We start from the raw sequence: 57,671 nt of genomic DNA, 5'->3' as shown, positions 1-57,671 counted from the left end.
ACTACCAAAAGTAATCGAACATCTCTATGTTGGATTTATTCATATTTAGCGTTTATTTTTTGGGGCCTCCACAAATGTGGGTAGTCTTGTAAGTAGAGAGACTTGGGACAGGCTCCACTCCTCCATTATTGTTGGGAACATCATTGATCAGATAATCTAAGCTTACGCCAAATAGTTCGCTCAGCATAATTACTTTATCCTTTTCAGGATAGGATTGGCCCGATTTTCTATTATATCTTCAATCTCTTTTAGCATGAAAGGTATTTTCGTGAGCTACCAATTATTAAATCACTCTACGAATAGACTTTATATTTTTAATCTCCTATACTATTTAAAGATAATTCAACAAAAATACAAGCATAAAGGTGTAGCTAATGACAAAATATACTCAAGTTTTTCAAGGAACTGCTTTTTCCTCCAAGTCACCCAAAGAAGTACAAATTCTAAAAGATTATCTTTTCTTTATTAATACGAACGGTATGATCGAACAAGTCGTTGCCCCGGAAGATGCCGATTATCAAATGTTATTAGATGCTTATCAAGGCAAAGAGAATTTCCATCGTTTAGCCGATGGCCAGTATTTCTTACCTGGGTTTGTTGATTTGCATGTTCATGCGCCGCAATGGGCACAAGCTGGAACCGCTTTAGATATTCCACTCCATGATTGGTTGAACACGTACACATTCCCGATAGAGTCGAAATTTTCGGATTTGGATTTCGCACAAAATGTCTATCAGGATGTAGTAAGCACCCTACTCGCGAACGGAACCACAACTGCCCTTTATTTTGCAACAGTTCATAAAGAAGCAAGCATATTGCTAGCTGAAATCTGTGCTGAACAAGGTCAGCGCGGTTTGGTTGGGAAAGTAGTTATGGATCATCCAGATAACAATCCAGAATACTATCGTGACGCAGATACACAAACTGCATTAGCGGACACAGAGGAATTTATTATCGCGATCAAGGAATTAGCGAAATCAACGAAACAAGGGGTCTACCCCGTCGTCACGCCACGCTTCATTCCAAGCTGTACAGACGAAGCATTACTAGGGTTGGGTGCATTAGCTGCGAAGTATGATACTTACGTGCAATCGCACTGCAGTGAAAGTGATTGGGAGCATAGTTATGTGCAGGAGCGTTTCAGCAAGAACGATGCGTTTGCTTTGCATGATTTCGGTCTCTTGCGCGATAAATCTGTTATGGCTCATTGCAATTTCTTAACGGATGACGATGCCGATTTATTCGCTGAAACGGGTACAGCGGTTTGTCATTGTCCCATCTCAAATGCTTATTTCGCAAACAGTGTTATTCCTATCGCGCATTTACATGCCAAGAAGGTTGAGATTGGTTTAGGATCTGACATCTCTGGCGGTTTCTCACCGAGTCTCTTCGATAATGCTAGACAAGCTGTAATCTCCTCCAGAATGTTGGAAGACGGTGTGAATACGGCTCTTCCCGCGGAAGAACGCGGTGTCCCGAATTCACGCATCACGATTAACGAAGCGTTCTATCTCGCAACAGCTGGGGGCGGTGAAAGCCTCAGCTTACCGATCGGCCGTTTGGAAGCGAACTATGCATGGGATGTACAAATCATCGATACAGCAGTAAGCTCTGCCAAACTACCTATTTATCAGACCAATGAGGACTTGCATGATGTCTTCCAGAAGATTATGTATCTCGCTCGTCCCGAGAATATCCGTGAAGTTTGGGTACAGGGTGAAAAAGTACATTCACGTATGTCGTAGCATTCATCCCTTATTGATACACGGGGGACTGTGCACAAACAAGCTTGGAAAGTCCTTATGGACCGTCCAAGCTTGTTTGACTAATCCGATCGAACTCCATACACTCGATAGAGAAACAAGCCAAACAGTACTCCAAAAAAAGAAATAGCTGATATGGACAGATAAAGAGTCTGACCGCCAAAGGTTCCATATACCGCACCGCCTATATAGGAGGCAAAGATCCCTGAAACACCGAAAAACAGTAATGCTAGTACCGTTTGGCCTGTTGCACGCCATTCCACTGGTACAGTTCGATATAAATATTGAATTGATGCAGAGTAGAAAACTGGAAAAGTCAACATCTGTAGAATTTGCAAATACACCAACAGATGAGGATCAGTAATCCAGGCTGAGATGAAAAAGCGAAAGAAATAAAAAATGGATGCAAAAGAAATAGTAAGCAGCTCTTTACCTTTACGCATCCACCAGAAACTCATCGCGAAAACGACTATCTCACTTCCTGCCGCCAGAAAAAAGGCCTGCCCCACTAATTCGGTGCTCCCACCAAGCTCACGAATATAAACTCCAAGAAAGGTATCGTTCATTCTCGCAGGAATGGAACAGATAAATACTAGTAGCAAAAACAACAGCGTCTCTTTATTACTTATAAAATGCTTGAGACTACTTATCGTAACGGGTTTGCCAGTAACAGGCGCATTAGGCATCTTCCAGCCTATAACAAAACTAATGAACCCAATACCTACAAAAAGATATGCCAAACTATGTGCACCGAAATAAGAGATCACGTAACCAGTAAGCAGCGATGCTACGGCATAACCCAATGCGCCATAGGTACGGATCGATCCATAGCTGATCCCTGAAGATTCAGCGATTGTAAAATTTAAACTTTCCGTCAGTGGATCGATTGGCATTAGAAAAAAGTATAGTAACATTGCGAACAAAATAAGCATCGGATAGCTACTGGTCTCGTACAACAAATAGCCTATTATGCTCGAGAACATCAGTAGCACCAGCAGTACCTTCCGGCTTGATCTTGTTTTATCACTAATCATACCCCATAGTGGCTGGGCGATCAGAGTAACGAACCCACCCGTACCGATTATGAGGCCGATTTGTGCTGGAGTTAGGCCCTGCACATCTAAATAGACTGGAAGGAATGAAATGAACATAGCCAGTAGCGCAAAATACAAAAAGTTGAAGCTTCTCAACAGGTTTGACATTCTCATAAAAAAGTCTATCCTCCATGTATTTTCTTGGTTATTGCATACTACTTAAGAACCTCTATATTTCCTTCTTTCATTATAAAATATCCATTCCTTACAAAGGATAGTATTCGGCTTACGCTTACTCCGGTTTGGTTCGCAAGTTCTAGAACCATTGTATCCGGGTAAACTTCAACAACGCTACGTAATTTGTGATAGTTCTTTTCACAGCTCTGGCACATTTTTTCATTTCTTTTCTCATATAGATTTCCACAAAAATCACAAATTTGATATTTCCCCATGTTGTCTCCTTATATAGGTGTCCCTATGTACCATTTATGATAAGTGCTACCAACTATTATACCCTATTAGATTCATTCACCAAATTAATAAAAAAGCCACTTCCGAAGAAGTGGCTTGAATTTATTATTTGGTGGAGCCTAGGGGGATCGAGCCCCTGACCTCTTGCATGCTATGCAAGCGCTCTCCCGCCGTTGCTAGTTACACTGTCCTAAATCTTATAAATCAGATTAAATGCTTCGTATATATCTGGTATTGAATAGTCAAAGACCAACCCAACACGAGTATACTCTCTCTTAAAAAATGGGGGAAGCCCGTATTGAACAAGATACCGAACATGTGGCGGATGGTGTTGTTGCGTTCGCCCGGCATTCCAAACTCACGATGCGCTTCGCCATAGTCAATAGAGCGCCCGCCTCTGTCTGCAAACCTTCATAGCAGTCACTTGTAATCCTGCCCGCAATTAACAACAAAATCTAAAAATACATTATTGAAATTATGAAATTAAGTTTTGAGCTGCTTCCCCACTAACATTAGCGAGGAATCGAGCATGAAACACAAGTAATTCCACAGCTGTGTGGGAGATAATAACCTTATATCTAGGTCTTTTTCCCATACTTGACCTCTCGGATGGCTGCCTGTATCATGTCGACGGCATCTGCGATGGAGAATCCATTCTTTAATCGCAGCAGAAGGCTTAGTTTTCATATTCACACCTCGCGTAGTCTAATTATATACTGATTCTGCAATCACCACCACTCGAAGTGCTAATTCACAATCGCTTAATCCGTGAGGAACGACCCATTTCGTTCGATCTCGCTATATAACCAAAACAAAAGCAGCTCGTGTGAACTGCTTGGTTTCTATAGTGGTGTCACCTTAGCGGGATCGAACCGCTGACCTCTTCTACTCTGCCAGCGATGCGCTCTCCCATCGTGGTTGGTTTCACGGCCCCAATTATATACGAACGGCACTGAGAGATGCTGTCTAACAAGTGACAAAAACAACCCGCACTGGCGGGATCCGCGCCAAGCCCGAACATCACACCGAGAAAACTAAACGCCAAACTGCTTTAAATGATGGTCTAAGTGCTTATAGATACAGATGCCCCACTGCTCGGAGGTGAGCTTACCGAAAAAGGGATGGGGATGAGTAGTACACCTCTCCGGTCCATTGCGCTGAAATAAGTCGGTTTTTTGTCTCAATAATTCTTTTTCTTTCTCGAATTCTCTTTTGTCTGTAAATAAAATGGTCGGGATTGTTGACATATTGCGAGGTAATGGCTTGTCATTATAAACAACTGATTTCACAAATCCTCCAATCACGATCCCTAGCCATCCTCTCTTTGGGAAAGAAACTCCCGAGGCAATGTCCTGGAATGCGGAGCAGTGAGCCAGCATTTGAGCAACATTCATCTTCCCCCAATGTGGTTGTGAATGAGCGCCCAACTTATCGATACGTGCTAAAATCTCGATCGTATGATTTCGATCAAAAATATTTTTCATTCTTTGCCGTCCCTTCTCCTTGGATGAGCAGTTCATAGAAGCCAGCGGATCAGCTATACGTTGCACGCTCTGTCGCGCATGACCCATGTCTTGTGCCATCTTGGCTACGGTCTGCAGTTGATTTCCTGCCCGACCAAGCACTTGCCACCGTGCGCTACTCTGACCCAATGGTCTCGTCACATTATCGCCGGCCTTCATCAACAATCCGTAAACTCTAAAATGTTCAATAAGAAACGGCTAAGCGAATCATCCGGCTTTTCAGTCGAGTTTGTCATGATTGCAGATTAACATATTGACAACCTGCTGTCGATAATACACCTTCCACTACGTCCGCGCGGACTGAACCCCGGGGTTCGCCCCCTGGGCATTCCACCAATAAAACAGAAAACCACGTCCTATGGACGTGGTTGATTTGTTTTATTGGTGGAGCCTAGGGGGATCGAACCCCTGACCTCATCACTGCCAGCGATGCGCTCTCCCAGCTGAGCTAAGGCCCCATTGACTTTGACAACAACTAATAACTTATCAAACAATGAAGGTTATGTCAATGTCAATATTCCTCTTATTCCTCAGCTGTACTTTTAGATAAGAGGGTTTTCAGTTCCTTCATAAACATATTGATGTCCTTAAATTGGCGATATACAGAAGCAAATCTTACATAGGCAACCTCATCTACCTGATATAGCTCTTCCATCACCAGTTCCCCGATTTGCTGACTTTCTACTTCCGGTACAGCCGTATTACGAAGTGCCTTTTCTACCTCTGAGACGATCATATCGAACTGTTCTACAGATACTGGACGTTTCTCGCAAGCCCGAATCAATCCGCGCATCATCTTATCGCGGCTAAACTCTTCACGATTACCATTCTTCTTAATTACAATTAGAGGTGCTTCTTCGACCATTTCAAACGTAGTGAACCTCCGAGCGCATTGCTCGCATTCACGCCTGCGTCGGATCGATTTATTCTCATTCGCTGGACGCGAATCCAACACCTTAGTTCCCGAAAAGTCACAGAAAGGGCACTTCATTTTCGTCAACACTTCCTTTTCACGGTGGATTAGTCCAATATTTATATTTATTTCCTTAATTTTTCTATTTTATTTAGTTATGAAGATTGCATTTAAAGCACATAATACTTTTACCAACAGCGAGGAGGTGAACAACAATGAGCTCAAACAGCAACTCTAACAATTTAGTTGTAACTAAAGCCACAGGTGCACTTGAACAAATGAAGTATGAAATTGCTCAAGAACTTGGAATTAGTATTCCTCAAGATGGATATCAAGGTAACATGACTTCATATGAGAACGGTTCAATCGGAGGGTATATTACCAAACGATTGGTAACTATTGCAGAACAACAATTAGCAGGTCAATACAGCTAATATGATTTAGATAAGGAGTGTTGGGCCGGATGAAGATCGGGCCTAACACTTCTTTTTAGTTCATCAACATCAGAACTTATCATAGACATCCGTATATTTCTCATAATAATATAATACACGTTGTACATAATGCCTAGTCTGATCAATTGGAATTTCTTTAACCGTTTCAAGTTGTCCATCCCACAAACCTTTATTCATCCAACTCTTCACATTACCCGGACCTGCATTATATGCGGCAATCGCTATCGTCCTATTCCCATCAAACTGCTTAATTAATGAGGATAAGTACCAGGTACCTAGCTGAACATTAGGACTTACTTCATGCTTGATCCGATCCAGAGATACTTCAGGGAGTTTAGCCATTTCCATAGCCCAAGTCGCTGTATTTGGCATAAGCTGCATAATTCCAAGCGCACCTTTACTCGACTCTTTACCCGTTTTAAAATTAGATTCTACTCGGATGATAGCTGCAATTAAGTACGGATCAACGTCATACTCTTCAGCTTGAAGTTTAATCTCTTCTTTGAAATGAATAGGATAAAACCAAGACATCCAATTACTATTGAAGAATAACAACATGACAAATGTAGTGAATAGAAGCATGAGTACCCTCTTTTTACGAAAAAGTCTCATAGCTGACCTAACTGGAGCCATAATTCATTCACTTGTTGCTCCGTTGTTGCTAAGCTATCACTGTTATCAATCACGAGATCCGCCATGGTCTTCTTCACTTCTATATCCATTTGTGCGTGGAGCCTAGCCTCAGCTTCGTCAGCCGACAAGCTATCTCTCTGCATCAACCTTAGCTTCTGTATATCCCTTGGTACATATACCACTAACACTTGTTCGAACATCGATTGTAGGCCTGATTCTATTAATAGAGGGATATCGATCACAATGAGTGTTTCTGGATTCAGCTTCTCAAGTTCCTTCATACGTTCATTCAATTGTTTACGAATTTCAGGATGACTAATATCATTCAATGCCTTAAGAGCCTCTTTATCATTAAATACAATATTACCGAGCTTCTTACGATCTAAAGTGCCATCTGCTTGCAATATAGCTTGTCCAAAAAAATTCGTTACTGCAGTAAGAACAGGTTGACCCGGGAGCATAACATCCCGGGCAATAGCATCTGCATCAACTAGCAAAGCTCCCTTCTTCACCAGAAGAGAGGATACGGTGCTCTTCCCTGTTGCAATTCCCCCAGTTAGTCCTATATTCATATTCCACCTCATAATAGCTTCATTATTCCCATTATTATTAACATTAAAGCTGGTAATGCCGTCATGTGCCGTGTCCATGATTTCATAGCAAATCGAAACCCTGTATTCATACCCAGAACGAGAAAACTACCACTAAAGACAGCTATAACTAGCGATGTGGACAAGGGAGAAAAACCAAGTAGAGCTGCTCCCAGGCCTGCTCCGAATGCATCTAAAGATAATGCAATCCCCAACCACATCGCCTCATAACCTGAGATACTACCCGATTCATCCACGTCCGCCGAGGATGGTGTCCGTAATATTTGGATCACAAGCCCCATTTTACGAATTTCAAATGTGAACACTTGACGTTCCACTGGATGTTGAGGGATTTCCTCAATCTTCTCAACAATTACAGGTTTGACCACTTGCTCCTTCTCCTTCTGCACAACCATCTGCACCAGAGACCATAATCCCATAATAATGAGAATAATAGCCCCTATAGCAGACGCTACCGTAGGAGAAATAAAGTTCGCTAACAGAACACCCACTTGCATCGAAATGTAAATAACAATACCCGAAAGAGTAGAGATGATCATAATCGAAAGTAAAGGGATCTTCACTTGCTTCAAGCCATATGTAATCCCCACTCCAAAACTATCCAAACTCACCGCAAAAGCCAGCAACATCAGTGCAAAAATATGACTGTGCACCCCTGTCCCCTCCCTATCTCGTACGGAAGCATCGAATACCTCATCCGAAACCCTTCCGCAACCATCGATATGTCCTCCGTTATTATATGGAAGATGAAACGAGTGGGTGCACATTCACATCATTATTCCTTTTTAAATGGTTGTTCTCACTTTAAACCTTTGACATCTCGGACAGAAATGCGTTCCTCTTCCGCCCACAACGATCTTTTCGATAAGTAATCCACAGTTGATACAAGGTTTGTTCTCACGTCCGTAAACTTGAAGTTCTTGCTGGAACATCCCCATCTCCCCTTGACCATCCACATATGATTTGATGGAGGATCCTCCAGCTTCAATGGATTCCAATAATATTCTGACGATGGATCCATGTAATATCTCAAGCTGCTTGTCCGCTAAAGAATCCGTTGGTTGCTCTGGATGGATTCCTGCTTCAAATAAAGATTCATCTACATAGATATTCCCAATTCCGACGACATATACCTGGTTCAAGAGGACTGATTTAATCTTAGTCTTCTTCCCCGTTAGTATCTTCTTAAATTGCTCTAGGGTAAAAGACTCATCTAGTGGTTCAACACCTAGCTTAGACAGCGGTAGATTCACAAGATCCTCACCTGTTGCGAACAAGTGCATTGTGCCAAATTGTCGGACATCTTTATAACGCAATTCTGTACCATCATTGAAATGAAAAACAACATGCGTATGTTTCTCTACTGGGTCTTGACTGGAGTAAAGACCGTATCTTCCTTCCATCCGTAAATGGGATACGAGTACAAGTCCATCCATTAGAATACGCAGAAATTTCCCACGTCGTTCCACACTTTGAATCGTGTGTCCCGCAAGCATAAAAGCAAATTCATTTATATCATCAGGACGCTGAATAATCCGCGCCAAATGGACACTAACACGATCAATAGTTTTGTCTTTAACTAATAAATTCAAGGTATTCTTTATCGTTTCTACTTCCGGTAATTCCGGCATAATGCTTTCACCTCTACCTCATTATAACGGAATTCCGACTGCTTTGGGGTACTATTTAGCTTCATACCAATTACTTCCAAAGCTAACTTCAGCTTTAAGTGGAACAACCAGTTGAAGAGCTTGTGCCATAATTTCAGGAACAAGTGATTTCATCATCTCAAGCTCATCTTCAGGAACTTCGAATACCAATTCATCATGAACCTGTAGAAGCATACGACTCTTCAACTTTTTATCTGATAGCGCATGATCCATATGCACCATTGCAAGCTTAATAATATCTGCTGCCGTACCTTGGATAGGTGTATTCATTGCCGTACGTTCTGCGAATGATCGAAGATTGAAATTACTAGCATTAATTTCAGGAAGATATCTTCTTCTTCCCAAGAGAGTCGTGACATAACCCTTCTCCTTGGCTTCTTTCACAATATCACCCATAAATTGTTTCACACCTTGGAATATTTCGAAATATTGCTCTATGAAATGAGCAGCTTCTTTTCGTGTTATATTAAGATTCTGTGATAATCCATAATCACTAATTCCATAAACGATTCCGAAATTGACTGCTTTGGCCGAACGACGCATATCAGAGTCGACTTCTTCCGGCTTCACTCCGAATACGTCCATTGCTGTTTTGGTATGAATGTCCATATCTTGAATGAAAGCCTCTTTAAGTTTTTCGTCATTTGAAATATGTGCTAACACACGTAATTCAATTTGTGAATAGTCGGCTGCCAAGATAGACCACCCTGGTTCAGAAGGTACAAAAGCTTTACGGATTTTACGACCTTCCTCAAGCCGGATCGGAATATTCTGCAAATTCGGGAATTGACTACTCAATCGACCAGTTGCAGCAATGGTCTGACGATAATACGTATGCACTTTACCTGTCTTCGGAGAGATCTCTTTAAGTAATCCTTCTACATACGTTGATTGCAATTTAGCAAGTGTCCGATATTGTAGAATGAGTTGTACAACTTCATGATAAGGTGCCAGTTTTTCAAGTACCTCAGCATCGGTTGAGAATCCAGTCTTCGTCTTCTTCACAGCAGGAAGACCTAACTTCACGAATAGAATCTCACCTAACTGCTTCGGTGAATTTATATTAAACTTTGCATCCGCAATACGATATATTTCTTCCTCAAGATGATGGATCTGCTCCTCGAGTTCCTTACCAAGCTGTTGTAAGCCCCCCGAGTTAACTTTGATCCCTTGCTTCTCCATATCTGATAAAATACGTGATAGCGGCATCTCCAAGTCATGGAATAATGACTTCATTTCATTCTTATCCAATTCTTCTTCCTGTTTCGGAATAATACTGAGGATGGTAGCTGATTTACGTGCCAAATGATTACTCAGAACATCCACTTCTGGCACCTTGTATTTCGCACCTTTACCAAATACATCTTCTTCATTAGCTACGGATGATAAGCCATATTTAGAAGCCAATGCACTTACAGTTTGATTGGATTCCGTTGGGTCGAGCAGATAAGCAGCTAGCTGAACATCAAATACCACTCCAGCAAAAGGGATGTCATGCCAATGTAATGCAAGATCCATCCGGTGCAAATCATACCCTCGTTTCGGATACGCAGGATCTTGTAGCCAGTTCAGAATGGGTGTTGCAGAAGCTATTCTCAAGATGTCCAATGGTACATAATCATGCCGCTCATGCGATGAGAACACGATACCAATGATCTCTGCACGATGCGGATTGTCACCATGAGTCTCCACATGCAACACTTCAACGTGTTGAAGACGTGCAATAAACTCGTCCATATTTCCTTCGTTAATAACAGTAACCTCTACGTCCAGGGCAGGTTGCGAACTGACACCCTCCCCTTCTTCTCCTTCACCTGAGAAAGAAAGGCGTTCAAGCAATGATTTGAACTCCAATTTAGCCAACGCTGGACCAGCTGTTTCCTCTTTCAGACCATTGAACACCAGCTCGTCAAATGACTTATCTAATTGAACTTCACGATAAATCGTAGCCAATTTCTTACTAAGAATAGCGTCATCCGCATGAGTCTCAATCTTTTCCTTCATTTTACCCTTTAACTCATGTGTGTTCGCCAGAACCTCTTCTACCGATCCGAATTGATGCAGAAGCTTAAGTGCCGTCTTCTCACCTACACCTGGAACGCCTGGAATATTATCCGAAGTGTCTCCCATTAGCCCCTTCAAATCTGTAATTTGGTGTGGTTCTAGACCATACTTTTCTTGAATTAATGCGGGGGTATATATCTCAATATCTGTAACACCTTTACGTGTCATTCCAATCTGTACATGCTCTGAAGCCAGTTGGAACATATCCTTATCTCCAGATATCACCAATACTTCGCGGCCTGCTTCATCTGCTTCCCTAGCAATAGTACCAATGATATCATCAGCTTCAAATCCGCTCAGCTCATATTGGGCTATTCCCAATCCCTCTAATAACTCCTTTAGCAAAGGAAACTGTTCGGAGAGCTCATGCGGCGTCTTTGCTCGCCCACCCTTATATTCCTTGTAACTTTCATGTCGGAATGTCATTTTTCCAGCATCAAAGGCAACCATCATGTGTGTCGGCTTATGATCCTCAATGATCCGCAGTAACATATTTGTAAATCCATAAACTGCATTTGTATGCCATCCCTTCGTATTCGTCAGTGGTGGCATTGCAAAAAAAGCGCGGTAAATGATACTATTTCCATCAATAAGAATTAACTTTTCCATAAAACACCTTCCCTTTACAACATTCTTCTATCATGATACCATACCAAGCCATAAATCGAGAAAAAGCACCGACTATTGTCGATGCTAAGTTTTGAACTTCCTATATAATACGAGTTCAAAAAGTCAGCTTTTCAGCTCCGAGAAGATTGGATGAAGCTAGGGAGTGAGGAGCGGAGCGTAGGCAGTCCCTACGTGAGCACCGGAAAGACCGGCTGAATTCAATCTTCGATGTCGAATACGCTTCTCGCTATACTTCGTGATCAAAAGATGACTTTTTGAACTTCCTCTATTATTGGTTTAGATCAGGTCGTTTCCCTGTCACTAGATAAATAACACTTTCACCAATATTTGTAGCATGATCAGCGATACGTTCAATGTAACGACCTACTAACGTCAATAACATCACTTGAGATATAGATTCAGGATGTGATGGTATATAGGTGTAAAGTTCGGTTATAATTTGTCCGTATAAATGATCAACTTCATCATCATCTCGAGCCATCTTTAAGGCCAAATCCGTATTCTCATCAAGATAGGAGGTAATGGCTTCTGAAATCATCACATCAACAATCTCAGCCATTTTAGGGATGTCAATAAGTGGTTTAATTAAAGGCTGCCCTTGAAGACGCATCGTTACTTTAGCAATATCTAAGGCAAGATCTCCCATACGCTCCAAGTCACTTGAAATTTTAAAGGCAACAATGATACGTCGTAAATCTTTAGCGACAGGTTGCTGCGTAACAATTAAGCGTGATCCAATATCCATAATTTGATCTTCCATCGCATTCAGCAACACATCATCCTTAACGATCTGTTGCGCTAAATCTACATTCAGTGTGTGCAGTGCCGTAATAGCACCATCTAAGGCCTGAATAACATGTTCGCCCATTTTTCGCAACAATGTACGTAATTCATCTAGATCTTGATCTAATCCTATTCTCCGAATCATATGTCCATTATCCTCCTATCAATACTCACTTTAGCCAAATCGTCCTGAAATATAGTCTTCTGTTCGGGAATCCTGTGGATTCGTAAATAAGACGTCGGTTTCATCCGATTCAACTACTTCCCCATTGAGGAAAAAAACCGTTCGCCCAGATACACGTGCTGCTTGATGCATATTATGAGTAACCATCACAATAGTATACATTTCCTTCAATTCCTGCACTAACTCTTCAATCTTGAGTGTCGATATTGGATCGAGAGCTGAAGTTGCTTCATCCATCAATAAAATATCAGGTTGTATCGCTAGGGCACGTGCAATACACAGTCGTTGTTGTTGCCCACCCGAAAGACTTAGAGCTGAACGTTTCAAATAATCCTTCACTTCATCCCACAGCGCTGCTTGACGTAGGCTTTGTTCTACCATATTATCGAGTTCTTCTTTATGGACAATCCCATGCAATCGAGGACCATAAGCAATATTATCATAAATTGATTTAGGGAATGGATTGGGTTGCTGAAACACCATACCCACTTGCTTACGGAGATCCTCAACTTGAACATCTTCACCATATATTTCTTTACCGTTAATTTTAACAGAACCAACGATTTGAGTTCCTGGGATCATATCATTCATACGATTCAATGTACGCAACAATGTTGATTTACCACAACCTGAAGGTCCAATAAATGACGTAATCGTCTTCTCTGGTATCGTTAAATCAACATCCTTGAGAGCATGAAAACTTCCGTAGAATAGATTTAATTGCTTAATATGGATAATGTCTTCCATTAAATATTCATATCTCCTTATCTATACGAGTTGTTCCTTATCATATTACTACTTTTATGTAAATACTGTACCCTACAATTGTAAACTCCATGTAAAACATATCAATGAGGAGTATTTCTTTTTTTATTAACAACTAATTTATAACCAACACCACGAATGGAATCGATGTGTACAGAATCAGGATCGAGTTCAAGCTTTTTGCGAAGGGAACTAACATGTACGTCAACCGTTCTCTGACCACCAATATAATCGAATCCCCAGACCTCGTTCATTAAGTCATCTCTTGTAAGAACTACTCCAGGCTTTCGAGCAAGGTATAGTAACACTTCAAATTCTTTGGGCCGTAGATTAATATTCTGTCCACCTAATATCACTTCATATTTCTCTGGGAATATTTCTAACTGACCTAATGAAATCATGGTGGATGTAGTCTGTATTGTCATCACTTCTTCGCTTTTTCCTGACACTCGTCTCATAACAGCGCTCACTCTAGCCAATAATTCCGAGACACCAAAGGGCTTAGTAATATAATCATCAGCGCCTGATTTAAGTCCTTGTACGACTTCCTCTTCAGCATTCTTAGCAGTCAGAATAATAATGGGCGTCACAACACCTTGTGCGCGCAATTTACCTAAGATATCAATCCCATTCATTCCTGGTAGCATAAGATCTAGTAGGATAAGGTCAAATGATTCCTGAGAGGCACGCTCATAACCGGCAGTTCCATGGTCCTCCACTGTCACATCATAGCCTTCTTGTGTCAAATTATAGGATAATAATCGAGCCAATGTCGGCTCATCTTCAATAACCAACAATCGTTGTGGCATGCGGATCCCCCCATTCTTTATATTTCATCACTTATAGAAGAACATTATTCATTATCATAACATCCTAATGTTAACAGAGTGTAAAAACCATAAGAAACATTTCTATTGCGTTTTAATTTCCGTACTGTCCCTCATCCCCTTGTAGAAGAGGTAACTCAATGACAAAGGATGTACCTATATTCAGTTCACTCTCTACCGTCACGATACCATGATGCATATCAACTAAATGTTTTACGATAGACAGACCCAGACCTGTCCCTCCAGAGAATCTTGAGCGTGCTTTATCGACCCGGTAGAAACGTTCAAATATTCGTGAAAGGTCTTTTTTAGGAATCCCCATCCCAGTGTCTGCGATTGTGAATTGAATTGTATCATGGCCTTCTTCATGCTCTTTATGCACTACTATTACTTTTACCTTCCCGCCCTCTTGCGTATAATTGACAGCATTGGATAGAATATTCAGAAAGATTTGCTTCAACTTGTCCTCATCCGCCTCAATATATAGCTCATCAGGAACATCAGCTTGAAGAAGAATCCTTTTCTTAGATGCAACAGCTCCTAAAGTATCTAGTACCGGCACGAAGAATGACGATAAATGAACAGGGGAGCACTCCATCCGTATACTCTTCGATTCAATTTTAGATAGATCTAGAATATCACTAATCAGTCTATTCAACCTCTCACTTTCATCATAAATGATTTGTAGAAAAGATCGCACCGTCTTCTCATCTGTCACGCCACCACCAAGCAATGTTTCCGCGAATCCTTTCACTGCCGCTATCGGTGTTTTTAACTCATGTGAGACATTCGTGACGAACTCACTACGAACATTTTCCAACCTGCGGATAGCCGTAATATTTTGTAATAAGAACAGCATCCCCTTGTAAGTACCTTCCTCTTCTAGCATCGGGACCCCATCCACACGCATCAACATTTCCTCAGGATAATATAAATTTCGTTCTTCATGAACAGGTTGCTTAAGCGACAGCCCTTCATTCAAAAGTTTGGTCAACTCATAATGTTCTTTCATTTCCAAATATGGTTTACCCAACACTCGTTCAGCTTTAACTTTGAGCATTTCTTCGGCCGCTGGATTAATAACTGCGATATTCCCCTTAAGATCAATCAATAGAATACCACTGGTCATATTATCCAACACACTTTGAATTAAATCCTCGTTATCTCGAATTCTCTTCAGTTGATTCTGCAAACTATCCGCCATAGCATTAATGGCTTTCCCCAAATGCCCAACCTCATCATGACGATCTAATTTCACTCGAGCATCGTAGTCCAGATGAGAAATTCGTCTAGCCACTTTAATAATCTGCTCTAAGGGTGCCGTTAGACTCGCCGCCAGCCGATAACTGACAAATGTTGCAATCACAAAAAGGATGAGTAACCATACCGCCATAAGAGTCCATCCATGCTGTAAACCCTGATTAATGGATTGAAGACTAACCGACAATCGAATATATCCATCGAATTCGTTACCCACTTTAATAGGCGCAGCCACATACAACATATCTTGTCCGAGTGAGGTGCTATATCTTATAACATGCCCTACACCCTCTTCCCTCGCTGAAATGATCTCTTCTCTATCGTTATGGTTATCCATTAACAACGGATCTGTCTCCGAATCACCAATCACATCGCCATTATGATTAATAAAAGTCACACGTGACTCTATTAACTCTCCTATTCTCTTTGATTCCTCCGTATAATATTGCAAAGCCCCTTCAGCCCCAGTTGAATGGAAATTGAATGTACTGCCAAGCAGTTTTATTTCCCGGGACATATTCTCCTCAAGGATGACGACATGAGAATCTCTGAATACTTTGGCCATAGCAATACCAGCAACAATCATAGTAAAACCAATCATAATCATTAAGATAACGGTCAACTTTGTACGAAAAGACTTCATATATTTTTACTCCCTTGTTCAGTTTTGCTAGTCCACGGAGGGCTCTCTGCTTCTTGCACAGGAACCCATCTCCTAAGATAAGCATGAAACAGCGTAGCAAGTGGTTGCTGCACCATGATCCCCAAGACAACTGGAACTGAAGCTTTTGGGGAGAAATAACTCATGGCTATTACCATTCCAAGCGATATATTGCGCATCCCCGTTGCATAAGACATGGTCACCTTTATTTCTCTCTCAGGGCTTCTCATGAGATTACCACCTAAATAACCCAATATGTAACTAACGGTTACTATAATAATCACTGCGGGAATAACGACCAGCATATCCCTCTTCAAATCTATAAGATGTGGTGCGATAGCCGCTGCATTCAGCATGACAACCGATGTAAATCCAATCTTCGAAAGAGGAACCGCTATAGGTGCAGTGATATTCTTAAGCTTACCTCGTGATAATTCATACAAAGCAACGCCAATGATAGTAGGAAGAACGACAATCACAAGCAGATCCTTCATCAGACTCAAACTATCGAATGTAATCTGTGTCTCAAAGAATACTTCAATGAGAAAAGGAACTACAAAAGGACTAAGCGCGGAATCGATAACTACCAACGCAAGCATTAACGCCACATTACCATGCGATAATCCAACCCATAGAACAGAAGAGACTCCAAACGGAATAATCGTAAATAGTACTAAACCGACGGTATAATCAGAATAGGCCCCAAAAAGTAGCCATCCAAGCCCGAAAGCCAAGATCGGAGCAACAATATGACTCAAGACCAACACAAGCACGATAGGTGCTGGACGTTTCATGACCCATTTCAAGTGCCCCAACCCACATCCTAATGCCATCACGAGTGTCACATAACCGAATATATAGGGTGACCAAGAAACGTAGGGTAATAAAGAATGACTAAGTAAGAATCCAATTAAAAGTGATCCAGGAATAATTAGAAACATATATTTTTCATACCATTGCGTAAAAGACTCGCTCCATCTTCTCATCCTGTATGTATCCTCTCCAATGTTGTTCATCATTTCTTCTCTTATAATACTTCCATTGGTATTATAATAGCATAAGATGTTTTATTCGAGAGGAGTTATTATATTTATGAACTATCATTTCTCTGCTTATATGTATCGTCTTCAATATATCCAGCGTTGGAGTCTGATGAGAAGTAACATGCCTGAGAACGTAGCTGAGCATTCTTACCATGTTGCGTTGCTCACCCATATGCTCTGTACGATTGGTAATCATTATTTCCAGCGTGAATTAAATGCCGATCGGGCAGTCACTTTAGCTCTATTCCATGATGCTACCGAAGTGTTCACAGGTGATATTGCTACACCTGTGAAACATGACAACCCACTTATACTCGCAAGCTTCCGTGAGATGGAGAAATTTGCAGCTGATCGTCTACTCAGTATGACCCCACCCCGTCTACAAAATATTTATGAAGGGCTACTCAAACCTGATGATCAGGTAGAGATTCAAAAACAAGAGTTACATAAATATGTAAAGGCAGCTGACCGTTTAGATGCTTATCTCAAATGTACTTTGGAAGTCGCTTCTGGTAATCGGGAATTTACGGTAGCCAAGAAGCAGACCTATGAGAAGTTACAATTACTAGACTTGCCTGAGTTGGACTACTTTCTACAACATATTGCTCCAAGCTTCGAAATGTCTTTAGATGAGCTTTCGTATCCACAATCCTAATTATCACTAATTAAACATAAAAATTTAAAGACCCGTACCACCCTTAGAAAGGGTACGGATCTTATTCTTCCATTAACCGTTCACAATTTCTCCTCCGTTGATATGGATCACTTGTCCACTTACGTAGGAGGAATCATCTGAAGCAAGATATACATACGCTGGTGCCACCTCATCTGGTTGACCCGGACGTTTCATCGGTTGCGTACCACCAAACTGACTCACTTTCTCCGCATCAAAGGTAGATGGAATAAGAGGCGTCCAAATGGGGCCTGGTGCGACTGCATTAACACGAATCCCCTTCTCGATGATGTTCAGAGAGAGGGATCGTGTAAAGCTAACGATAGCACCTTTGGTCGCTGAATAATCAATCAGTGTAGGATTACCCTTGTATGCAGTAATAGATGCTGTGTTAATAATCGTACTTCCTTTTTTAAGATGTGGTACAACCGCCTTTGTCATGTAAAACATACCGAATATATTCGTCCGGAACGTTCGCTCCAATTGCTCTTTCGTGATATCCTCAATCTTCTGTTGTGGATGCTGTTCAGCAGCATTATTCACTAGAATATCCAATCGGCCTAATTCCTCAACGACTTTTTTAACAGAGCCTTTACAATATTCTTCATCTCCAATATCTCCTGTAATTAAAAGACATTTACGACCTTCTTGCTCTACTTCCATTTTAGTGTCCCTAGCATCATCATGTTCATTCAAATAAAGAATAGCTACATCTGCACCTTCTTTCGCAAATGTAACAGCTATAGCCCTTCCAATGCCACTGTCTCCACCTGTAATAATTGCAACTTTCCCGTTCAGTTTCCCTGCTGGTTTGTAACTTGATGATTCGTATTCTGGAAGGGGATCCATCTCACTTTCCACTCCAGGTTGTTGGTTCTGATGCTGTGGTGGTAAGGTTGTAATAGGTTGTTTGCCTGGCATCATTCATTCTCCTTTCTTAATCATTACCTCTTAGGATGGCAAGATCTGTCCTAATTATTCTTATAAAGGATGTTCCAAAAGTCATCTTTTGATCACTAAGTACACCAAGAAGCGTATTCGACATCGAAGATTGAATTCAGCCGGTCCTTGCATATGCTTCCGAAGTCGTTTTCTACGAAAACGTGTAGCTCCCTTGCTTCATCCAATCTTCTGAAGCGTTTCGAAGAAACGTAGCATCGTAAGCATACTCTTTAGTGCTGAAAAGTCGACTTTTTGAACTCGCACTTGTAGAGGTTTTTCACACAAAAAAGAGTGCTCTGTCATAAATGACAGAGCACTCTTTTTTTTATTTTGTATTAAATGATTCCTGGATACACCATGAAGATTACCATCACGAGTAAACAAACCGCGATTAGGGAACTCATCATCCGCATCTTGCTAATTTCAGCTGAAACATCTTTGTTTAGTTTAATATTTGCAACGACAGCCTTCAATGGTTTAGTCATCATTCCACAAATTGCGAATAAGGCAACAATAAGTACAATTACGATAATCATCCATCCTACCGAGTAACTACCTTTACTCATTAAATAACCGCCTGTAATAAACTGGATCAATAATCCGATTTGAGCAAAGATATTAAAACTTCGAATAGCCACAGCACTTCCTTCTTTAGCAGCTAATGATAATGTTGACATTTTACCCATTACGAATGGCAGTAGAAGATAGAACCCAACAGATAACGCCCCTAGAATATGTACAAAATACATAATTTTTTCCAATTTAAAAACCCCCATTAATTTTATCTATGATTATTATCATACCAAGTATACCTTAATATAATAATAAAAGGAAAGAACCCCCTTGTTATAACTAAACAATGAGGTTTCTTTCTTCATAGCTTTGACACATTTGCAATTCCTTAATCTACATGTGTTTTTATTCGATTATTTTCTTAAAATCGAAATGACATTTTGAACAGACACTGCCGATTTATCCAAGGCTAACTTCTCATCTGTCGTTAACTCTAGTTCAAATATTTTCTCAATTCCATCCCCACCAAGAATCGTAGGTACGCCCATAAATAGGTTATCGTAACCATATTCTCCTTCAAGCAGAGCAATAACAGGGATAATGCGTTTCTTGTCCTTCAAGATAGCTTCTGTCATTTGAACCAAGGATGCTGCAGGCGCATAATAAGCACTACCGTTACCTAGTAGGTTGACAATTTCACCGCCACCAACACGCGTACGCTGAACTATCGCTTCAATACGCTCAGCACTAATTAGTGTATCAATCGGAATACCTCCAACGCTAGAATAACGAACTAGAGGTACCATATCATCACCATGCCCACCCAATACGAATCCGCGAACATCTTCTACAGATACATTCAATTCTGTAGCAATGAAAGTACAATAGCGAGCTGTATCAAGTACACCCGATTGACCAATAACACGATTCTTAGGGAACCCAAGCGTCTCATAAGCTACATAAGTCATAGCATCCACAGGATTACTTAGAATGATAACGATAGAGTTCGGAGCATATTTTTTGATGTTCTCACAAACAGACTTCACGATCCCTGCATTTGTGTTCACAAGGTCATCACGGCTCATGCCAGGTTTACGAGCAATACCAGCCGTGATAATCACAACATCGGAGTCAGCAGCATCTTCATAGTTAGATGTACCAATAATTTGGCTATCGAATCCTTGAACAGGACTAGCCTCCATCATATCAAGTGCCTTACCTTTAGTTGGGTTCTCTAACTGAGGAATATCAATTAACACAACATTCCCAAGTTCCTTCTGTGCTAACATAAGTGCAGTTGTAGCACCGGTAAATCCAGCTCCAACCACGGATATTTTATTTCTTTTTATTCCCATAGTCGAATGATCTCCTTATGACTACATACTTTTGATAACGTGATCTGCGAACTCCGAACATTTAACTTCTGTAGCTCCATCCATTTGACGAGCGAAATCATAGGTAACAATCTTATCGTTAATGGCTGTTTCCATACCTTTATAAATAAGATCTGCCGCTTCATTCCAGCCTAAATGTTCAAGCAACATAACTCCTGATAGAATGACAGAGCCTGGATTAACAAGGTCTTTGTCTGCATATTTCGGAGCTGTACCATGTGTAGCTTCAAATATAGCATGTCCAGTCAGATAGTTGATATTGGCTCCTGGGGCAATACCAATTCCACCAATTTGTGCTGCCAAAGCATCAGACAAATAATCACCATTTAGATTAAGCGTTGCAATAACATCAAAGTCAGTCGGGCGTGTTAGAACTTGTTGCAACGCGATGTCAGCAATAGCATCCTTAATAAGGATCTTACCACCATCTATCGCTTCCTTCTGAGCTGCATTCGCTGCATCTTCACCATCTTTTTCCTTAATAATATCGTATTGAGCCCACGTGAATACTTTATCTCCGAACTCCTGCTCAGCTACTTCATATCCCCAGTTCTTAAAGGCACCCTCAGTATATTTCATGATGTTACCCTTATGTACCAGAGTTACACTCTTACGACCATGCTCGATCGCATATTCAACTGCAGCGCGCACAAGACGTTTGGAGCCATCCTCAGATACAGGCTTAATACCGATCCCTGATGTTTCTGGGAAGCGAATATTCTTCACACCCATTTCATCCTGAAGAAATGCAATCAATTTCTTCACTTCAGCAGAACCTTCTTTGTACTCAATACCCGCATAAATATCTTCTGTATTCTCACGGAAAATAACCATGTCCACAAGTTCAGGACGTTTAACTGGAGAAGGTACTCCTTTGAAATAACGAACTGGACGTAAACAAACATACAAGTCTAATTCTTGGCGCAACGCCACGTTCAATGAACGAATTCCTCCACCAATCGGAGTTGTCAAAGGACCTTTGATAGCTACAATATACTCACGAATAGCTTCAAGAGTATCATTTGGTAGCCACTCTCCATACTCATTGAAAGCCTTTTCACCTGCAAACACTTCATACCATGCAATTTTCTTAGAACCGCCATATGCCTTGTCTACAGCAGCGTCAAGTACACGTTTGGAAGCTTTCCAGATATCGCGTCCTGTTCCGTCACCTTCAATAAATGGAATGATTGGGAAATTAGGAACCTTTAAGACCCCATCTTGAATCTCGATCTTGTCGCCCTCTGTTGGAAGTTCGTACTTTTCTAGTTTAAACATATATTTGTATCCTCCTAAAGTTTTTTATAGCGTTACTTCTTAAGTCAATTCTTCGTAAAAAACTCACATCGGAAGCATAAGCTTATTTTTTTGTGTATTACAACTAAATTTATACTTCGCAAAAAGAAAAATTTTAAAGCATATGCTTAGTCTTTTTGTAGCGTTACTTATGTTTTTTATGCACGCAATTCAATTGGAATATACTTCTGATCAGTTAATCCTATATATTCTGCCCGCGGACGAATAATACGGTTATCAACCCATTGTTCAAGGATATGTGCTGTCCATCCTGATACTCGACTAATTGCAAAGATCGGAGTAAACAACTCACTTTCAATACCAAGCTGTGTGTATACAGAAGCAGAATAGAAATCAACGTTTGGCTTCAGACCTTTTTGTCCAGTGATCATATCTTCTATCTTCACAGACATGGTATAGAGTTTAGTGTCATTCTTCATCTCACCAAGTTCACGTGACATCTTCTGCAGGAATTTCGCCCGAGGATCTCCGTTCTTATATACCCGATGACCGAACCCCATAATCTTCTCGCGATTATTCAGCTTTTCTTGAATATAGCTCTCAACTTGATCAACTTCACCAATCTCGTCTAGCATTCTCATAACAGCTTCATTCGCTCCACCATGTAATGGACCTTTCAAAGCACCTATCGCTGAAGTAACACCAGAATACATATCTGAGAGCGTTGCCACTGTAACACGTGCAGCGAATGTAGATGCATTCAATTCATGATCAGCATGAAGCACGAGCGCTTGATCCAACGCCTTAATAGAAGTCTCATCTGGCTGTTCCCCTCTTAGCATGTACAAAAAATTCTCTGCTATGGATAGACCTTTCTGAGGAGCGATAGGTTCCTTTCCTTGGCGAAGACGTGAAAGTGCTGCCACGATCGTAGGTAATTGCGCCTGTAGTCTTATAGCCTTTTTCTCATTTGAGGAACGACTCACGTCATCCGCTTCTTCATCGTACAAAGCAAGAGCAGAAACCGCAGAACGAAGAGCAGCCATTGTATTCACATCTTTAGGGTATAACTTCATTTGTTCAATTAATAATTGTGGAATTGGTGCGAAAGTATCTAGATCTTGTCTCAGATCACTTAACTCTTGCGCATTGGGTAACTTACCGAACCATAACAGGTAAGCCACTTCTTCAAAGCCGGCATGTAACGCTAAATCATCGATATCAATGCCGCGATATGTAAGCACACCATCCACGATTGAACTAATAGTAGATGTTGTTGCAACAATACCTTCTAATCCTTTGGTAGCTGTCATCGTACGTCTCTCCTTTGAAAAAAACATATTTTATAAGTAGCTGTCTACAACAATGAAAACATTTACATTTCATTGAATGAAAATAAAATAAAATAAACCTCAAAAAACAAACCTTCTAACATCATACTGGAAATTGTCTGATTTGTGAACATCATCTGACGTATTTTTTACATTAAAATGTTTTATCGTATTTATAACATATTTCTTGTTGCTATCTGATGACAACTTCTACTACCTTCTGTACACCGTCATATTCCCATTTTTCATCTTACTTTTCAGCCATTTCAAGATGAGAAGACGATAGATAGGACGAGTGAGCGGAAATATCATAGTGAAACCAATAATATCCATAAGGAAACCAGGTAGTACTAATAAAACCCCTCCAATAAAGACGCTAAGTCCATCGACTAAGGTTCTCCCAGGAATTTGGCCGCTATTCATTTGTAAGCGGGCGTCCTGCAACACTTTTCTCCCTTCAAAACGCATCATGATCAGCCCAATTACTGAAGTAAATAACGTAAGGAGCAGTGCCTTGGTTCCTCCGAAGTTTCCAACAACCAAGTTAAACAAGTATACCTCAGCCACTACAATAACGATTATTATTCCCCATGCCCATTTCCACATGCTCTTGGAACCCTCCCTTAGTTACTTTCCCCTTCAGATTGTGTTTAATAAGCATAATATACTCACAAACAATTATCCAGTTTAGCGAATAGCATTCCCTCGAGAGATATTAAAAAAAAAAAAGACGACCCAATACAATTAGGTCGTCACTTCATATATTTAACATTCAGTTTATATCGTCCCACTGAATTAAGCTTTATTAACTACACTTACTTTAATAAGATTGGTAGAACCTGAAAGTCCCAAAGGTACACCTGCAGTAATAACAACAAGATCTCCTTCATGTACCATACCAGAGTTCAGACCACCTTGAACGGCATAATCAAAAATTTCATCCGTTGTAGAAGCTAATTGACCTTTGACTGGTGTCACACCCCATGTAAGGGTCAGACGACGCATCGTACGGTCTTCTGTCGTTACAGCAATAATTGGAGCTTCTGGACGATACTTAGCTACTACGCGCGCTGTGTGACCTGTCTGAGTCGAAGAGATGATCGCCTTCGCATTCAAATCCATCGCAGTAATGGTAACAGCTTGGCTGATTGCCTCTGTAACTGTCGTTTCTTGGAATGTACTTTGTTTCGCAAATATTTCACGATAGTTCAAAGCTGATTCTGCTTTCTCAGCAATACGTGACATTGTAAGAACAGATTCAACAGGATATCTACCCGCAGCTGTTTCACCAGATAACATTATCGCATCAGTTCCGTCGAAAATCGCATTCGCTACATCACTTGCTTCAGCGCGAGTTGGACGTGGATTACGTTGCATAGAATCCAACATTTGTGTAGCTGTAATGACCGGTTTACCAGCACGGTTTGATTTCGCAATCATGCTCTTTTGTACCAATGGTACGTCTTCTGCAGGAATTTCTGTTCCTAGATCTCCACGTGCAACCATCAAACCATCAGAAACTTCAAGAATTTCATCTAAATTATCGACACCTTCTTGGTTTTCAATCTTGGAGATGATGTTGATGTGACCTGCATTATGTTTTTCTAACAATTCACGAATCTCAAGAACGTCACTCGCTTTACGAACGAATGAAGCGGCGATGAAATCGACATCTTGTCCAATTCCAAAGATGATATCAGCAGTATCTTTCTCTGTAATACCTGGTAGAGAAATACGAACTCCTGGTACGTTAACACCTTTTTTACTCTTAATCGTACCACCATTAACGATGACACATTTAATTTCTGTTCCTTTAATTTCCACAACCGTTAAACCGATCAATCCATCATCAATCAGAATAGTCGATCCAATTTCTACATCACCTGGAAGGTCAGCATAAGTAATCGAAATACGGTTTTTGTCGCCCAATATTTCCTCAGTAGTTAGTACTATAAATTCATCTTGCACAAGTTCAACTGAATCAACTGCAAGTGTACCTGTACGAATTTCTGGACCTTTAGTATCTAGAAGAATCGACACTGTCTTTCCTAACTCTTGACAAGCTTGACGAATAACATTAATCCGATTACCGTGCTCAGCAAAATCACCATGAGAAAAGTTCAGTCGAGCTACATTCATACCTGCATTAATCAATTTCTTAATATTTTCTAACGATTCACTTGCCGGACCGATTGTACATACAATTTTTGTTTTACGCATTATGTTTCCTCCGTTTTTTAAGAACTCTCTTTATCTTCTGTTCAACTACTTAATTTACTACAATACACACTTTTTGTATAGGAAGTTTGTCACATCACTCATTTTCCATGACTTGGGGGTTCACTTTTTCTGATGATGCAACGGGTTCGAATGTATATTGACCCAGTTTCCTAAATTTTAAATATCGATCTTCTTTCAACTCATTGTCATCCATAACAGAAAGCTCTTTCAAATGCTTACACAGAAATTCTTTAATATGCTGTGCTGTTAACTCATAATCTCTGTGAGCTCCGCCCTTCGGCTCAGGGATAATATCTTCGATCACTTCAAAGTTCAGAAGATCTTGAGCTGTGATCTTCATAGCCTCAGCCGCTTGATCAGCCCGAGTTGCGTCCTTCCATAAAATAGAGGCCGCTCCATTGGGGGATATGACGGAATAGATCGCGTGCTCTAGCATAAGGACTCGGTTACCAACAGCCATGCCAAGTGCTCCGCCGCTACCACCCTCCCCGATAATGACACAGACAACAGGAACTCCTAATATAGACATCTCTCTGAGGTTTCGAGCAATCGCTTCAGATTGGCCTCTCTCTTCAGCCGCATTACCCGGATAAGCACCCTTTGTATCAATAAATGTAATAATAGGACGTTTAAACTTCTCTGCTTGCTTCATAAGTCTCAATGCTTTTCGAAAGCCCTCTGGGTGTGCGCTCCCGAAGAATCGTGCAATATTATCTTTCGTATCCTTGCCTCGTTGCTGTCCCAATACCGTTACAGGAACACCATTCAATGTCGCAATTCCACCAACAATAGCAAGATCATCACCAAATAAACGATCTCCATGTAATTCAACAAAATCAGTGAAAATAAGTTCTATTAATTCTAATGATGTTGGACGTTGTTGATGTCTTGCAAGATGTATTTTTTGAGGTGCTGAAATACTGGAATAGATTTCTTCTTCCAACTTTGTATATCGTTCCTCAAGTTTAGAAATTTCATCCGTGAAATCAATACCTTTTTCCTGTCCGAACATATACAGTTCATCGATCTTTTTACGCATCTCTACGAGAGGTAATTCAAAGGGCATCTCCGCAGCCATTTAAAACTCCCCCTTCATCGTATGAAATTCAATGAGCTTAGCAAGCATTCCGCACATTTCTTTGCGATGTGTCACTAAATCCAATTGTCCATGCGCCATATTATATTCGGCCGTTTGGAATTCATCAGGAAGCTTCTGACGAATAGTCTGTTCAATAACGAGTCGTCCAGCAAACCCAAATACAGCTCCAGGTTCTGCTATATTAATGTCTCCGAGCGTAGCAAAGCTAGCAGAAACGCCGCCCATTGTAGGATCAGTAATGACAGAAATGTACAGTCCACCCTGTTCATTAAAGCGTGCGAGTGCAGCACTTGTTTTGGCCATCTGCATTAAGCTAAGAATGCTCTCTTGCATTCTAGCACCACCAGAGGTAGAGAAAATAATGAGAGGCAATTGTCGTTCCATTGCGATCTCAATCGCTCGTGTTATTTTCTCACCAACGACTGATCCCATACTTCCACTGAAGAAATCAAAACTCATAACTGCTACGACTACTGGAAGTCCAGAAAGAGTTCCTTGTCCGGTAACAACCGCTTCACGTAAACCCGATTTCATCGCCTGCTCTTCTAACTTGGTTGCATAGCCAGGAAATTTCAGTGGATCCACAGAGATCATGTTGCTATCGAATTCTTCAAATCCTTCCTCATCCAAAGTAATCTGGATTCGTTCCATAGCATTTAGACGCATATGATATCCACAAGAAGTACATACCTTCAAGTTCTTCTCCAGTTCCTTGCTATACTGAATGATACCACACTTGGCACATTTGCTCATAAGACCTTCCGGAATTTCACGTTTCGGACGCTCACCCTCTGGGCTATTATCACGTCCCACACGATCTGAAGGAATGGTCGCGTATTTTCTTTTTTTCTGAAATATGTCTTTAAACACAACTACACCTCTCCAGCCGTTAATTTGTTGGCCGTTCTTTCCGTCAATCTTCTATTATACACCATTTGTTGATTGTATTAAGTTAAAGGATGTAGAATAGTGTTCAGAACTTCCTGAATCTCTTCAAGTTCCCCAGAAGGCACCTGAATTTCAAACTGTTGCTTGGACAAATTGATGGGACGTGCACGAACCAAAAATCCTTCTTCTGTTAATTTGGTCTGAATCATTTCTGCAAACTTAGCGGTAGGTGCAATATAAATAACCGTCCACACTTTCGCAAAGCCCCCTACACTCAAATTCTAAGCACATATAATGAACCCATGATACCATATTTATCTTTTTAACCGCAAGAAATAGTATTGGATATAAATGGCTGTCACATTCATTTCATTCGTACTGTACCTTTTCCCAACATTTGTTCCATCTCCTCAAACAGCTCTGGGGACGGTTTAATTCGATATTGATCACTTAATGCAAGTAACTTCTGACTTTGTTCATAAAAGAGTACCGTTGCAACCGAACCCGGATGCATCTGAAGCAACTTTTTCAATCCCGTTAATAGCTGCGCATTCTCCGCATGATGACCAATCTTTACGAATACACGTTGCTCACTCACAGTTTTCACTAATGGTTGCTCATTCCCTTTTGGAACGATGCTGTTACGTTTCACTAACTGTTCCAAGCCTTTGCTATCCAAGGGTACGACTTCCTCCGCTAACAACTTAAATCCTTCATCCTGTTGTTGTACCCTAGCTCTTAAACCAAGTAAAGCACCTTTCTCAATCCATGCAGAACTACGTCTCCACACTTCAGGAAATAAGACAACCTCACAGCGCTCAATCTGGTCTTCACACTCCATGAACGCCATAGCCTTACCCTGCTTAGTCGTTATTGTCTTAATAGAAACAACCATCCCGACAACGACTGTACGCGTATCATCTGGTAGTTCGCTAAGATCCATTAGACGGTCAACCGTCGTCATCTGATCTAACAAGCCATCATAATCGTCTAGAGGATGTCCAGATAGATATAATCCAAGTAATTCACGTTCCAGTTCGAGCTGCTGCCCTGCCGTAAATGGGGTTATATCCGGATAGGCAATATCCCAATTCGCACTCTCTACGAAATCGAACATTTGAATCTGCAGATCATCGCGTTCCTTGCGCCACTTCACTGCAGCATCAACCGTTTCATCTAACATGGCTAACACTTGAGCACGATGTCCAGGTAAGGAATCAAAGGCCCCTGCCTGGATGAGTGATTCAATAACTCTTTTGTTACATATCCTTAGGTCAATGCGTCTACAGAAATCAAGTAAACTCTCAAATGGCTTGTCTTGCCTCATAAGAATAATATTCTCCACTGCTTGGGTACCTACGTTCTTCACCGCACCTAACCCGAACCTTATATGACCAGAACCTAACTTATCAGTAAGACCGTTCTCCCCTCCCATTGCTGGAACAGGTGTAAACAGCACGCCACTTTCATTAACGTCAGGAGATAACACACCGATGTTCATCCTCCGGCATTCAAGCACATACTCAGCCACTTTTCGATGATTACCCATCACAGCCGTCAACATCGAGGCCATGAACTGAGCAGGATAATGAGCTTTTAGATAAGCCGTCTGGAATGCAAGTACTCCGTAGGCTACAGCATGCGCTCGTGGAAATCCATAATCAGCGAAACGTACGATCATATCGTAGACCCGATTGGCTTCTTCTTCGGTGTACCCCTGTTTCAGACTTCCATCTACGAAATGACTTCTTTCTCGGTCCAGCACTTCCCGCTTCTTCTTCGAAACAGCACGGCGCAGTAGATCTGATTCACCTAACGAGAATCCTGCCATCGTGGATGCAATCTTCATAATCTGTTCTTGATACACAATAATGCCATATGTATCTTTCAAGATTGGCTCCAAGTCTGCATGAGGATATTCCACTTCCAGTAAACCATGCTTCGCTTGAATATATTTCGGGATAAACTCCATCGGACCTGGGCGATAAAGAGCAAGCACGGAAATAATATCTTCAAATGTAGAAGGCTTCATCTCCTTCAATACTCGTCTCATACCGGCCGATTCTAACTGGAACACACCCGTTGTATCTCCATGCCCAAGCATGGCATAAGTCTGTAAATCATCATCAGGGATATGATCGAAATCCGGAGTATGCCCCGTCATCTCACCAATCCATTTCATCGAACGTTCAATAATCGAAAGAGTTCTGAGTCCAAGAAAGTCCATCTTCAGCAACCCGATACTCTCCAGAATATCCATTGAATACTGCGTGAGCGCTGTCTTCTCACTACCTTCCTGCAAAGGCACAACATCCGTTAGTGGATCGCGTGAAATAACGACACCTGCGGCATGTGTCGACGAATGTCGTGGCATTCCCTCGACCTTCATCGCCATGTCCAACATCTCTCGTATCTTACCACTAGCGTCGTACAACTTTTTGAGTTCTTCACTTACTTCCATTGCCCGATCAATACGAATACCAAGTTGGTTGGGAATTAACTTAGCCGCTTTATCCACATCCGCGAAGGGAGTATTCAATGCCCTTCCTACATCTCTAACTGCAGCTCGAGCAGCCATCGTACCAAAAGTGATGATCTGTGCTACATGCTCCCGACCATACTTATCTACCACATACTCAATCACTTCATCTCGCCGCTCATCACTGAAGTCGATATCTATATCCGGCATGGTCACCCGTTCAGGATTCAAGAATCGTTCAAAGAGCAAATGATATTTCATAGGGTCCACATTCGTGATCTTCAGCACGTAGGCTACAATACTTCCGGCAGAAGATCCTCGACCTGGTCCTGTTGCAATCCCATTCTTATGTGAGAACGCGATGAAATCCCACACGATGAGGAAGTAATCAGCAAACCCCATACTTCCAATGACTCCAAGCTCATAGGATAGTCTCTCTTCTATCTCCCGTCTACCTTCTACATCTTGCCATCTATCTGACTTCTCATAGCGCGCCATGAGCCCTTCTGAACATAATGCATGTAAATATTGCTCTGAAGTCATTCCTTCTGGTAGCGGGCTATACTGTGGCAATATTGAACGATCGAACTCAAGCTCTAGCTGGCATTTGTCAGCAATAAGGTTCGTATTCTCAAAAGCCTCTTTAATATGAGGAAATAAGCGGGCCATTTCCTCCCCACTTTTGAAATATAGCTGGTCTGTTGGAATTCGCAATCTTTGCTCATCATCTACGGTCTTTCCTGTTCCGATACAGATAAGAACATCCTGCACCTCGGCATCCTCACGACGAAGATAGTGGACATCATTAGTCGCTACCAAGGAAATTCCCGTCTCTTTACTAAGTTCGATCAACTGAGGGTTGACCCTTTTCTGTTCCGATATTCCATGATCCTGAAGTTCCAAATAGAAATCATCACCAAATATATCTTTATATCGAAGAGCTGCATTCCGAGCCTCTTCGTAACGACCATGTAGTAATTGTTGTGGAACCTCGCCACCTAAGCATGCACTAAGGCATATGATTCCTTCATTGTAATTTCGAAGAACATCCAAATCTATCCGTGGTTTATAGTGAAAGCCTTCCAAATGTCCAATAGAGCATAGCTTCATCAGATTTCGGTAGCCTGTCTCGTTCTTAGCTAACAGTATTAAATGATAGATCGGCTGATCCTTTCGACTACCTCTCTCCTTACGAGAGCCCGAGGTGAAATAAACTTCACAGCCTATGATGGGCTTGATACCTTTACTTTTACACGCCTTATAGAACGGAACTGCACCGTACATAACCCCGTGATCAGTAAGAGCCAACGACTTCATTCCTAAATCAGCAGCCTGTTGCACGAGATCCGTAATACGTGCAGCTCCGTCCAGGAGGCTAAATTCACTATGAACATGTAGATGTACAAATGAAGCCATGTCCGCCCTCCCTTTCATCGCAAGTTCAATATTTTTTAAAAGACTTTCTCTTATTTTATCATATTCCCATAGGGAACGCCCATAGAATGGATAACAGCAAGTATAAACGGCATTTATATTCGAATTAAAGGACAAGCGCTATACAAACCACAGTTCAAGAGAGGGGACCGGTTTATGAGTACTTTTTTATCAAAAGCGATTTTAGACTTCTTCATCGCCTTCGGCATTGTGCTCGGAGGTGCCATGGTTGGAGGCATGGGGGCGGTCATTTCCCTCCAGCCGCCTACCCAAACGATGCTTGATATCGCTGATCGAATTAAGATTTGGGCCCTTGCAGCAGCCGTAGGAGGAACGATCGATCCCATGCGCGTCATCGAAAGCAACTTTTTCATCGGAAATCTATCCCCTGCGATCAAACAGATTCTATTTCTCCTATTTGCATTTCTTGGTGCTCATGCCGGTAGCGAATTGGTCAAATGGATATGCAACGGTAGGAGATAACGATGCGAATCCCTCCAACTGTCATTTTTCGTTCAAAATTAACTGCCTTCTTCGTACTAGGATTGGTCATTGGCAGCATACTATATAATGCTATTTTCCACGCCAGCTACAACCATCTTTGGGAAGAAAACCAAGATTTACTCATGCAGTTGAAGCAATTCGAAGAAGACAACAAAACGTTAAAGAAGTATAGCACCCAGCAGACGGTCATCAAGGAAATTAAAATACGTGCTGAGCAACAAGACCCCCCACTAGATTCCCTAATCGTGAAGGAGATCTTACTTAAAGTAGGAAAAGATGTAGAGGTGTTACGTGGTAGGAGTGTTTATGAGATTGATACCGATAGTAAACTAACTAGGGCACTGCTCAATCGTAAATCATACTTTGTTCGCGAGAAAGATTACGTCATTCAGATCAAAACGATGCTACTTGCAGATAGTGTGTTACAAATATGGATCGGCATTAGTATTCCTGTCCGCTAGTCACTCATTTATGGTACAATACAAGCAAAATTATCATTTGTTAAGGAGTGAATATAAGGTAATGATTTCTCTAATTAAGGTTATTCTATTGGTATTATTGATCGCAACATGCATTGCTTCAGCATATTACAGCCTACGTTCACACCGTTCCTCTGATCCAATCGATCGAGGACTCTTTGGCGCTATTACCAATATATTGATGGGATTCATGCTCATCATATTAGCCATCACCTTTATGTTTGTATTCCAGGGGTCTACACCATCCGTTATTGTAGAGGCATTATTCATGGTCCTAGGTGTATTTAATTTATTCGCCGGCATACGAAATCGCAAACATTATGTTCAGCAGAAATCAAAAACTCAAGCTATCTAAATAGTACGTGTTCAAAAAGTCGAATTTTCAGCACCGAGAAGATTGGATGAAGCTAGGGACTGAGGAGCGGAGCGTAGGCAACACCTACGTGAGCACCGGAAGGACCGGCTGAATTCAACATTCGATGTCGAATAAGCTTCTCGGTAACCTTCGTGATCAAAAGATGACTTTTTGAATTTCCTCTAAAAGTATTCTAGCCATGTTCAATCGATTGGAGCGTCATAACCCCTTTACAGACTAACGTGTCATCATGGGTCATTTCAATTTCTATTTTACATGTTCTCCGACTCATCTCTAACAGCTTAGAAACGATAACAATCTGATCTTCTATCTGAACGGGTCGTAAGAAATAGGTAGACATATTATCTAACACATAATCATTTCCCGAAACATCTTTCGTATATTTAAATGCGGCTTGGGTCATCACTGTAGCTAATACACCTTCAGAAATAGTACCCAGGTCAGTCGCCATTTGAGGGGTAATAAAGCCGTGGAAATACAATCGTCCTTCCTGATCCCGCTCCTCAGCGATTCCATTCCAGATCAATTGATCAAACGTCTCACCTAGCTGTGAATGCTGCTGTGCATCTCTCATCGCTTGCAGAACTTCCTTACGTCTAACGGTTGTGATCAACTTCCGATTGCGATCTACAACAGGTAAGAAATCAATCCCTTCCCACATCATAAGTTGTGCTGCGGACGCAAGGGATGTCTGCAAACTAGTTGTAATTGGGTTCCGGATGAGTGCCTTTTCGATCGATTGCCCTTCCGTTAAGCATTCAATATCCCTCAGGTTTACGATACCAATCACCCTATTCCATTCATCCGTGACTGCATACCTCTCTTCACCAACTAGCTTAACAAGTGCTCTCCATTCCTCAGCAGTGCTGGATATTTTGAGAGCGTTTAATTTCGGTTTATTGACCACAATATCTTCAACGATCATTATTTTCTTCTTTATTATTCTATCAAAAATAGCCCGATTTATCATTGAAGCAACAGTAAATGTATCGTGACGCGAAGAGAAAATAGGAAGATTAAGCTGATCAGCTAACACCTTTACTTCACCGCTAATTCCGAACCCTCCAGTAATGAGTACACCTGCGCCCTGTTCAAGTGCCAGCAAATGAGCATTATCACGATTCCCAACAATAAGAAGACTTCCTGCATCTATATATTTTGCCATCGCATCAATCTTCATCGCACCAATCACATACTTGTGAAGATTCTTATGAAGTCCATCTGCCCCGCCTAATAGTTGACCTTCCACAATTTCCACCACATCAGAAAAGGTTAACTGTTCAGAGATGTTACGTGGTTTTTTCTCCACTCGAATGGTACCCATTCTTTCCTTGGTAATCACAATGCCGAGATTCTCAGCTTCCTTCACAGCACGATATGCGGTCCCCTCGCTGACCCCCATTTCTTTAGCCAGTTTGCGTACCGATATCTTCGTTCCTACCTTTAATCTCTCGATATATTGGAGCAACTGTTCATGTTTCGTGATCGTATCATCTCGACTCTCCAACTGTTACACCCCCGCACTATAATCTGTACTATTCTGTACCTATTATATCATGCATCTTCAACTATAAAAATAACGGGGTTGTCCCAAGCCATTTTAATGACTTTTGGGACAACCCCGTCCTATTAAACACTTGATAGTATTAGAGCATTAATAACTACACGCTCTCGCTTCTCTCCGACTCTTGTGACCACTTCAATTGCCATTGTTGAAACTTAGCTTGTCTTATCCGCTCAAGTGCTTTCTTCTTCTCTTCATCTACACCGAGAATAACATGCCAGTGTGCCCCAATGACTAGGAAAGCGAATAAACCCCATACCACTCCGAATACAGACACCCAAACATCCCCGCTATTGAACGTAATCAAAGGTAAAGCATACAATAACATCGCTAAAGCAAGTAGCATGTACAAGAAATGCATGAACTTTCTTCTCTTCTTCATCCATATGCAACTCCTTCATTTCTAAATCTATATATCTAGTCTATGAAGATAGCAAATACAATATGAATAGAATTTAAGAGAGGTTCTTCAAAGAGTCACCTTTTGAACTCTCACTTTAAGAGAGGTTGATATTACATATTTGATCCGCCATATAAATGTTGAAGGCTATCTGTAATAATCTTATTCACATCTTCAATAATAACGCTCAAGCGACGCTCTGCTTCAAATAAACGTCGGATATTTAAGTTCAAGCTAAGTACTTCGAACTCTTTCTCCATTTTCTCCATTTCCTCTGGAGCAGGCATATCACCCGTCATCATCCGTTGCTGAAGTTCCATTTGACGCTTGCGGAAATCTTCAAGCATGGCCTTCCCTTCTGGATCATTGTTAATCAAATTCATAGCCGAATTGATCTCTTGGACCTCTTGGCTATCCTTAAGTGCTTTTGCTAAATCATGAGCTTTGTCATAAATGTTCATTATTTGTTCCTCCTTTAAAATTACTCTCCAATTCTGAGAAATGGTCAATCACCAAGGGATATATGTCCTCATATGATGAATTACATGCAATATGCACAGTCCAAATATGACTTAAGACATCAAGTTGTTGTTGGAAGGAGACTCACGATGTCCACAAAAAAGATATCGGTCCAACTATTCAAACCAGGCATTGTGCAGGCGAACGCAATCATGTTGGGCGAAAGATTAATCAAACTGTGGAAAATACCCACAGATCGCCCTTTACAATTGGTATTCGGTTCCTTTAAACAGGAGATTACCGTCATCTCCGTACCAAAGTATAGCGGCCTACGAATCAGTGCTGCGTTATCTAAGCAAATGGGGTTATCCTCTCGACCGGTATTAAGAGTCCATTATCATGCTGGAAGCAGGACGCTACGATTAGGTCCACTCATCGGCATCATGATCAGTCGTGATTTCCCAAACATGCCCGATAACCCCTTCGGTTCTATCTCAATGTTCTGTCGTGAGCTAGTCAATGCCTGCCAAAAGCAAGGAGCATTTGTTTACTTCTTCACCCCAAATCATATCACATCCAATTCCAGCAGTATGCAAGGCTGGTCTTATGATGAAGGCTGGCGCATGACTCAAATGCCAATCCCTGATGTCGTGAACAATCGTCTGACTTCGCGAAAAATGGAGAATAAACCAAGCGTACAGCATTTTATGAGGGAAGTAAAATCCTTACACGGTGGTCACATTTTCAACGAAAAATTTCTAGACAAAACCGAAGTTTTCGATGCATTAAGAAATGAGTCAAATCTCCATCGTTACATGCCTGAATCTCATTTATTGAATGGATATAATATTCTAAAGAAAATGTGCACGAAGTACCCAGTGGTGTTCCTCAAACCCGTTAGAGGTAGTCTAGGTAAGGGGATTATTCGTGTCTCTAAGCAAACAGACGGTACATTCCAAACATTATCCACCACATTAGGCGGTATACAAAAGAATATGTATTCCACTCTTCCTAAGCTATTCAATAGTATTTCAGGGAAAATGAAAAGCACACGTTATCAAATTCAACAAGGACTAACTCTGATTGACCATGGTAAACACCCAGTAGACTTTCGTGCATTAGTACAAAAAAATGGTAACGGACAATGGAGTATCACATCCATAGTGGCACGTATAGCCGGAGGAAATCACTTTGTATCCAATTTAGCTAGGGGTGGCAGCCTTAGCCATGTGAAAGAGGCTGTTATGAAAAGCAATATGCCACTGGCAGCCAAGAATACAGCTCACGTGAATCTCAAATTGGCCGCCATGCAAATAGCAAAGAGTCTTGATAACACCATCCCTGCCCATTTCGGTGAGTTGGGAATTGACCTAGCTATGGATACTTCAGGGCGAATTTGGCTGCTCGAAGTAAATTCTAAGCCATCCAAGAATGACAATACACCACTCAATGAACAAAAAATTCGACCGTCCGTCAAACAACTCATACAATATTGTTGCTTTCTATCTGGATTTTAAGGAGCTGTTTATCATGACTCCTCAACACGTTGGTTCTCTTGGTATTCTGTGTAGCGACAGATCAGGAAACCCGCCCTTCTCAGAACAACATTACTGCCGTCGCTTGAGTCAGGCAGGTGCCAAATACGGATTAACTGTCGTTGTCTTGTGCCCTCGGACAATTCAGCTTCTTCATCATCAAGTCAATGGGTATGTCTATGGGGATGGTGGTTGGAAGAAAGTCATTGTTCCTATCCCTGATATGTTCTACGATCGCTGCTTTCATAAGCAAGGAAAAGATAAAAGAATATTATCCAAGTTACTTACCTTATCTAAAACACAGAAACAATCGTTATTGTGGGCTAGAGGATTACCTGGGAAATGGCAAGTATACAACAAGCTGAAAGTTAACCCTACTTTAGTTCCCTATCTTCCACTCACCACTTATTATTCAGGTCCTGAATCCCTGATCAGATGCTTAGAAACGTATCAAGGACAGGTGTTTCTAAAGCCTCAAGCAGGTTCACAAGGGAAACTAACTCTGCATGTACAAATACCACCTTCCAAAGACAGATTCATGATTAGAGGGCGGGATCATCACAATAAAGAGCTTATCCAAATCTTTGATACTGCACCTGAAGCCCTAGCATGGGTTCACCAATTTATCCATCATCGTCCATTCATCATTCAGCCATATTTACATTTATCCAATAAACAAGGTCATCCCTTTGATATACGTGTACTCATGCAAAAGAACGGTGAGGGACGCTGGATACTCACAGGCATGGCAGTACGACAAGGCCAACTTGGCGGAGTCACTTCCAATTTACACGGGGGTGGGACGGCTAGACCTGTCCCTCCATTCTTGACTCGAGAATATGGAACGGCTTTAGCTGAACATATCATGACTGTTCTTCATAAACTGTCGAATGATATCCCGCCAATCCTTGAGAGCTATTTCGGTCGGTTGGGTGAGCTTGGTATCGATTATGGCATCGATCCAGAAGGAAATGTTTGGCTTCTTGAAGCGAATTCTAAACCAGGTCGCTCCTCATTTGATCATATTGGGGAGCAGTCAATCGCAATTCTCGCTACTGAGAATCCACTCCGCTACGCTCGTTATTTATTGCTTCGACAACTTAGGAGGGTAAATTCATGAGTTTGACTTTTTGCAATGTCCACTTTTCACAACAGCCCGAGAAAGTCGTCTATATTTCAGATAATCTAATGAAAAGCCTCAAGCTCACTAACAAGAAAAATATACAGCTTCGCTTAGGGAAAGAAGTTGTTCCTGCACGTATCAGATCTATAAAGAAGGTTGGTAACCACCTCTATTTAGGATCTGGAGTTCGAAATGTTATTCACATCCCCAAATCAGGGGGAGTATTTCTTCGTAATCTTCAAGAAAACGAATTTCAACTTGGACCCTTAATTGGTATTCTTTCGGATGGACCTAGCAGCTCAACCGCGCAACCTTTTAGTTCTAGAACAGGTTTCATCAAACAACTGCTTAGGGAAGGAAGTAAGAAAGCCTACGTTTTTGCATTCACACCTAAAGATATTAATTGGCAGCAGGAGACCGTTCGCGGATACTTTCTTTCAGATGCTGGCGTGTTCACCCGTAAAACGGTCCCCCTTCCGGATGTGGTCTACAATAGACTACCAAGTCGTAAAGCAGAAACCTCAGCATCCATCAACCAATTGAGAGATCGTTTCGGTCGCAAAAGAATCCCTTTCTTTAACTGGAGCTTTTTTAATAAATCAGACATATATACCCTTCTTGAAAATGATAATACAGTCAACCGTTACGTTCCTGAATCCCATATGAACCCAAGTACTGAGATGTTGAAAGATATGTTGCAGCGTCATCAATTTGTATATTACAAACCTTCCGGTGGAAGTCTGGGAAAAGGAATCTATCGGATGACTTATTTACCCAAACGTGGCTATTTCGCACGCTATCGCAAGAATAAAGAAAATGTTCTCCTTCGTTTCAATAATTTCAATAGTCTCATGCGTATGCTGAACTCAAAACATGGTCGAATATTACAAGGATATGTTATTCAACAAGGCATCCGCCTAATAGAGATCGACAATTGTCCTATTGATTTCCGTTTCCACATGCACAAAAACGGTAATAATCAATGGGTTGTTGTCGGCATTGGTGCCAAAAAGGCTGGTCGGGGTAGCGTGACCACACATTTGAAAAATGGTGGCTCTCTCTTGACTCCGGAACAGGCACTAAGCCGTAGCTTTGGGTCACGTTCAGACGAAGTGCTCAAGCAAGCGAAACAAGTTGCTATAGCGCTTGCCGAGGCTATTGAATTTCACCATCAACATCTGCTTGGTGAAATTGGATTCGATATAGGAATTGATCAAGATGAGAAGATTTGGATGTTCGAAGCGAACGCTAAACCAGGTAGATCCATATTCCATCATCCGTCACTAAAGAATGAAGGGAAAGCCTCGATTGAGCATATCCTGGAGCATTGTTTATATCTCAGCAAGTTTCACAGGAGGATAAGCCAGTGAACAGCCGGAATTTTGAAGATATCAAACCGGTTGTTGCGATATTGACCATGCCCAATTCCATAAGAGGTTTTCGAGGCAACCACGCTAATTTTATGGATATTGTTCGCACAGGGAAAGAAATGGGATTTCCTGTCTATGTGGTCACACTGCGTGATTTAAAGTTGACCTCACCCACGGTCAAAGGCTATACACTCAACGCCAACAACGACGATTGGGAGACACAACAGTTCCCCCTGCCACAGGTCATCTACAACCGAATTCCTATGCGTGAAGATGAGGAGAAACCCTGGGTACAAAATAAAATAAAAAGCTATTTAGCACATCCGAGTATTCATTTCTACAATCCTTATTTCTTCAATAAATGGGATCTATTCGAATGGCTCAAAGTTTCCAAATCCACTGATTATCTAGTACCTATGACGAAACGCCTAGTTGGAGAGGTCTCTCTGTCAAGAATTATTGATAAACATCCTTATTTATATCTGAAGCCTGAAAGCGGAAAAGCTGGGAAAGGTATTATGATGCTTAAATTCCAAAAAAGCAAAACATTGCCTTATAGGTTGAAAATCCAAAATAATAGATCAAGCATCACCTATAAATCTGCTAGCATGAGAAGGCTTTGGATTCGTCTTAAGAAAGAAACCGGTAGCTCCCCTTATATTGTTCAGCAGGGAATTCAGCTTGCAACTGTAGATGATCGCCCCTTCGATCTGCGAATTATGGTACAAAAAACGAGCACAGGTCAATGGGGCGTTACGGGTGTTGGCGCTAGAATGGCTGGATTAAAAAGTATTACAACTCATGTACCGAGAGGCGGAACGATTGAGAGTCCCACTAAGCTGATCTCTACACTCTTTGGCTCGGATATGGCTACTATGATTATCAGTCAAATAAAAACAACTGCCCTCATTATTGCTCGGCAGATTGAAAGAGCATCTCATTTCAATCTAGGGGAAATGTCCATGGATCTTGGAATCGATCACTTAGGAAAAGTATGGTTCTTTGAAGCGAACGCACGCCCAATGAAGTTTGATGAATCACATATTCGCAAAAAGTCATTAGAACGAATATTTGAATATAGCCAATATCTCACACGTCATAACAAACACCACTGAGGAGGTGAATCGATATGGCACACCCCGTCTTAGGTATTCTGACACTTTACCTCAATGACCACAAACAACTGGAAGAACGAATGATATATCAAAGCATGATTATCGAGGGAAGGAAGCTCGGGCTTGACATCTTCGTATTCACCCCAATGGACGTGAGCAATCAGAAGATCATGGCCATGGAATATGATCTATCGAAAAAAACATGGACCCGCCGGTTACGTGAATTCCCCGATATGATTTATGATCGATGTCGAATTCAAAAAGGTCTCCGCTTTGAACAGCTGCTGTCCTTTCGAAAAAGATATGGGCATCACGTATTTCTGAATCGTCCACTCCGTAATAAGTGGACGATTCACGAGATTCTTTCTAATAAAGAAAGCTTTCGTCCACACTTACCAGAAACAAGGCTAGTAAGAAGTTTATCCGATGTTCAACGAATGCTTAAAAGTAAATCTGTCATCTATCTGAAGCCGATTAACGGAACCGGTGGACGTGGAATTCTTCGTATCGAACAGTTGAGGAATAGTAACCATCAATATTATATTCAAGGGCGCAATCAACAACGTAAAATAATTACACCACAAAGAGTACATGGTGCTACTTTAGGATCTATTCTCAGAACTTGGAACATTAATAACCGTTATATTGTACAGGAAGGGATTCCAGTTATACTACCCAATGGACGCGTACATGACTATCGCATGCTGGTACAGAAAAACCGGGAAGGTCATTGGGAGCTAACTGGAATCGTTGGCAGAGTAGGTGCTATGCGAAGCGTCACTTCCAATCTCCATGGAGGGGGGAAAGCCATCCCAATGGATACCTTACTCCCCCAATGGATTACCAATAAAGACACCCAGGAACATGTCAAGAAAACATCGGTGAAGTTAGGCCTTGAAACCGCGGCTTATCTAGAAAAGTCCTATGGAACTTTATGCGAACTAGCTCTTGATTTAGCCATCAATAAAAAAGGTGAGGTCTTCCTTCTAGAGGTTAACCCCAAACCGGCAAGAGAAGTATTCGCAAGAAGTGGTCAAAGAGATATTTATCGTCAATCTATCGTAAAGCCCCTAGAGTATGCTCTTTGGGTTTACCGAACAAAGGTGAAACGACAGCAAGTAGAGGTAAAAGAGGAATAATCAAAACAAAGAGGGATCCGGAAATAACATCTGAGACAGTGGACCAATGAGTTATTCTTGGTCTACTGTCTTATCTCTATCGATCAGTGTGACTCTTCTTTCGATATTTGATCCAAATACTGTAATAATTCCGGATCAGGTTCGGGGTCCCTCAATCGTAAACTTCTCATAGCTTCCACAACAATTTTCAATACAGAATAATCACGGTACCATCTATTATCTGAGGGAATGACATGCCATGGGGAGACTACACTACATTTCTCCAGCATTTCCTCATAATATTTACGATATTGTTTCCACGACTTCCTTTCCTGTAAATCACTAGGATCAAATTTCCAATTTTTAGTTGGATCCTCAATGCGACTTTTCAGCTTTTCTAACTGAAATTCTTTCGATATATGCAAGAAAATTTTAATAATCTTCGTATTATTATTGCTCAGTAGTTCCTCGAAATGATTGATATCCTTGAATCTTCTTTTTGCTTCTTTGTCTGTGATCATGTTATGAACTCGTGTAATCAGAACGTCCTCGTAATAAGATCGGTTAAATGTCGTAATATGACCAAGTACAGGTGCTTTATTATGAGCTCTCCATAGAAAATCATGCTCACTCTCTTCTAGTGTCGGAGTTTTGAAGCTATACGATGATACTCCTTGGGGATTAAGTCCAGCAAAGACCTTTTTAATCACACCATCCTTACCGCTACAATCCATCCCTTGGAACACAAACAGTAGTGACTTCTTCTTAGTTGCAGCAAGTTTTTCCTGTAAATCTTGAAACTCTTCCTTTAATTTCAGAGTTTCTACAGCCACTTCCTCCTTGCTCAGAATCCCTCCAGTATCTTTAGGATCAATGGAAGTAAGCTCTACTTTCTTCTTAACAGGTAGCACTAGTTGTTTGTCCATTCGTAACATCTCCCCTAGCAAAGAATCGGTCTATTATTACTAAATTAATAATAAAGTACAATTCTATGAATAACAATAGAACTAATTCGCTTCCCACGAAGATGGATCCTACAACCTTACTCGTTCTAATCGTTCTAAATACCGTTGATAAGACCATATCGAAGCGGTGAGCCAACAGGCACTCATCAAATACCCTCCAATAATATCACTTGGATAATGTACACCTAAATAAATACGACTCACACCGATGGTCAGTATGAATATGGAACTGAGAATGATGATAAACATACGACCTATTGCGTTAGGTACATGCTTCCACACCAAGAAGGCTATAGCCGCATAGAGACTGAAAGCTGCCATGGAATGCCCGCTTGGAAAGCTATAACCATTAGCATCCACAATGCGGTGAAGGGTAGGTCTCGCACGTTGAAATAATAATTTCAATAACATATTTAGCAGTGCAGAACCAATCACTACCCACGCTAGAAACATAAGTTCTCTGCGATGCCCCAAAAATTTATAAAGAACGATCATAACGATAATCGTAATGATCGAAATGGAAACTCCACTACCGATATCAGTGAAAAATGTCAGGATCGTCGTAAGTAGGGGAGATTCCCTCCCTTGTACATATGAAATAATCGTTTGATCAAAGTTCAGTACCCTGGCATTCCCAATCCATAATGCAATCCATCCAAACCCAATAGCACTTATGATCGAAATCATTAATGTGAGCGAAAATTCAATCTTCATATTCTTCATAATAGTGTTATCAATCCTCCAATGTAAAGAATACTATATATACATCGACTTGAGTGTCTACACATGATGAAAAAGGTACTTTCGATATATAGCTGTTCCATACACTTCTGCCTCCGATCACAGGTGAGACGCCTTATATGGACTCTTGAAATACATTCATCGATGTTCTGTCTCACTTGGCTTGCCAATCTGTCAGGTTAAAAAAGCTGATGCCATATCATTATTGGCATCAGCTTCTAATTTAATTCTCCCCTTAGAATACCTTCTACAGAGAAGGTCACGCATGTGAAAGCGGGAGACCGCGTCGTCGGGCTGGTTAGAGCCGGTGGCGGCTATGCGGAAGCACAACCCATCTTTAATGATCTGTTGGAATTCAAAAGGAGTAAAGCATCCCTTTTAAGGTTGCTTTACTCCTTTTAAATTCCCTTAAAACACTTTCTGCTGCTCCCGATCTCCCTTGATCATCTCTACCGCTTCCTTAAAGCGTAATGCATGCACAATCTCACGCTCTCGTAGGAACTTCAAGCTATCCTGAAGATCAACATCATCAGTCAGGTCAATAAGCCACTGATATGTAGCCCGTGCCTTCTCTTCAGCAGCAATGTCCTCATACAGATCCGCCAGCGGGTCACCTTTGGCCTGAATATAGGCTGCTGTAAATGGTACGCCTGAGGCGTTCTCATAGAACAGCGCACTATCGTGGGCCGCGTAATGAGCGCCCAGACCCACGGCTTTAAGCTGCTCTACTGTAGCATCCTTGGTTAGTTTATAAATCATGGTCGCGATCATCTCGAGGTGAGCGAATTCTTCCGTTCCGATATCTGTCAATAGACCAATAACCTTATCGGGAATCGTATAACGTTGGTTTAAATAACGGAGTGCTGCCGCCAACTCACCATCCGCACCACCATACTGTTCAGACAAGTATCTAGCCATTTGGGGATCGCACTTACTAACCCTTACAGGATATTGTAACTTTTTCTCATAAACCCACATAAATAAACCTCACCTCCGCTAGATTCTAGACTTGCCAAGGCCAAGGGGATTGTGACCATTGCCATGGAAACTTTGAAAAAGCATGACCGAAATTCAGAAGAGGTCCGTATACCTCTTGGAATTGCTTCGCGAGCCGCATTCTTTCTTGTGATAGTTGGTTGTACTGTTGAATGCTTTGTAGATCCTCAGGATGTGTATCGAGAAATAGGTTTAGTTCCACAAGAGCGAAATCTACAATTTGAAGTTCTTCAAGCCATTCATAATATTGTTGATCACACGGTATAGGTGTACCCTCCATCAAGAAGCCCCCCCTTGTGATTGTCTAGCAGTATATGGGCTATAAAGTGCAGGCCAGAGCGTCCCCCGTCTCAAGGCTTCAGGAAGGCTAAATTGCGGCCAACCCGATGGTTGGAAGTTAATAAATTGATTAGGTGGCACCACATACGTCCTACATAACAATGGTGGGCAGGGATCAAATGGTCCCACAAACGGTGTGTAACTGCGGATTTGTGAGTTCAACAAAAGTCTCCTCCTTCAGATTCATATTACGTATCTTGATCATCTCTTCGTAATTAGCATATGACATTAGCCCAGAAAATGAACTAAAATACAACAAAAAAATGCTTAAGCTTGGCCGAAGATTTATCTTCTGCCAAGCCTAAGCGCTCATTTAAAAGCGATGATCAGGCCATATCTCATTATAGATCTTCTTCCTCTAATTGCTCCTTCATGTTCTCCTTCTTATCTACTCGGAGTATCATGACTCTTGTAATGCGCAAGCGAGTTGATTCTTCGACCTGAAATATAAAATTGCCTACCTGTACCTTTTTACCTTTGACCGGACTACCTTCAAGTTCTTTGAACAACCATCCACCAATAGTATCCACTTCATCATCCTCAATCACAACACCCGTAAGATCATGAACAGCCTCAATAAGCATTCTACCTTCAACGGAAATAGAGTCCCCATTAACCTCCACATTTTCACGTTCATCCTCAAACTCATCATATAATTCTCCAACGATCTCCTCAAGAATTTCTTCGGCTGTCAGCATTCCTGCGGTTCCACCATACTCGTCTACAACTAGTGTAAGTTGTGAATGCTTCTTCTGCATCAGACGAAGCACATGGCTGATCTCCATAGACTCAGGGACGTTTAATATTGGACGAATCATGGACGTAAAGTCCTCTTGTTGTTCTTTATCTGCAAGGAGTAGGTCAGTAATATGAATAAATCCTAAAATTTGATCTTTATCTTCCAATGCAACAGGATATCGTGAATGCTTAGTCTCACTAATGATCTTAATATTATCTTCAATAGATAAATTCGCATATAAGCAGACCATATCTGTTCGAGGCAACATGACTTCACGCGCTAACAGATCCGAGAACTCAAAAATATTGTCCATCAACTTCATTTCATCTTTATCAATCACACCACTTCGAGCACTTTGACTCATAAGGATTCGAATTTCTTCTTCTGAGTGAGCCGCTTCTGACTCGCTTGCTGGTTGAATTCCAATCATGCGTAGAAGAGCATTTGCAGTAGCATTCAACACCCAGATCACAGGAAAGAATACTTTATAGAAGAAGATCAAGGGTGCAGAAAGTGCAAGTGCCGTTCCTTCCGTTCTCTGAATAGCAATGGACTTCGGAGCTAATTCTCCCAATACGATGTGTAAGAATGTAATTATACTAAATCCTACTGTGACCCCCACTGTTGTGATAAGAGTCTGGTCAGTAACACCTAATTTAAACATGATAGGCTTAACAAGAAGCTCTGAAATAGCTGGTTCTCCTATCCAACCAAGTCCCAAAGAAGTCAGAGTGATCCCCAACTGAGTTGCCGATAAGTATGAATCAAGTTTGTTATTTACTTTAAGGGCGAACCCGGCTAATTTATTCCCTTCACTGACCAATTGTGTAATACGTGTTTGACGCATCTTCACAAGTGAGAACTCCGCCGCAACGAACACTCCATTTAACAATACAAGAAGCAATACTAGAGCTATATTCACAATAAGTTCCCCGATTGCAAACTCAGTAGGCAATATGAATCCCTCATTTCTATAGACTGTTCGCTGTTCTTTGTTTAAAATCTACGTCTTTATAATACATATCTGCCACGAGAAGGTTAGGCCCACAGCAGCCTACCGCATCACAATGACAGTTCACTTTTTGATTCAAAGGATGACCATTCATCCATTTTCTGAAAATATCATCAAGCGCTTCGCTTTTAATATTACCAAAAGGTGGAATTTCTGCAAAATCAGTCACATACACATCACCAGAGAATAAATTCACATTGACCCGATTTCGACCATCCGGATCATTTCGAACCGTTACATTCTTTGACTCTTTTAAACGACGAAGAAGATTCATATCCTCCTCTGAATCACTACATGCATAGAATGGAAGCGTCCCGAACAGCATCCATATATTCTCATCGCGTGTATCAAGTAAACGGTATATAGCCTTACGCATATCATCTAAAGATAATACAGGTAAGCTTGAGGCAAAGTTCGATGCATACATTGGATGTACTTCATGACGTTGACAGCCCATTTCAGCAATCAATTGATGAATCTTATCCAATTTCGTATGTGTTCGATAATTGATCATCGATTCAGCCGATATGTACATTCCTGCATCACTAAGCACACGAGTATTCTCGATCATCGTATCATAAAGACGGTAAGCTGCTTCTTTGCTAACTGGACGTGCGCTATTCGCAAAGCCAACCTGATGAAAGTCATCCCCATTCAAGTAGTTGAACGACATATGCATTACATCTAAATAGGGGAGTAGCTTCTCATAGCGATCCATACCCATCGTCAAATTAGAGTTTATCTGAGTTTTGATCCCACGTTCTTTAGCATATTTCAGAAGAGGTACGATGATCTCATCAACGGTCTGCTTACGAAATAGAGGTTCTCCCCCTGTCATGCTTATCGTTTCTAGATGCTCCACCTCGTCTAATCTTCTTAACATTATATCCAGTGATAGGGAATCTGACTCTTTCATAACAAGCATGTCACCTACTGCGCAATGTTCGCAGCGCATATTACATAAGTGAGTCACTGTCATCTCTACGCTAGTCAAGACATGTCTACCGTGCTTTCGAAGTGAATTTATAGGTTCCCAAGGATCATAAATTGGCGATAACTGTTGTAATTGTGCCCTACTAGTATTTTCTGTAATCATATTTACCACCTTATTTCATTTAATAATTAATATCATATCATGAAGAGAAGTTAACCGCATTCGCGCATTACCCTTCTTCCCATCACAAAAAAACCGCGTAATACCGATCGTCCAACGATAGCGGAACATGATACTGTCCCACTACCGAAATGACCTGCCCGATGTCGCGGTTTCATAGATCTCTTTCATTACGGTTTATTGTGCTACTAATTCTGGTGATTCTAAACCCTCAACATGCGTAATGACAGTGGATAGTACTTTTGTTAAATCAAGATCATAAGGGGCCCTCAATGCTTCCCCATTATACCCAGTCATGACACGAACTACTGGGCGATGTGGCATCATCGGATGTATCTTACATATGACACCAGACTCACCCGTACTAAGTCTAACACTCATGCCTGGTGGATAAATAGCTACCTTATCACGGAATATTTCCAACTTATGCTGATCAAACAGCGTGCCAGAACCCGTATACAACACTTCCATAGCTTGATGTGGAAGCATCGCAGGCTTATACACACGGTGAGATGTCATCGCATCAAATGAATCCGCCAGTCCTAGATATTGTGCGTACTCATGAATTTCAGAACCTTTAAGTCCACGAGGATACCCTGTACCATTTAATCGTTCATGATGTTGCAGCGCACAGTGGGCAGCAAGTAGTGGAATATCACATTCCTCTCTCAATATTTGATATCCAATATTCGTATGATTCTTCATCTGATTAAATTCCTCATCATCAAGCTTACCAGGTTTCATCAATACTTTAACTGGAATCTGGGTTTTCCCTATATCATGCAGAAGCGATCCTATCCCCAGTACTTTTAGCTGATCTTGAGTCATCCCGCTAGCAGCACCAAGTATTAAAGTATATACACATACATTTAAAGAATGCTTATATAAGAAATGATCCGTAGTGTTCATATCCATGAGCATAATCATCGGTAATTCCTGACCGCTGAGATCTTCTAGAATGGAATCCATCACTGCAGAGAACTCTCTGCCCAAATGACGATATCCTCCTACAGGATGCGAAGAACTTGAGGGATCCGATATTCTTTGAAAGTTTGAACGAATCGCACGCATCGCCTTACGACGAGTTTCCTCGTGTAGAACCTCAGGAATAATGATGTCTTCTGTCCATTTATCTTGAATATATACGTATCCAATATCTATTTCTTTCAATCTACTAATCAGCTTATCCGTTAACTCTACACCTTCTGCCAATAGAGTAACGCCTTCCATACTGAATATTTTCTTGCCTATTTTCATTCCACTTTGAAGCATCGATACAGGTACTAGTCGCAATGTGTATCCTCCTACATGAAGAATGGTCCTGACAATCTAATCTCGGTAGTTATATTTGAATCCATTCAAAGAGTATACTCTTCATTGAGATTAATTCAATATAAATATCCAGAATATAGCTGCAAGTATAAACCGATAAATAGCAAAGTGAGTAAGACTAATACGCTGTATTAGTTTCATAAACGCTAATACTACGAAATATGCAACAACAAACGATATCAAAAATCCTATAACAAAAAAACCAATAGTCTCACTATTAAAATATCGGTATGAATCAAGTAATTCATAACCTGAAGCAGCACACATAATTGGAATTGCTATCAAAAATGAGAAATCTGCGGATGCTTTATAACTAACTCCGCTCAACATTCCGCCTGCGATCGTGGAACCTGAACGTGAGAATCCTGGCCATAGAACCGATATGATCTGGTATATTCCGATCATGAATGCCTGTCTGTATGTCAAATCGTCCAACTCTTGAGCAGTTATAGTTAACTTTGATTTATTATACCATTCTGCAAAAATCATAAATATACCACCAGCCACTAATGCCCATACCACTGTATTAGCATTAAATAAGCTTTTGATAAAATCCCTTGCAAAAAAAGCAACAACGAGTGCAGGCGTTATCCCCAGCAAGACATGGATTAAATCTAATCTCTTACTTGGCTGAATCCCATTAATAGATGTCTTTTGCTTACTATTCAATCCCACAAGACTCAATAAGCGTCTCCAGTATACTATAGCTATAGCAAGGATGGCACCCAATTGAATCACAATTTCAAAAGTCTTCATTATATCGGTTTGATCGTTAAATCCCATTAATCTAGATGTTAAAATCATGTGACCGGTTGAAGAGACAGGAATGAACTCTGTGATCCCTTCTACAATCCCAAGAATAATTGCTGTAATAATATCCATATTTCCCTCCTAAGATTGTTTCCATTGAACTGACTATTATTATGTGATGTTGACGGTTTTTAAACTAGCTTATTCCATCTTACTACATGACTTTCATTAAAACTACTCGGTCTTTGAAGCTCAATACTTAATAAATCTCTTAGAAATTCTGGCAAAATAAATTTTCTATCTTTGCCCGTAGCAATTCTGTCATAACCCACTCCAAAAATAAACATGTCGATGGTCCCAACTATATATTCTTGATCCTCACACAAAGGGTAACCATTTATGCTAACTTTGGTGATTCTATCAAAGGGAGATCGTGAAGGATCATAGAAAACTTCTGCACCATCCACCGCGATGCTTCCTAACACTTTTCCACGAAATCCATATCCCATGATCTGCTTTTCTTTATATTCAGACAACAAACTTTGTTCGAACGTATAACGTATGTCACTTCCCTTTAATTTAAGGATACATGGGTTAATGGGGGAAGGACATAATCTGTGCAACATACCTACCGTGACATCACCTGCGGGTAAAGTTCCTAACAATTGACCCGTATTAACTATCGATAGTTCACACTTAGTAAATTGACGTAGCGATTGAGCTAACAGATTTCCAAAAGGAGTCTCCTGATCGCCTTCATTCAGTGGCAAGGCATGATCTGTCACTGTAATGGTGCGTTGCAAAGCAGTCACTGCTTGAGCGCGATGAATCTCCAGAGCTGTGGTAACACTCTCCTCCTCTTGAAATGGGTCCACTGGGAGGCATCCTCCCCACACCACTCTGAATTTACCATCCAATTCGCGCTCCATAATTACTTTACCCACATGTTGACCAAATTTACCAGCGCCACAAATACTAGTATTTCCGATAAGTAAGGGCTCCTCAAGTAGATGGTGGGTATGTCCACCTAGTATAATATCTATTCCCTCTAAATTGGTCGCTAGTTTACGATCAGATGGAAGCCCTAGATGAGAAAGAACAATAAGTACATCCACTTTCGGTCTTAATAAAGTGATCTGCTCCTGCAACATTTGTTCAGGGTTAAGTGCCTCCCAGCCAATCAGTCTATAGAACTCATCAAAAGGCGCGGTAACGCCAACAATCCCTATCCTAATGTTGTCTTTCGTTATGATGATCTGTTCCTTCATCCAGCTTGGACAAAGATCACTCTTTATTTCCCGAATATTACAACAGACGACAGGGCATAACAACCCACTGTAGGCATTCTCTAACAAATCCGGTGTAAAGGTAAGACCCTCATTATTACCGATCGTAATCGCATCATAGTTTGTTAGATTTATAATATCCGTATTCGCTTGCCCCATACTTCCTTCCGTTTCTACTGCCATACGATCCATATGATCTCCAATGTCCAATAGAAGAAGGGGACTCTCTGAGGCAATATCTCTTTCTTTTGATACCAGCGCGGCAATCGAGCTTACCATTTCAAAGTGGCTATGAATATCATTCGTATGTAATATCGTTAGCCTTTCTTTATGAATGGGTGGCATGATATGGATCCCCTCCTACTTTCACTTCATTAAATCACCATTTCCAATCATAACATTTACTAAAAATTTGTGGTACGTCCATTTAGAATATACTACCCGTCTAATATTTATTGTAAATCCATTTTTTTCTTGATATGATACACTTAATGTATCATTTTTACGAGAGGAGATTTCACTTGAGAGTTCATGTAACAGATTTAAAACCCGGAGATATTTTGCTAGCGGACACTTTTAGTGATCATGGCTTACACGTTTTGCAAAAAAACACTGCATTAGGATCACCTGAGATTAATAAGCTATTGCAGCATGGAGTCGACTTTGTAGATGTCCGGTCTTTCAATGTAGTGGATCCAGTAAGGGATTTAACAAAGAAAGAAGAAGCCCTCTCTAGAGCTAAGCCTGATATAGAACAAGCAGTTGATGGATTTGAGAATATTTACTTAGAAGCACTCAGTACAGGATCAATAAATAATACTGTGATCGACGACATCATGCATCCCTTAGTTGATCAGTTGATAGAGAATAAAGACGTTGTTTCTTTATTGCTCGTACTTGATCAGAAGGATGACTATACATATTATCACTCTATGCAGGTTGGAATGCTATCTTATTATATTGCGACTTGGCTTGGCTACTCCAAGAAGGATGCCTATATAGCAGGCAAAGCAGGATATTTACACGATATCGGCAAATGCAGAATACCTCCTGAATTACTTAATAAGCCTGATAAATTAACACCAGAAGAATATGAACTAGTCAAACTTCATACCACTTATGGATACGAGATCATTCGCAACTCTTCCATGGATGAAGCATCTGCACTAGTCGCTCTACAGCATCATGAACGTGATGATGGCAGTGGTTATCCTCTTAGAATCAATGAGCATAACGTTCATCCATTCTCACAAATTACAGCAGTCGCTGATATATTCAGTGCGATGACTACTCACCGAGTCTATCAGTCTAAGCAAGAATTGTTATCTGTTCTTAAAGAGATCTATAATCTTAGCTTCGGGAAATTAAATGGCAAACCAACGCAAGCTTTTATAAGACATATGCTTCCCAATTTCATTGGAAAGAAAGTTATCTTATCCTCTGGCGAAACTGGAACCATCATCATGACCAATAATCAAGACTTCTTTCGACCTCTCATTCAGATCGATACAAGCTTTTTAGATCTTTCTATCGAACGTCATTTATCAATTGAACAAATCATCGTTTAATTATTCTCACAAGTAGAAACGGCTATGCCGTCCTTTTTAAAAAAACTTATGCTAGCGATACTTCGTATCACTTTAAGGTACCCTTTTCAGCGGAAATATAAGGTATAGAGTATCAAGTGAAACTTAAACTTTCTTATATTTTAAAAAAGCAGGCTCCCTATGATTAGGGAGCCTGCTTCTACTTTATCCATCATTCTTTACCCGATACTGCCTTCCATCTCGAACTTGATAAGACGGTTCATTTCTACCGCATATTCCATTGGAAGTTCTTTCGTGAACGGTTCAATGAAGCCCATAATGATCATTTGAGTGGCTTCAGCCTCTGTAAGGCCACGGCTCATTAAATAGAAGAGTTGTTCTTCAGACACCTTCGATACTGTAGCTTCATGCTCCAATATAATATTATCATTCATAATCTCATTATATGGAATTGTATCCGAAGTGGATTCGTTATCTAGAATCAACGTATCGCACTGAATATTAGACTTAGCCCCTGTTGCTTTACGTCCAAAGGAAGCTAGACCACGATAAGTTACCTTACCACCATGCTTACTGATGGATTTAGATACAATCGTAGAAGTCGTGTCAGGTGCTAAATGAATCATTTTGGCCCCAGCATCCTGATGTTGACCTTTACCTGCAATGGCAATCGATAGAACCATTCCTTTTGCTCCACGACCCTTAAGAATAACAGAAGGATATTTCATCGTCAGTTTAGAACCGATGTTACCATCCACCCATTCCATCGTTGCATTTTCCTCTGCTACAGCACGTTTCGTGACCAGGTTATAGATATTCGGTGCCCAGTTCTGAATTGTCGTATAGCGTACTCGTGCATTCTTCATAACGATAATCTCTACAACGGCACTGTGCAGAGAATTCGTGCTGTATATTGGAGCTGTACAGCCTTCTACATAGTGAACATGGCTATCTTCATCCGCGATAATCAACGTACGTTCGAATTGCCCCATATTCTCAGAGTTAATACGGAAGTATGCTTGTAGAGGCATTTCACATACAACACCCTTAGGTACATAGATAAAGCTTCCGCCCGACCACACCGCACTGTTCAAAGCTGAGAACTTGTTATCGGTTGTTGGGATCACTGTACTGATATATTTCTTAACAATTTCCGGATGTTCTCTAAGTGCTGTATCCATATCCATGAAGATAACACCTTGATCTTCAAGATCCTTCTGCATGCTATGGTAAACTACCTCTGATTCGTACTGAGCAGATACACCGGCAAGAAACTTCTGTTCTGCTTCAGGAATACCTAACTTATCAAATGTTTCCTTGATTTCGGAAGGAACCTCTTCCCATGTCTTACCTTGTTTATCTGAAGCTCTAACAAAGTATTGGATTTCATTGAAATCCAGATCATCCATATTTCCACCGAAATTTGGCATTGGCATTTTCTCAAACTGTTCTAATGCCTTTAGACGGAAATCAAGCATCCATTCTGGTTCATTCTTAATACGGGATATTTCCATAACAACTTCACGAGTCAAACCTTTTCCAGTCTTAAAAATAGATTCATGTTCGTCGCGAAACCCATATTTATATTCTTCGATTTCTGGTGATTTCTTAGCCATAATATTTCATCTCCCTATCATAATTTATTGAACTGTTCCTCATCAATCACTTTCCGTAGTGCATTCCAAGAGAGCGTTGCGCATTTAATGCGTGCAGGGAACTTATTCACTCCAGATAAGGCTTCAATATCTTCATAATCATCAAATTGAACGTCTTTACCCTGCATAAGTTCCGAGAAACGTGCAATCATTTCCTTAGCTTCTTCCAAGGTTTTACCTTTCACCGCAGCTGTCATCATCGAGGCCGAGGACATACTGATGGAACATCCATCACCCGTATATCTAGCATCTTCCACGACTCCGTTATTGACCTTAAGTTGCAGTGAAATCTTGTCACCACATGTTGGATTGTTTAAATCCACCGTTATGGCACCCTCTTCGAATTTCCCTTTATTACGTGGATTCTTATAATGATCCATAATTACCTGACGGTATAAGTCATCAAGTTTCATCGCCGAAATACTCCTTTGTCTGGATTAAGGCACTAACGAGACGATCAATGTCATCTTCTGTATTGTATAAGTAAAAGCTTGCACGAACGGTAGAATTCACTTTCAACCAACGCATCAACGGCTGGCAGCAATGATGTCCAGCTCGAACTGCTATTCCACTCGCATCCAATACGGTAGCCACATCATGAGGATGGACCTCGCCTAGATTAAAGGTAATTAGACCAACATCCCTCTTTCGAGGTCCATACAGTGAAATCCCTTTAATTTCAGATAGCCGATTCATAGCATACGTTGCTAGTTGGATCTCATGGCGTTCGATATTATCCAATCCAATCTCATTAAGAAAATCAATAGCTGCACCTAATCCTACAGCACCTGCAATAATAGGGGTTCCGCCTTCAAACTTCCATGGAAGTTCTTTCCACGTTGAGTCATAAAGACCTACCTCATCGATCATTTCTCCCCCGAATTCAACTGGCTCCATGAACTCAAGCAGTGCCTTCTTACCGTAAAGTACACCGATACCAGTTGGACCACACATTTTATGAGAAGAAAATGCATAGAAATCACTATCTAAGTCTTGAACATCCACTTTCATATGTGGAGCGCTTTGAGCCCCATCTACCACAAGAATAGCACCGTGGCGATGAGCGATCTCAGCAATTTGTTTAATGGGATTCACGACTCCCATAACATTGGATACATGTGCAATGGATACAATTTTGGTCTGAGCTGTTACTGATTTCTCAACTTCAGCTAGATCAACCGACCCATCCGGTTGTAACGTAATATATTTGAGCGTAGCACCGGTAGCTTTAGCTACCTGCTGCCACGGGATAAGATTACTATGATGTTCCATAGGTGTAATTACAATTTCATCACCTTCGCGACATACCGCACGAGCATAAGATGTAGCAACGATATTTAATGCCGATGTCGTTCCACGAGTGAATATAATCTCTTGTGTACTTCTGGCATTTATGAAGCGAGCTACTTTCTCACGAGCACCTTCATAGGCATCTGTAGCACGACTACCTAGAGTATGCACCCCGCGATGAACGTTCGCATTATCCCACTCATAATAATGCTGCAGAGCATCAATAACGGCACGTGGCTTCTGAGAAGTAGCTGCGCTATCCAGATAGACTAACGGATGTCCGTTGATCTCCTGCTGCAGAATAGGAAATTGCTCCCGAACGTCAAGGTTCATCGTCCTAGCTTCCTTTCAACGAGGGATTGAAGCTGGGTCTGCAAGCCTTCCAGTGGAATCTGAGTTACTACTGGAGCCAAGAAGCCATAAATAATCAAAGCCTCTGCTTCTGAACGCGTAATACCACGGGACATTAAGTAATAGACTTGTTCCGCATTCACTTGCCCAACAGATGCTGCGTGACCTGCCGTTACATCATCTTCATCAATTAGAAGCATTGGATTCGCATCCCCACGTGCTTTCGGGCTAAGCATTAACACTTTTTCCGTCTGCTGACCGTCTGCTCCGGAAGCGCCATGTTCAATTTTCGTAATCCCATTGATAATCGCTGTGGACTCTTCACGTAATACAGCGCGTGTAATCATTTGGCTAGGCGTGTTCTTGCCGAAATGCTGTGCTTTGGTCGTATAATTAAGCTTCTGTGCTCCCGATCCAACAGCGATAATCTTAGAATCAGAAGATGATCCATTCCCTTTGAGGATAGAATTCGTATCACTCATCGTATTCCCATCGTTCATCTCACCAACGATCCATTCGATTACAGCATCGTTGTCCAAGATAGCACGGCGATAAGTTAATTCCGTCACTTTTTTACCCAATTGATGCACTGTAGCATAACGAACCTTCGCTCCAGCTTTTGCGAACACTTCAACAGAGCCATTATGAACAACTTCTCCTTCAAGCTCACCAGACATATAATTATCAACATAAGTTACGTTACTATTGGTATCTGCGATAATTAATACATGTGGCGCAAAGGTTGCCTGTCCTTCATCCGTTAGAAAAATAGCCTGAAGTGGTATCGTAACTTCAACGTTCTTAGGTACATATAGGAATACTCCACCGTTCCAAAGCGCAGCATGCAAAGCTGTAATGTAGTTTTCTTCCATTCCAATCGCTTTATGCAAGTAACTCTTCACTAATTCCTCATGTTTACTTGCCGCTGTATGAAGATCCATAAAGATAACACCTTGATCTGCCAATTCAGAAGATAGCTTAGTATATATTACGCCGGAATTATGCTGAACAATAAGACTATCTTGTAATCCTTGATCTTTAATCAATCCTTGCACCGTAGCTGGAAGCTTCTCTATAGAATCAATCACGGTCGAATCTTGGTACGCTCCATAATCTTGCGTGTTCCAACGATCAATTCTCGTCTTCTCTAGACGAGGAAGTTCCAATTGACTCGCTAACTCCAATCCTTTTAAACGTAGTTCTGTTAACCAACCTGGCTCATTATTACGTTTCGATATTGTTGCTATACTTTCGGTATTAACCGGAAGAATGGTTTGTGTTGTCATTTCAATGTCCTCCTCCCGTTATATTTACGCTTCTTGCCCTACAGTTTCGTCTTCAATACCTAGCTCTACCTTGATCCAATCATAACCATCAGCTTCCAAACGTTCAGCCAACTCAGGTCCACCGGATTTCACAATAACACCATTCATCATCACATGGACGTAATCAGGCTTAACATAGCTCAGTAGGCGTTGATAATGCGTAATAATAAGGAATCCACGATCTTCACCTCTCATCGCATTCACACCATTGGCAACAATTCTTAATGCATCGATATCCAGACCTGAGTCAATCTCATCCAGAATAATAATTTTAGGATCAAGCATCATCATTTGCAGAATTTCGTTACGCTTCTTTTCTCCACCTGAGAATCCTTCGTTCAAATAACGATGAAGAAACTCTGGGTTCATTTCAAGTTCTTTCATCTTTGCTTCCATTTGGCGAATGAATCTAATCAGTGATATTTCGCTTCCTTCTTCACGACGTGCATTCATGGCACTGCGAAGGAAATCGGAGTTGGTTACCCCGCTAATTTCACTTGGATATTGCATCCCTAGAAAAAGTCCAGCACGAGCGCGTTCATCAACAGCCATCTCGAGAATATCTTCCCCATCCAGTAACACTTTACCTTCGCTAACTTCATACTTAGGATGTCCCATCAATGCGGAAGCTAATGTACTCTTACC

General features: G+C 41.1%; 54 protein-coding genes and 1 tRNA gene (1 of these 55 cut by a window edge). 12 read left to right on the top strand and 43 right to left on the bottom strand.

Going from position 1 to position 57,671, the window contains the following annotated elements:
- Positions 1-374 precede the first annotated feature (374 nt).
- Positions 375-1,745 carry a guanine deaminase gene (gene guaD / locus ACP8HI_RS02885; RefSeq protein ID WP_438349639.1) on the top strand — a complete coding sequence of 457 codons (1,371 nt, stop codon included), beginning with the start codon at positions 375-377 and terminating at the stop codon, positions 1,743-1,745.
- Positions 1,746-1,825: 80 nt separating this feature from the next.
- Here guaD and ACP8HI_RS02880 read toward each other — a convergent pair whose 3' ends face one another.
- The 4 genes from ACP8HI_RS02880 to nrdR form a co-directional block, all read right to left on the bottom strand.
- On the bottom strand, positions 1,826-2,971 hold the full coding sequence (locus tag ACP8HI_RS02880; protein ID WP_438349638.1) for an MFS transporter: 1,146 nt from the start codon (positions 2,969-2,971) through the stop codon (positions 1,826-1,828).
- A 1,331-nt stretch (positions 2,972-4,302) separates the two neighbouring features.
- The gene (locus ACP8HI_RS02875) at positions 4,303-4,752 is read right to left on the bottom strand and encodes a DUF1569 domain-containing protein (protein ID WP_438351686.1); all 450 of its coding nucleotides are present in this window, start codon (positions 4,750-4,752) and stop codon (positions 4,303-4,305) included.
- A 421-nt stretch (positions 4,753-5,173) separates the two neighbouring features.
- Positions 5,174-5,249: transfer RNA gene (locus tag ACP8HI_RS02870), tRNA-Ala, on the bottom strand.
- A gap of 65 nt (positions 5,250-5,314) precedes the next feature.
- Positions 5,315-5,782 carry a transcriptional regulator NrdR gene (gene nrdR, locus ACP8HI_RS02865; RefSeq protein WP_438349637.1) on the bottom strand — a complete coding sequence of 156 codons (468 nt, stop codon included), beginning with the start codon at positions 5,780-5,782 and terminating at the stop codon, positions 5,315-5,317.
- A gap of 137 nt (positions 5,783-5,919) precedes the next feature.
- Here nrdR and ACP8HI_RS02860 point away from each other — a divergent pair, with 137 nt between their 5' ends.
- On the top strand, positions 5,920-6,138 hold the full coding sequence (locus ACP8HI_RS02860; protein WP_438349636.1) for a small, acid-soluble spore protein, alpha/beta type: 219 nt from the start codon (positions 5,920-5,922) through the stop codon (positions 6,136-6,138).
- A gap of 69 nt (positions 6,139-6,207) precedes the next feature.
- On the opposite strand, the gene ACP8HI_RS02855 is transcribed toward ACP8HI_RS02860, so the two are convergent.
- The 10 genes from ACP8HI_RS02855 to ACP8HI_RS02810 all read right to left on the bottom strand — a co-directional run bounded on the left by ACP8HI_RS02855 (position 6,208) and on the right by ACP8HI_RS02810 (position 17,233).
- The gene (locus tag ACP8HI_RS02855) at positions 6,208-6,771 is read right to left on the bottom strand and encodes a lytic transglycosylase domain-containing protein (RefSeq protein WP_438349635.1); all 564 of its coding nucleotides are present in this window, start codon (positions 6,769-6,771) and stop codon (positions 6,208-6,210) included.
- A complete protein-coding gene (gene coaE, locus ACP8HI_RS02850) occupies positions 6,768-7,364 on the bottom strand; it encodes a dephospho-CoA kinase (RefSeq protein ID WP_438349634.1) in 597 nt (198 codons plus the stop codon). The genes ACP8HI_RS02855 and coaE overlap by 4 nt, the downstream gene beginning before the upstream one ends.
- An 8-nt stretch (positions 7,365-7,372) precedes the next feature.
- Positions 7,373-8,056, bottom strand: coding sequence for a sporulation membrane protein YtaF (gene ytaF / locus ACP8HI_RS02845; RefSeq protein ID WP_438349633.1), 684 nt, complete (start codon positions 8,054-8,056; stop codon positions 7,373-7,375).
- A 132-nt stretch (positions 8,057-8,188) separates the two neighbouring features.
- Positions 8,189-9,034, bottom strand: a complete 846-nt coding sequence (mutM, locus tag ACP8HI_RS02840) for a DNA-formamidopyrimidine glycosylase (RefSeq protein WP_438349632.1) — start codon at positions 9,032-9,034, stop codon at positions 8,189-8,191.
- 51 nt (positions 9,035-9,085) lie between these two features.
- Complete coding sequence (polA, locus tag ACP8HI_RS02835) at positions 9,086-11,746, bottom strand: DNA polymerase I (RefSeq protein ID WP_438349631.1); 2,661 nt, start codon at positions 11,744-11,746, stop codon at positions 9,086-9,088.
- 289 nt (positions 11,747-12,035) lie between these two features.
- Positions 12,036-12,695 carry a phosphate signaling complex protein PhoU gene (gene phoU / locus ACP8HI_RS02830; protein ID WP_438349630.1) on the bottom strand — a complete coding sequence of 220 codons (660 nt, stop codon included), beginning with the start codon at positions 12,693-12,695 and terminating at the stop codon, positions 12,036-12,038.
- A gap of 30 nt (positions 12,696-12,725) precedes the next feature.
- The gene (pstB, locus tag ACP8HI_RS02825) at positions 12,726-13,481 is read right to left on the bottom strand and encodes a phosphate ABC transporter ATP-binding protein PstB (protein WP_438349629.1); all 756 of its coding nucleotides are present in this window, start codon (positions 13,479-13,481) and stop codon (positions 12,726-12,728) included.
- Positions 13,482-13,582: 101 nt separating this feature from the next.
- Entirely contained in the window at positions 13,583-14,308 is a 726-nt protein-coding gene (locus ACP8HI_RS02820; RefSeq protein WP_438349628.1) for a response regulator transcription factor, read from the bottom strand.
- Between the two features lie 112 nt (positions 14,309-14,420).
- On the bottom strand, positions 14,421-16,229 hold the full coding sequence (gene pnpS, locus ACP8HI_RS02815; protein WP_438349627.1) for a two-component system histidine kinase PnpS: 1,809 nt from the start codon (positions 16,227-16,229) through the stop codon (positions 14,421-14,423).
- Complete coding sequence (locus ACP8HI_RS02810; protein ID WP_438349626.1) at positions 16,226-17,233, bottom strand: bile acid:sodium symporter family protein; 1,008 nt, start codon at positions 17,231-17,233, stop codon at positions 16,226-16,228. The genes pnpS and ACP8HI_RS02810 overlap by 4 nt, the downstream gene beginning before the upstream one ends.
- A 106-nt stretch (positions 17,234-17,339) precedes the next feature.
- On the opposite strand from ACP8HI_RS02810, the gene yfbR reads away from it, so the two are divergent.
- Positions 17,340-17,945, top strand: coding sequence for a 5'-deoxynucleotidase (yfbR, locus tag ACP8HI_RS02805; RefSeq protein ID WP_438349625.1), 606 nt, complete (start codon positions 17,340-17,342; stop codon positions 17,943-17,945).
- A gap of 72 nt (positions 17,946-18,017) precedes the next feature.
- On the opposite strand, the gene ACP8HI_RS02800 is transcribed toward yfbR, so the two are convergent.
- From ACP8HI_RS02800 to ACP8HI_RS02750, 11 genes are all read right to left on the bottom strand, one after another.
- Entirely contained in the window at positions 18,018-18,884 is an 867-nt protein-coding gene (locus ACP8HI_RS02800) for an SDR family oxidoreductase (RefSeq protein WP_438351685.1), read from the bottom strand.
- A 356-nt stretch (positions 18,885-19,240) separates the two neighbouring features.
- Complete coding sequence (locus ACP8HI_RS02795; protein WP_438349624.1) at positions 19,241-19,666, bottom strand: hypothetical protein; 426 nt, start codon at positions 19,664-19,666, stop codon at positions 19,241-19,243.
- Between the two features lie 165 nt (positions 19,667-19,831).
- Positions 19,832-20,773 (bottom strand): malate dehydrogenase, encoded by a 942-nt coding sequence (gene mdh, locus ACP8HI_RS02790; RefSeq protein WP_438349623.1) that lies wholly within the window; start codon positions 20,771-20,773, stop codon positions 19,832-19,834.
- Between the two features lie 21 nt (positions 20,774-20,794).
- Positions 20,795-22,090: an NADP-dependent isocitrate dehydrogenase gene (gene icd, locus ACP8HI_RS02785; RefSeq protein WP_438349622.1), complete on the bottom strand. Its 1,296-nt coding sequence runs from the start codon at positions 22,088-22,090 to the stop codon at positions 20,795-20,797.
- Between the two features lie 176 nt (positions 22,091-22,266).
- Positions 22,267-23,382 carry a citrate/2-methylcitrate synthase gene (locus ACP8HI_RS02780; protein WP_438349621.1) on the bottom strand — a complete coding sequence of 372 codons (1,116 nt, stop codon included), beginning with the start codon at positions 23,380-23,382 and terminating at the stop codon, positions 22,267-22,269.
- A gap of 231 nt (positions 23,383-23,613) precedes the next feature.
- On the bottom strand, positions 23,614-24,006 hold the full coding sequence (locus tag ACP8HI_RS02775; RefSeq protein ID WP_438349620.1) for an FxsA family protein: 393 nt from the start codon (positions 24,004-24,006) through the stop codon (positions 23,614-23,616).
- A 189-nt stretch (positions 24,007-24,195) separates the two neighbouring features.
- Positions 24,196-25,620, bottom strand: coding sequence for a pyruvate kinase (gene pyk / locus ACP8HI_RS02770; RefSeq protein WP_438349619.1), 1,425 nt, complete (start codon positions 25,618-25,620; stop codon positions 24,196-24,198).
- 94 nt (positions 25,621-25,714) lie between these two features.
- The gene (locus ACP8HI_RS02765) at positions 25,715-26,719 is read right to left on the bottom strand and encodes an acetyl-CoA carboxylase carboxyltransferase subunit alpha (protein ID WP_438349618.1); all 1,005 of its coding nucleotides are present in this window, start codon (positions 26,717-26,719) and stop codon (positions 25,715-25,717) included.
- Complete coding sequence (gene accD, locus ACP8HI_RS02760; protein WP_438349617.1) at positions 26,720-27,610, bottom strand: acetyl-CoA carboxylase, carboxyltransferase subunit beta; 891 nt, start codon at positions 27,608-27,610, stop codon at positions 26,720-26,722.
- A gap of 77 nt (positions 27,611-27,687) precedes the next feature.
- Positions 27,688-27,882, bottom strand: coding sequence for a glutamate decarboxylase (locus ACP8HI_RS02755; protein ID WP_438349616.1), 195 nt, complete (start codon positions 27,880-27,882; stop codon positions 27,688-27,690).
- Between the two features lie 110 nt (positions 27,883-27,992).
- The gene (locus ACP8HI_RS02750; protein ID WP_438349615.1) at positions 27,993-31,523 is read right to left on the bottom strand and encodes a DNA polymerase III subunit alpha; all 3,531 of its coding nucleotides are present in this window, start codon (positions 31,521-31,523) and stop codon (positions 27,993-27,995) included.
- Between the two features lie 174 nt (positions 31,524-31,697).
- Between ACP8HI_RS02750 and ACP8HI_RS02745 the strand changes: the two genes are divergently transcribed.
- From ACP8HI_RS02745 to ACP8HI_RS02735, 3 genes are all read left to right on the top strand, one after another.
- A complete protein-coding gene (locus tag ACP8HI_RS02745) occupies positions 31,698-32,024 on the top strand; it encodes a YtrH family sporulation protein (RefSeq protein WP_438349614.1) in 327 nt (108 codons plus the stop codon).
- A 2-nt stretch (positions 32,025-32,026) separates the two neighbouring features.
- Positions 32,027-32,506 (top strand): hypothetical protein, encoded by a 480-nt coding sequence (locus ACP8HI_RS02740; RefSeq protein ID WP_438349613.1) that lies wholly within the window; start codon positions 32,027-32,029, stop codon positions 32,504-32,506.
- 61 nt (positions 32,507-32,567) lie between these two features.
- Entirely contained in the window at positions 32,568-32,879 is a 312-nt protein-coding gene (locus ACP8HI_RS02735; protein WP_438349612.1) for a YtpI family protein, read from the top strand.
- Between the two features lie 193 nt (positions 32,880-33,072).
- Here ACP8HI_RS02735 and ACP8HI_RS02730 read toward each other — a convergent pair whose 3' ends face one another.
- The 3 genes from ACP8HI_RS02730 to ACP8HI_RS02720 form a co-directional block, all read right to left on the bottom strand.
- The gene (locus ACP8HI_RS02730; protein WP_438349611.1) at positions 33,073-34,407 is read right to left on the bottom strand and encodes a DRTGG domain-containing protein; all 1,335 of its coding nucleotides are present in this window, start codon (positions 34,405-34,407) and stop codon (positions 33,073-33,075) included.
- A gap of 154 nt (positions 34,408-34,561) precedes the next feature.
- Positions 34,562-34,846, bottom strand: coding sequence for a hypothetical protein (locus ACP8HI_RS02725; RefSeq protein WP_438349610.1), 285 nt, complete (start codon positions 34,844-34,846; stop codon positions 34,562-34,564).
- Positions 34,847-34,977: 131 nt separating this feature from the next.
- Positions 34,978-35,325, bottom strand: a complete 348-nt coding sequence (locus tag ACP8HI_RS02720) for a YlbF family regulator (RefSeq protein WP_438349609.1) — start codon at positions 35,323-35,325, stop codon at positions 34,978-34,980.
- Positions 35,326-35,472: 147 nt separating this feature from the next.
- Between ACP8HI_RS02720 and ACP8HI_RS02715 the strand changes: the two genes are divergently transcribed.
- From ACP8HI_RS02715 to ACP8HI_RS02695, 5 genes are read left to right on the top strand one after another with little or no spacing between them, the layout of a single operon-like run.
- Positions 35,473-36,840, top strand: coding sequence for a YheC/YheD family protein (locus tag ACP8HI_RS02715; RefSeq protein WP_438349608.1), 1,368 nt, complete (start codon positions 35,473-35,475; stop codon positions 36,838-36,840).
- 13 nt (positions 36,841-36,853) lie between these two features.
- Positions 36,854-37,978 carry a YheC/YheD family protein gene (locus ACP8HI_RS02710; protein WP_438349607.1) on the top strand — a complete coding sequence of 375 codons (1,125 nt, stop codon included), beginning with the start codon at positions 36,854-36,856 and terminating at the stop codon, positions 37,976-37,978.
- Entirely contained in the window at positions 37,975-39,351 is a 1,377-nt protein-coding gene (locus ACP8HI_RS02705; protein WP_438349606.1) for a YheC/YheD family protein, read from the top strand. The genes ACP8HI_RS02710 and ACP8HI_RS02705 overlap by 4 nt, the downstream gene beginning before the upstream one ends.
- Positions 39,348-40,466 (top strand): YheC/YheD family protein, encoded by a 1,119-nt coding sequence (locus ACP8HI_RS02700; RefSeq protein ID WP_438349605.1) that lies wholly within the window; start codon positions 39,348-39,350, stop codon positions 40,464-40,466. The genes ACP8HI_RS02705 and ACP8HI_RS02700 overlap by 4 nt, the downstream gene beginning before the upstream one ends.
- A gap of 14 nt (positions 40,467-40,480) precedes the next feature.
- On the top strand, positions 40,481-41,605 hold the full coding sequence (locus ACP8HI_RS02695) for a YheC/YheD family protein (protein ID WP_438349604.1): 1,125 nt from the start codon (positions 40,481-40,483) through the stop codon (positions 41,603-41,605).
- 83 nt (positions 41,606-41,688) lie between these two features.
- On the opposite strand, the gene ACP8HI_RS02690 is transcribed toward ACP8HI_RS02695, so the two are convergent.
- From ACP8HI_RS02690 to ACP8HI_RS02645, 10 genes are all read right to left on the bottom strand, one after another.
- A complete protein-coding gene (locus tag ACP8HI_RS02690) occupies positions 41,689-42,510 on the bottom strand; it encodes a PPK2 family polyphosphate kinase (protein WP_438349603.1) in 822 nt (273 codons plus the stop codon).
- 108 nt (positions 42,511-42,618) lie between these two features.
- A complete protein-coding gene (locus tag ACP8HI_RS02685; RefSeq protein WP_438349602.1) occupies positions 42,619-43,263 on the bottom strand; it encodes a phosphatase PAP2 family protein in 645 nt (214 codons plus the stop codon).
- Positions 43,264-43,698: 435 nt separating this feature from the next.
- The gene (locus tag ACP8HI_RS02680) at positions 43,699-44,268 is read right to left on the bottom strand and encodes a manganese catalase family protein (RefSeq protein WP_438349601.1); all 570 of its coding nucleotides are present in this window, start codon (positions 44,266-44,268) and stop codon (positions 43,699-43,701) included.
- A 25-nt stretch (positions 44,269-44,293) separates the two neighbouring features.
- A complete protein-coding gene (locus ACP8HI_RS02675; RefSeq protein ID WP_438349600.1) occupies positions 44,294-44,566 on the bottom strand; it encodes a spore coat protein CotJB in 273 nt (90 codons plus the stop codon).
- Entirely contained in the window at positions 44,566-44,787 is a 222-nt protein-coding gene (locus tag ACP8HI_RS02670) for a spore coat associated protein CotJA (protein WP_438351684.1), read from the bottom strand. Before ACP8HI_RS02670 ends, ACP8HI_RS02675 begins: the two co-directional genes overlap by 1 nt.
- A gap of 179 nt (positions 44,788-44,966) precedes the next feature.
- Positions 44,967-46,319 (bottom strand): hemolysin family protein, encoded by a 1,353-nt coding sequence (locus ACP8HI_RS02665; RefSeq protein WP_438349599.1) that lies wholly within the window; start codon positions 46,317-46,319, stop codon positions 44,967-44,969.
- Between the two features lie 16 nt (positions 46,320-46,335).
- The gene (gene yfkAB, locus ACP8HI_RS02660; RefSeq protein ID WP_438349598.1) at positions 46,336-47,472 is read right to left on the bottom strand and encodes a radical SAM/CxCxxxxC motif protein YfkAB; all 1,137 of its coding nucleotides are present in this window, start codon (positions 47,470-47,472) and stop codon (positions 46,336-46,338) included.
- A 195-nt stretch (positions 47,473-47,667) separates the two neighbouring features.
- Positions 47,668-48,783, bottom strand: coding sequence for an HD-GYP domain-containing protein (locus ACP8HI_RS02655; protein WP_438349597.1), 1,116 nt, complete (start codon positions 48,781-48,783; stop codon positions 47,668-47,670).
- 90 nt (positions 48,784-48,873) lie between these two features.
- Entirely contained in the window at positions 48,874-49,704 is an 831-nt protein-coding gene (locus ACP8HI_RS02650) for an undecaprenyl-diphosphate phosphatase (RefSeq protein WP_438349596.1), read from the bottom strand.
- A 59-nt stretch (positions 49,705-49,763) separates the two neighbouring features.
- The gene (locus ACP8HI_RS02645; RefSeq protein WP_438349595.1) at positions 49,764-51,203 is read right to left on the bottom strand and encodes a bifunctional metallophosphatase/5'-nucleotidase; all 1,440 of its coding nucleotides are present in this window, start codon (positions 51,201-51,203) and stop codon (positions 49,764-49,766) included.
- A gap of 176 nt (positions 51,204-51,379) precedes the next feature.
- Here ACP8HI_RS02645 and ACP8HI_RS02640 point away from each other — a divergent pair, with 176 nt between their 5' ends.
- Positions 51,380-52,426 carry an HD-GYP domain-containing protein gene (locus ACP8HI_RS02640; RefSeq protein ID WP_438349594.1) on the top strand — a complete coding sequence of 349 codons (1,047 nt, stop codon included), beginning with the start codon at positions 51,380-51,382 and terminating at the stop codon, positions 52,424-52,426.
- Positions 52,427-52,623: 197 nt separating this feature from the next.
- On the opposite strand, the gene sufB is transcribed toward ACP8HI_RS02640, so the two are convergent.
- The 5 genes in view from sufB to sufC are tightly spaced (at most 24 nt apart) and all read right to left on the bottom strand, a layout consistent with a single transcriptional unit that may run on beyond the window.
- Positions 52,624-54,021 carry a Fe-S cluster assembly protein SufB gene (sufB, locus tag ACP8HI_RS02635; RefSeq protein ID WP_438349593.1) on the bottom strand — a complete coding sequence of 466 codons (1,398 nt, stop codon included), beginning with the start codon at positions 54,019-54,021 and terminating at the stop codon, positions 52,624-52,626.
- Positions 54,022-54,038: 17 nt separating this feature from the next.
- Complete coding sequence (sufU, locus tag ACP8HI_RS02630) at positions 54,039-54,473, bottom strand: Fe-S cluster assembly sulfur transfer protein SufU (RefSeq protein ID WP_438349592.1); 435 nt, start codon at positions 54,471-54,473, stop codon at positions 54,039-54,041.
- The gene (locus ACP8HI_RS02625) at positions 54,463-55,683 is read right to left on the bottom strand and encodes a cysteine desulfurase (RefSeq protein WP_438349591.1); all 1,221 of its coding nucleotides are present in this window, start codon (positions 55,681-55,683) and stop codon (positions 54,463-54,465) included. Before ACP8HI_RS02625 ends, sufU begins: the two co-directional genes overlap by 11 nt.
- Positions 55,680-56,987 carry a Fe-S cluster assembly protein SufD gene (gene sufD, locus ACP8HI_RS02620; protein WP_438349590.1) on the bottom strand — a complete coding sequence of 436 codons (1,308 nt, stop codon included), beginning with the start codon at positions 56,985-56,987 and terminating at the stop codon, positions 55,680-55,682. Before sufD ends, ACP8HI_RS02625 begins: the two co-directional genes overlap by 4 nt.
- A 24-nt stretch (positions 56,988-57,011) precedes the next feature.
- A protein-coding gene (sufC, locus tag ACP8HI_RS02615; RefSeq protein ID WP_438349589.1) for a Fe-S cluster assembly ATPase SufC crosses the window boundary here: on the bottom strand, positions 57,012-57,671 show its 3' portion. 123 nt of this gene lie beyond the right edge of the window; only the last 660 of its 783 coding nucleotides appear in the window; the start codon falls outside the window, past its right edge; the stop codon is at positions 57,012-57,014.

Source organism: Paenibacillus sp. FA6 (assembly GCF_051550225.1).
In the GTDB taxonomy this organism is placed as follows: domain Bacteria; phylum Bacillota; class Bacilli; order Paenibacillales; family Paenibacillaceae; genus Paenibacillus_AQ.
Note: the sequence above shows the minus strand (reverse complement) of the source record. Positions and strands in the feature narration are given on the sequence as shown.

What these genes read in the sequence shown, in the direction of transcription:
- ACP8HI_RS02820 (WP_438349628.1), bottom strand. Translation starts at nt 14,308, where the DNA reads ATGCCACAACGATTGTTGGTTATTGAAGATGAGCCGACATTGGCTCGA.
- ACP8HI_RS02645 (WP_438349595.1), bottom strand. Translation starts at nt 51,203, where the DNA reads ATGCCACCCATTCATAAAGAAAGGCTAACGATATTACATACGAATGAT.
- polA (WP_438349631.1), bottom strand. Translation starts at nt 11,746, where the DNA reads ATGGAAAAGTTAATTCTTATTGATGGAAATAGTATCATTTACCGCGCT.
- sufB (WP_438349593.1), bottom strand. Translation starts at nt 54,021, where the DNA reads ATGGCTAAGAAATCACCAGAAATCGAAGAATATAAATATGGGTTTCGC.
- ACP8HI_RS02725 (WP_438349610.1), bottom strand. Translation starts at nt 34,846, where the DNA reads ATGAAGAAGAGAAGAAAGTTCATGCATTTCTTGTACATGCTACTTGCT.
- ACP8HI_RS02775 (WP_438349620.1), bottom strand. Translation starts at nt 24,006, where the DNA reads ATGTGGAAATGGGCATGGGGAATAATAATCGTTATTGTAGTGGCTGAG.
- icd (WP_438349622.1), bottom strand. Translation starts at nt 22,090, where the DNA reads ATGTTTAAACTAGAAAAGTACGAACTTCCAACAGAGGGCGACAAGATC.
- ACP8HI_RS02735 (WP_438349612.1), top strand. Translation starts at nt 32,568, where the DNA reads ATGATTTCTCTAATTAAGGTTATTCTATTGGTATTATTGATCGCAACA.
- ACP8HI_RS02650 (WP_438349596.1), bottom strand. Translation starts at nt 49,704, where the DNA reads ATGGATATTATTACAGCAATTATTCTTGGGATTGTAGAAGGGATCACA.
- pnpS (WP_438349627.1), bottom strand. Translation starts at nt 16,229, where the DNA reads ATGAAGTCTTTTCGTACAAAGTTGACCGTTATCTTAATGATTATGATT.
- pyk (WP_438349619.1), bottom strand. Translation starts at nt 25,620, where the DNA reads ATGCGTAAAACAAAAATTGTATGTACAATCGGTCCGGCAAGTGAATCG.
- ACP8HI_RS02715 (WP_438349608.1), top strand. Translation starts at nt 35,473, where the DNA reads ATGTCCACAAAAAAGATATCGGTCCAACTATTCAAACCAGGCATTGTG.
- ACP8HI_RS02780 (WP_438349621.1), bottom strand. Translation starts at nt 23,382, where the DNA reads ATGACAGCTACCAAAGGATTAGAAGGTATTGTTGCAACAACATCTACT.
- ACP8HI_RS02765 (WP_438349618.1), bottom strand. Translation starts at nt 26,719, where the DNA reads ATGGCTGCGGAGATGCCCTTTGAATTACCTCTCGTAGAGATGCGTAAA.
- ACP8HI_RS02705 (WP_438349606.1), top strand. Translation starts at nt 37,975, where the DNA reads ATGAGTTTGACTTTTTGCAATGTCCACTTTTCACAACAGCCCGAGAAA.
- ACP8HI_RS02860 (WP_438349636.1), top strand. Translation starts at nt 5,920, where the DNA reads ATGAGCTCAAACAGCAACTCTAACAATTTAGTTGTAACTAAAGCCACA.
- ACP8HI_RS02855 (WP_438349635.1), bottom strand. Translation starts at nt 6,771, where the DNA reads ATGAGACTTTTTCGTAAAAAGAGGGTACTCATGCTTCTATTCACTACA.
- ACP8HI_RS02710 (WP_438349607.1), top strand. Translation starts at nt 36,854, where the DNA reads ATGACTCCTCAACACGTTGGTTCTCTTGGTATTCTGTGTAGCGACAGA.
- phoU (WP_438349630.1), bottom strand. Translation starts at nt 12,695, where the DNA reads ATGATTCGGAGAATAGGATTAGATCAAGATCTAGATGAATTACGTACA.
- mutM (WP_438349632.1), bottom strand. Translation starts at nt 9,034, where the DNA reads ATGCCGGAATTACCGGAAGTAGAAACGATAAAGAATACCTTGAATTTA.
- guaD (WP_438349639.1), top strand. Translation starts at nt 375, where the DNA reads ATGACAAAATATACTCAAGTTTTTCAAGGAACTGCTTTTTCCTCCAAG.
- ACP8HI_RS02800 (WP_438351685.1), bottom strand. Translation starts at nt 18,884, where the DNA reads ATGCCAGGCAAACAACCTATTACAACCTTACCACCACAGCATCAGAAC.
- ACP8HI_RS02750 (WP_438349615.1), bottom strand. Translation starts at nt 31,523, where the DNA reads ATGGCTTCATTTGTACATCTACATGTTCATAGTGAATTTAGCCTCCTG.
- ACP8HI_RS02875 (WP_438351686.1), bottom strand. Translation starts at nt 4,752, where the DNA reads ATGAAAAATATTTTTGATCGAAATCATACGATCGAGATTTTAGCACGT.
- ACP8HI_RS02625 (WP_438349591.1), bottom strand. Translation starts at nt 55,683, where the DNA reads ATGAACCTTGACGTTCGGGAGCAATTTCCTATTCTGCAGCAGGAGATC.
- ACP8HI_RS02880 (WP_438349638.1), bottom strand. Translation starts at nt 2,971, where the DNA reads ATGAGAATGTCAAACCTGTTGAGAAGCTTCAACTTTTTGTATTTTGCG.
- ACP8HI_RS02745 (WP_438349614.1), top strand. Translation starts at nt 31,698, where the DNA reads ATGAGTACTTTTTTATCAAAAGCGATTTTAGACTTCTTCATCGCCTTC.
- ACP8HI_RS02810 (WP_438349626.1), bottom strand. Translation starts at nt 17,233, where the DNA reads ATGAGAAGATGGAGCGAGTCTTTTACGCAATGGTATGAAAAATATATG.
- yfbR (WP_438349625.1), top strand. Translation starts at nt 17,340, where the DNA reads ATGAACTATCATTTCTCTGCTTATATGTATCGTCTTCAATATATCCAG.
- ACP8HI_RS02695 (WP_438349604.1), top strand. Translation starts at nt 40,481, where the DNA reads ATGGCACACCCCGTCTTAGGTATTCTGACACTTTACCTCAATGACCAC.
- mdh (WP_438349623.1), bottom strand. Translation starts at nt 20,773, where the DNA reads ATGGGAATAAAAAGAAATAAAATATCCGTGGTTGGAGCTGGATTTACC.
- ACP8HI_RS02740 (WP_438349613.1), top strand. Translation starts at nt 32,027, where the DNA reads ATGCGAATCCCTCCAACTGTCATTTTTCGTTCAAAATTAACTGCCTTC.
- pstB (WP_438349629.1), bottom strand. Translation starts at nt 13,481, where the DNA reads ATGGAAGACATTATCCATATTAAGCAATTAAATCTATTCTACGGAAGT.
- ACP8HI_RS02680 (WP_438349601.1), bottom strand. Translation starts at nt 44,268, where the DNA reads ATGTGGGTTTATGAGAAAAAGTTACAATATCCTGTAAGGGTTAGTAAG.
- ACP8HI_RS02720 (WP_438349609.1), bottom strand. Translation starts at nt 35,325, where the DNA reads ATGAACATTTATGACAAAGCTCATGATTTAGCAAAAGCACTTAAGGAT.
- sufU (WP_438349592.1), bottom strand. Translation starts at nt 54,473, where the DNA reads ATGAAACTTGATGACTTATACCGTCAGGTAATTATGGATCATTATAAG.
- ACP8HI_RS02675 (WP_438349600.1), bottom strand. Translation starts at nt 44,566, where the DNA reads ATGGAGGGTACACCTATACCGTGTGATCAACAATATTATGAATGGCTT.
- ACP8HI_RS02685 (WP_438349602.1), bottom strand. Translation starts at nt 43,263, where the DNA reads ATGAAGATTGAATTTTCGCTCACATTAATGATTTCGATCATAAGTGCT.
- sufD (WP_438349590.1), bottom strand. Translation starts at nt 56,987, where the DNA reads ATGACAACACAAACCATTCTTCCGGTTAATACCGAAAGTATAGCAACA.
- nrdR (WP_438349637.1), bottom strand. Translation starts at nt 5,782, where the DNA reads ATGAAGTGCCCTTTCTGTGACTTTTCGGGAACTAAGGTGTTGGATTCG.
- yfkAB (WP_438349598.1), bottom strand. Translation starts at nt 47,472, where the DNA reads ATGATTACAGAAAATACTAGTAGGGCACAATTACAACAGTTATCGCCA.
- ACP8HI_RS02690 (WP_438349603.1), bottom strand. Translation starts at nt 42,510, where the DNA reads ATGGACAAACAACTAGTGCTACCTGTTAAGAAGAAAGTAGAGCTTACT.
- coaE (WP_438349634.1), bottom strand. Translation starts at nt 7,364, where the DNA reads ATGAATATAGGACTAACTGGGGGAATTGCAACAGGGAAGAGCACCGTA.